Annotated in this window: 57 protein-coding genes (2 of these 57 cut by a window edge); 35 read left to right on the top strand and 22 right to left on the bottom strand. The window is 69.6% G+C overall.

All coding sequences use genetic code 11. From position 1 onward, the window contains the following. Positions 1-728, top strand: the 3' portion of a protein-coding gene (locus ACFVBH_RS23500) for a DUF2971 domain-containing protein (protein WP_379004403.1). 154 nt of this gene lie to the left of the window's left edge; only the last 728 of its 882 coding nucleotides appear in the window; the start codon falls outside the window, past its left edge; its stop codon occupies positions 726-728. 52 nt (positions 729-780) lie between these two features. On the opposite strand, the gene ACFVBH_RS23495 is transcribed toward ACFVBH_RS23500, so the two are convergent. Continuing rightward, a complete protein-coding gene (locus ACFVBH_RS23495) occupies positions 781-1,149 on the bottom strand; it encodes a 5-carboxymethyl-2-hydroxymuconate Delta-isomerase (protein WP_379004401.1) in 369 nt (122 codons plus the stop codon). Between the two features lie 265 nt (positions 1,150-1,414). Between ACFVBH_RS23495 and ACFVBH_RS23490 the strand changes: the two genes are divergently transcribed. After that, a complete protein-coding gene (locus ACFVBH_RS23490) occupies positions 1,415-2,977 on the top strand; it encodes an FAD-binding oxidoreductase (RefSeq protein WP_379004398.1) in 1,563 nt (520 codons plus the stop codon). A gap of 49 nt (positions 2,978-3,026) precedes the next feature. Here ACFVBH_RS23490 and ACFVBH_RS23485 read toward each other — a convergent pair whose 3' ends face one another. Next, positions 3,027-3,857: a cyclase family protein gene (locus ACFVBH_RS23485; protein WP_379004396.1), complete on the bottom strand. Its 831-nt coding sequence runs from the start codon at positions 3,855-3,857 to the stop codon at positions 3,027-3,029. A gap of 132 nt (positions 3,858-3,989) precedes the next feature. After that, positions 3,990-4,535 carry a phenolic acid decarboxylase gene (locus ACFVBH_RS23480; protein ID WP_379004393.1) on the bottom strand — a complete coding sequence of 182 codons (546 nt, stop codon included), beginning with the start codon at positions 4,533-4,535 and terminating at the stop codon, positions 3,990-3,992. Between the two features lie 263 nt (positions 4,536-4,798). Here ACFVBH_RS23480 and ACFVBH_RS23475 point away from each other — a divergent pair, with 263 nt between their 5' ends. From ACFVBH_RS23475 to ACFVBH_RS23465, 3 genes are read left to right on the top strand one after another with little or no spacing between them, the layout of a single operon-like run. Continuing rightward, a complete protein-coding gene (locus ACFVBH_RS23475; RefSeq protein ID WP_379004391.1) occupies positions 4,799-6,304 on the top strand; it encodes an alpha/beta fold hydrolase in 1,506 nt (501 codons plus the stop codon). A 46-nt stretch (positions 6,305-6,350) separates the two neighbouring features. Beyond that, positions 6,351-7,034 (top strand): response regulator transcription factor, encoded by a 684-nt coding sequence (locus ACFVBH_RS23470; RefSeq protein ID WP_354991168.1) that lies wholly within the window; start codon positions 6,351-6,353, stop codon positions 7,032-7,034. Further along, positions 7,034-8,338: an ATP-binding protein gene (locus tag ACFVBH_RS23465; RefSeq protein WP_379004388.1), complete on the top strand. Its 1,305-nt coding sequence runs from the start codon at positions 7,034-7,036 to the stop codon at positions 8,336-8,338. The genes ACFVBH_RS23470 and ACFVBH_RS23465 overlap by 1 nt, the downstream gene beginning before the upstream one ends. Positions 8,339-8,419: 81 nt before the next feature. Here the strand turns inward: ACFVBH_RS23465 and ACFVBH_RS23460 are convergent, their stop codons facing one another. The 5 genes from ACFVBH_RS23460 to ACFVBH_RS23440 form a co-directional block, all read right to left on the bottom strand. Next, on the bottom strand, positions 8,420-9,226 hold the full coding sequence (locus tag ACFVBH_RS23460) for a helix-turn-helix domain-containing protein (RefSeq protein WP_379004386.1): 807 nt from the start codon (positions 9,224-9,226) through the stop codon (positions 8,420-8,422). A 164-nt stretch (positions 9,227-9,390) separates the two neighbouring features. Next, complete coding sequence (locus ACFVBH_RS23455; RefSeq protein WP_379004384.1) at positions 9,391-10,239, bottom strand: NAD(P)H-binding protein; 849 nt, start codon at positions 10,237-10,239, stop codon at positions 9,391-9,393. Between the two features lie 5 nt (positions 10,240-10,244). Then, positions 10,245-11,249: a saccharopine dehydrogenase NADP-binding domain-containing protein gene (locus tag ACFVBH_RS23450; RefSeq protein WP_379004382.1), complete on the bottom strand. Its 1,005-nt coding sequence runs from the start codon at positions 11,247-11,249 to the stop codon at positions 10,245-10,247. A gap of 435 nt (positions 11,250-11,684) precedes the next feature. Next, positions 11,685-12,827 carry a transcription termination factor Rho, short form gene (locus ACFVBH_RS23445; protein ID WP_379004380.1) on the bottom strand — a complete coding sequence of 381 codons (1,143 nt, stop codon included), beginning with the start codon at positions 12,825-12,827 and terminating at the stop codon, positions 11,685-11,687. 333 nt (positions 12,828-13,160) lie between these two features. After that, positions 13,161-14,768: an EF-hand domain-containing protein gene (locus ACFVBH_RS23440; protein WP_379004377.1), complete on the bottom strand. Its 1,608-nt coding sequence runs from the start codon at positions 14,766-14,768 to the stop codon at positions 13,161-13,163. A gap of 194 nt (positions 14,769-14,962) precedes the next feature. On the opposite strand from ACFVBH_RS23440, the gene ACFVBH_RS23435 reads away from it, so the two are divergent. After that, complete coding sequence (locus ACFVBH_RS23435) at positions 14,963-15,733, top strand: class I SAM-dependent methyltransferase (protein ID WP_379004375.1); 771 nt, start codon at positions 14,963-14,965, stop codon at positions 15,731-15,733. 96 nt (positions 15,734-15,829) lie between these two features. Beyond that, the gene (gene ilvD, locus ACFVBH_RS23430) at positions 15,830-17,536 is read left to right on the top strand and encodes a dihydroxy-acid dehydratase (RefSeq protein WP_379004373.1); all 1,707 of its coding nucleotides are present in this window, start codon (positions 15,830-15,832) and stop codon (positions 17,534-17,536) included. A 244-nt stretch (positions 17,537-17,780) separates the two neighbouring features. On the opposite strand, the gene ACFVBH_RS23425 is transcribed toward ilvD, so the two are convergent. Further along, positions 17,781-18,734, bottom strand: a complete 954-nt coding sequence (locus ACFVBH_RS23425) for an alpha/beta hydrolase (RefSeq protein ID WP_354988938.1) — start codon at positions 18,732-18,734, stop codon at positions 17,781-17,783. A 162-nt stretch (positions 18,735-18,896) separates the two neighbouring features. On the opposite strand from ACFVBH_RS23425, the gene ACFVBH_RS23420 reads away from it, so the two are divergent. Beyond that, positions 18,897-19,451 (top strand): TetR/AcrR family transcriptional regulator, encoded by a 555-nt coding sequence (locus ACFVBH_RS23420; RefSeq protein ID WP_379004370.1) that lies wholly within the window; start codon positions 18,897-18,899, stop codon positions 19,449-19,451. A gap of 81 nt (positions 19,452-19,532) precedes the next feature. Next, the gene (locus ACFVBH_RS23415; RefSeq protein WP_379004368.1) at positions 19,533-21,242 is read left to right on the top strand and encodes an alpha/beta fold hydrolase; all 1,710 of its coding nucleotides are present in this window, start codon (positions 19,533-19,535) and stop codon (positions 21,240-21,242) included. 379 nt (positions 21,243-21,621) lie between these two features. On the opposite strand, the gene ACFVBH_RS23410 is transcribed toward ACFVBH_RS23415, so the two are convergent. Next, on the bottom strand, positions 21,622-21,837 hold the full coding sequence (locus tag ACFVBH_RS23410) for a hypothetical protein (protein WP_354988935.1): 216 nt from the start codon (positions 21,835-21,837) through the stop codon (positions 21,622-21,624). Between the two features lie 343 nt (positions 21,838-22,180). Here ACFVBH_RS23410 and ACFVBH_RS23405 point away from each other — a divergent pair, with 343 nt between their 5' ends. The 3 genes from ACFVBH_RS23405 to ACFVBH_RS23395 all read left to right on the top strand — a co-directional run bounded on the left by ACFVBH_RS23405 (position 22,181) and on the right by ACFVBH_RS23395 (position 24,268). After that, positions 22,181-22,627: a MerR family transcriptional regulator gene (locus ACFVBH_RS23405; RefSeq protein ID WP_379004366.1), complete on the top strand. Its 447-nt coding sequence runs from the start codon at positions 22,181-22,183 to the stop codon at positions 22,625-22,627. Then, on the top strand, positions 22,624-22,977 hold the full coding sequence (gene trxA, locus ACFVBH_RS23400) for a thioredoxin (RefSeq protein WP_354988933.1): 354 nt from the start codon (positions 22,624-22,626) through the stop codon (positions 22,975-22,977). Before ACFVBH_RS23405 ends, trxA begins: the two co-directional genes overlap by 4 nt. A gap of 130 nt (positions 22,978-23,107) precedes the next feature. Continuing rightward, entirely contained in the window at positions 23,108-24,268 is a 1,161-nt protein-coding gene (locus ACFVBH_RS23395) for a serine hydrolase domain-containing protein (RefSeq protein ID WP_379004363.1), read from the top strand. A gap of 45 nt (positions 24,269-24,313) precedes the next feature. Here ACFVBH_RS23395 and ACFVBH_RS23390 read toward each other — a convergent pair whose 3' ends face one another. From ACFVBH_RS23390 to ACFVBH_RS23380, 3 genes are all read right to left on the bottom strand, one after another. Then, the gene (locus ACFVBH_RS23390; RefSeq protein ID WP_379004593.1) at positions 24,314-25,744 is read right to left on the bottom strand and encodes a TerD family protein; all 1,431 of its coding nucleotides are present in this window, start codon (positions 25,742-25,744) and stop codon (positions 24,314-24,316) included. Positions 25,745-25,867: 123 nt separating this feature from the next. Then, positions 25,868-26,533 carry a response regulator gene (locus ACFVBH_RS23385; RefSeq protein WP_379004360.1) on the bottom strand — a complete coding sequence of 222 codons (666 nt, stop codon included), beginning with the start codon at positions 26,531-26,533 and terminating at the stop codon, positions 25,868-25,870. After that, positions 26,530-27,540 (bottom strand): histidine kinase, encoded by a 1,011-nt coding sequence (locus tag ACFVBH_RS23380; protein ID WP_379004358.1) that lies wholly within the window; start codon positions 27,538-27,540, stop codon positions 26,530-26,532. Before ACFVBH_RS23380 ends, ACFVBH_RS23385 begins: the two co-directional genes overlap by 4 nt. 178 nt (positions 27,541-27,718) lie before the next feature. Here ACFVBH_RS23380 and ACFVBH_RS23375 point away from each other — a divergent pair, with 178 nt between their 5' ends. From ACFVBH_RS23375 to ACFVBH_RS23360, 4 genes are read left to right on the top strand one after another with little or no spacing between them, the layout of a single operon-like run. Then, entirely contained in the window at positions 27,719-27,994 is a 276-nt protein-coding gene (locus tag ACFVBH_RS23375) for a hypothetical protein (protein WP_354988929.1), read from the top strand. Then, positions 27,991-28,494 (top strand): CBS domain-containing protein, encoded by a 504-nt coding sequence (locus ACFVBH_RS23370; RefSeq protein WP_354988928.1) that lies wholly within the window; start codon positions 27,991-27,993, stop codon positions 28,492-28,494. Before ACFVBH_RS23375 ends, ACFVBH_RS23370 begins: the two co-directional genes overlap by 4 nt. A 31-nt stretch (positions 28,495-28,525) precedes the next feature. Further along, positions 28,526-29,809, top strand: coding sequence for an ArsB/NhaD family transporter (locus tag ACFVBH_RS23365; RefSeq protein WP_354988927.1), 1,284 nt, complete (start codon positions 28,526-28,528; stop codon positions 29,807-29,809). Between the two features lie 15 nt (positions 29,810-29,824). After that, on the top strand, positions 29,825-30,739 hold the full coding sequence (locus tag ACFVBH_RS23360; RefSeq protein ID WP_379004355.1) for an ADP-ribosylglycohydrolase family protein: 915 nt from the start codon (positions 29,825-29,827) through the stop codon (positions 30,737-30,739). Between the two features lie 102 nt (positions 30,740-30,841). Here the strand turns inward: ACFVBH_RS23360 and ACFVBH_RS23355 are convergent, their stop codons facing one another. Next, complete coding sequence (locus tag ACFVBH_RS23355; protein WP_354988925.1) at positions 30,842-31,825, bottom strand: AraC family transcriptional regulator; 984 nt, start codon at positions 31,823-31,825, stop codon at positions 30,842-30,844. 259 nt (positions 31,826-32,084) lie between these two features. Here ACFVBH_RS23355 and ACFVBH_RS23350 point away from each other — a divergent pair, with 259 nt between their 5' ends. Beyond that, on the top strand, positions 32,085-33,089 hold the full coding sequence (locus ACFVBH_RS23350) for a hypothetical protein (protein ID WP_379004591.1): 1,005 nt from the start codon (positions 32,085-32,087) through the stop codon (positions 33,087-33,089). Positions 33,090-33,149: 60 nt separating this feature from the next. Here the strand turns inward: ACFVBH_RS23350 and ACFVBH_RS23345 are convergent, their stop codons facing one another. Then, a complete protein-coding gene (locus ACFVBH_RS23345) occupies positions 33,150-33,359 on the bottom strand; it encodes a CsbD family protein (protein ID WP_354988923.1) in 210 nt (69 codons plus the stop codon). A gap of 165 nt (positions 33,360-33,524) precedes the next feature. Between ACFVBH_RS23345 and ACFVBH_RS23340 the strand changes: the two genes are divergently transcribed. Genes ACFVBH_RS23340 through ACFVBH_RS23300 form a run of 9 tightly spaced genes read left to right on the top strand, consistent with a single transcriptional unit; the run spans position 33,525 to position 37,519 of the window. After that, complete coding sequence (locus tag ACFVBH_RS23340) at positions 33,525-34,091, top strand: sigma-70 family RNA polymerase sigma factor (protein WP_354988922.1); 567 nt, start codon at positions 33,525-33,527, stop codon at positions 34,089-34,091. Next, entirely contained in the window at positions 34,088-34,675 is a 588-nt protein-coding gene (locus ACFVBH_RS23335) for an Asp23/Gls24 family envelope stress response protein (RefSeq protein ID WP_379004352.1), read from the top strand. Before ACFVBH_RS23340 ends, ACFVBH_RS23335 begins: the two co-directional genes overlap by 4 nt. Next, positions 34,672-35,052, top strand: coding sequence for an Asp23/Gls24 family envelope stress response protein (locus ACFVBH_RS23330; RefSeq protein ID WP_354988920.1), 381 nt, complete (start codon positions 34,672-34,674; stop codon positions 35,050-35,052). The genes ACFVBH_RS23335 and ACFVBH_RS23330 overlap by 4 nt, the downstream gene beginning before the upstream one ends. Then, entirely contained in the window at positions 35,049-35,375 is a 327-nt protein-coding gene (locus ACFVBH_RS23325) for a hypothetical protein (protein WP_354988919.1), read from the top strand. Before ACFVBH_RS23330 ends, ACFVBH_RS23325 begins: the two co-directional genes overlap by 4 nt. Then, complete coding sequence (locus ACFVBH_RS23320) at positions 35,372-35,860, top strand: Asp23/Gls24 family envelope stress response protein (protein ID WP_354988918.1); 489 nt, start codon at positions 35,372-35,374, stop codon at positions 35,858-35,860. The genes ACFVBH_RS23325 and ACFVBH_RS23320 overlap by 4 nt, the downstream gene beginning before the upstream one ends. Positions 35,861-35,887: 27 nt before the next feature. Continuing rightward, positions 35,888-36,076 (top strand): hypothetical protein, encoded by a 189-nt coding sequence (locus ACFVBH_RS23315; protein ID WP_354988917.1) that lies wholly within the window; start codon positions 35,888-35,890, stop codon positions 36,074-36,076. After that, the gene (locus ACFVBH_RS23310; RefSeq protein WP_354988916.1) at positions 36,073-36,414 is read left to right on the top strand and encodes an Asp23/Gls24 family envelope stress response protein; all 342 of its coding nucleotides are present in this window, start codon (positions 36,073-36,075) and stop codon (positions 36,412-36,414) included. The genes ACFVBH_RS23315 and ACFVBH_RS23310 overlap by 4 nt, the downstream gene beginning before the upstream one ends. Further along, positions 36,411-36,953: a DUF6286 domain-containing protein gene (locus ACFVBH_RS23305; RefSeq protein ID WP_379004348.1), complete on the top strand. Its 543-nt coding sequence runs from the start codon at positions 36,411-36,413 to the stop codon at positions 36,951-36,953. The genes ACFVBH_RS23310 and ACFVBH_RS23305 overlap by 4 nt, the downstream gene beginning before the upstream one ends. Next, entirely contained in the window at positions 36,950-37,519 is a 570-nt protein-coding gene (locus ACFVBH_RS23300; protein ID WP_354988914.1) for an alkaline shock response membrane anchor protein AmaP, read from the top strand. The genes ACFVBH_RS23305 and ACFVBH_RS23300 overlap by 4 nt, the downstream gene beginning before the upstream one ends. Before the next feature lie 42 nt (positions 37,520-37,561). Here ACFVBH_RS23300 and ACFVBH_RS23295 read toward each other — a convergent pair whose 3' ends face one another. From ACFVBH_RS23295 to ACFVBH_RS23275, 5 genes are all read right to left on the bottom strand, one after another. Next, a complete protein-coding gene (locus tag ACFVBH_RS23295) occupies positions 37,562-38,485 on the bottom strand; it encodes a terpene synthase family protein (RefSeq protein WP_354988913.1) in 924 nt (307 codons plus the stop codon). A 909-nt stretch (positions 38,486-39,394) separates the two neighbouring features. Next, complete coding sequence (locus tag ACFVBH_RS23290) at positions 39,395-40,537, bottom strand: LLM class flavin-dependent oxidoreductase (protein WP_354988912.1); 1,143 nt, start codon at positions 40,535-40,537, stop codon at positions 39,395-39,397. Beyond that, entirely contained in the window at positions 40,534-41,517 is a 984-nt protein-coding gene (locus ACFVBH_RS23285; RefSeq protein WP_379004343.1) for an ABC transporter substrate-binding protein, read from the bottom strand. Before ACFVBH_RS23285 ends, ACFVBH_RS23290 begins: the two co-directional genes overlap by 4 nt. Before the next feature lie 28 nt (positions 41,518-41,545). Then, complete coding sequence (locus tag ACFVBH_RS23280; protein WP_354988911.1) at positions 41,546-42,268, bottom strand: ABC transporter ATP-binding protein; 723 nt, start codon at positions 42,266-42,268, stop codon at positions 41,546-41,548. Then, positions 42,265-43,098: an ABC transporter permease gene (locus tag ACFVBH_RS23275; RefSeq protein ID WP_379004339.1), complete on the bottom strand. Its 834-nt coding sequence runs from the start codon at positions 43,096-43,098 to the stop codon at positions 42,265-42,267. The genes ACFVBH_RS23280 and ACFVBH_RS23275 overlap by 4 nt, the downstream gene beginning before the upstream one ends. A 148-nt stretch (positions 43,099-43,246) precedes the next feature. Here ACFVBH_RS23275 and ACFVBH_RS23270 point away from each other — a divergent pair, with 148 nt between their 5' ends. After that, positions 43,247-44,083 (top strand): LLM class F420-dependent oxidoreductase, encoded by an 837-nt coding sequence (locus tag ACFVBH_RS23270; protein ID WP_379004336.1) that lies wholly within the window; start codon positions 43,247-43,249, stop codon positions 44,081-44,083. A 114-nt stretch (positions 44,084-44,197) separates the two neighbouring features. On the opposite strand, the gene ACFVBH_RS23265 is transcribed toward ACFVBH_RS23270, so the two are convergent. Together ACFVBH_RS23265 and ACFVBH_RS23260 are read right to left on the bottom strand one after the other, a co-directional pair. Next, positions 44,198-45,601, bottom strand: coding sequence for an ABC1 kinase family protein (locus tag ACFVBH_RS23265; protein ID WP_379004334.1), 1,404 nt, complete (start codon positions 45,599-45,601; stop codon positions 44,198-44,200). 258 nt (positions 45,602-45,859) lie between these two features. After that, positions 45,860-46,531 (bottom strand): TetR/AcrR family transcriptional regulator, encoded by a 672-nt coding sequence (locus ACFVBH_RS23260; RefSeq protein ID WP_379004331.1) that lies wholly within the window; start codon positions 46,529-46,531, stop codon positions 45,860-45,862. Positions 46,532-46,748: 217 nt separating this feature from the next. On the opposite strand from ACFVBH_RS23260, the gene ACFVBH_RS23255 reads away from it, so the two are divergent. The 8 genes in view from ACFVBH_RS23255 to ACFVBH_RS23220 are tightly spaced (at most 38 nt apart) and all read left to right on the top strand, a layout consistent with a single transcriptional unit that may run on beyond the window. Beyond that, the gene (locus tag ACFVBH_RS23255; protein ID WP_379004329.1) at positions 46,749-47,606 is read left to right on the top strand and encodes an SDR family NAD(P)-dependent oxidoreductase; all 858 of its coding nucleotides are present in this window, start codon (positions 46,749-46,751) and stop codon (positions 47,604-47,606) included. Continuing rightward, entirely contained in the window at positions 47,603-48,463 is an 861-nt protein-coding gene (locus ACFVBH_RS23250; RefSeq protein ID WP_379004326.1) for an SDR family NAD(P)-dependent oxidoreductase, read from the top strand. The genes ACFVBH_RS23255 and ACFVBH_RS23250 overlap by 4 nt, the downstream gene beginning before the upstream one ends. 7 nt (positions 48,464-48,470) lie before the next feature. After that, the gene (locus tag ACFVBH_RS23245) at positions 48,471-50,015 is read left to right on the top strand and encodes a flavin-containing monooxygenase (protein WP_379004324.1); all 1,545 of its coding nucleotides are present in this window, start codon (positions 48,471-48,473) and stop codon (positions 50,013-50,015) included. 38 nt (positions 50,016-50,053) lie between these two features. Further along, positions 50,054-51,094 carry an alpha/beta hydrolase gene (locus ACFVBH_RS23240; RefSeq protein WP_379004322.1) on the top strand — a complete coding sequence of 347 codons (1,041 nt, stop codon included), beginning with the start codon at positions 50,054-50,056 and terminating at the stop codon, positions 51,092-51,094. A 29-nt stretch (positions 51,095-51,123) separates the two neighbouring features. Continuing rightward, the gene (locus ACFVBH_RS23235; RefSeq protein ID WP_379004320.1) at positions 51,124-52,680 is read left to right on the top strand and encodes a flavin-containing monooxygenase; all 1,557 of its coding nucleotides are present in this window, start codon (positions 51,124-51,126) and stop codon (positions 52,678-52,680) included. A 15-nt stretch (positions 52,681-52,695) separates the two neighbouring features. Further along, positions 52,696-53,238 carry an SRPBCC family protein gene (locus ACFVBH_RS23230; protein WP_379004318.1) on the top strand — a complete coding sequence of 181 codons (543 nt, stop codon included), beginning with the start codon at positions 52,696-52,698 and terminating at the stop codon, positions 53,236-53,238. A gap of 23 nt (positions 53,239-53,261) precedes the next feature. Next, complete coding sequence (locus tag ACFVBH_RS23225; protein WP_379004316.1) at positions 53,262-53,897, top strand: SRPBCC family protein; 636 nt, start codon at positions 53,262-53,264, stop codon at positions 53,895-53,897. Next, positions 53,894-55,290, top strand: partial view of an NAD(P)/FAD-dependent oxidoreductase gene (locus ACFVBH_RS23220; protein ID WP_354988899.1) — the 5' portion only. It continues 211 nt past the right edge of the window; the window shows 1,397 of its 1,608 coding nt (coding positions 1-1,397); its start codon is at positions 53,894-53,896; its stop codon lies off the right edge, out of view. The genes ACFVBH_RS23225 and ACFVBH_RS23220 overlap by 4 nt, the downstream gene beginning before the upstream one ends.

Below are 55,290 nucleotides of genomic sequence, written 5' to 3'. Positions count from 1 at the left end.
AGGAACAGATCCGCGCATTTCACTGGCTCGGCACGATCGCGCGCGATCGGCCGCCGGCCGGGGCCGGTGCGGCGGCGGAGTCCTTCGCGGCGCGGGTGGCGGCGGAGGTCTACGCGGGCCGCGCGCACGAGGGCAGCGCGCCGTACCTGGTGTCGCTGAGCGCCGACGGTGATTCGCTCTCGCAGTGGCGTGCCTATGGCTCGCGCGGGGGCGTCTGCCTCGGACTGCCGTTCGAGCTGGTGCGCACCGCCGCCGAGGGGCAGGGCTGGTATCTCGCCAAATGTGTGTACGACGAAGACGATATGCATCTGATGGTGAGCGAACTCTACGAACGTCACCTCGGGCTGCTCGGCGCGCGCTCCGAACCGTCGCCGGAGCAGATCGAGGAACGGGCGCGGCTGCTGTTCGACGAATTGCGTTTGTACGGGCTGTTTATCAAGAATCCGTCGTTTCACGCCGAAAACGAATGGCGCCTATTGAAATTCGACGCCGATCCGCCCGGACCGGAGTTGCGTTTCGCGCCGGGGCCCGACGGCGTGCGTGTTTTCCTGCCGTTCCGATTGCTTCCGGATGAGCACGCGGGCTTTCCCGAACAGCCCCGGCCGAGTGTGCATATCGGCCCGTCGCCGCTCCCGGGTATTTCCGAGTACGCGACGACGCGATTACTCGAACGGTGGACCGGCGCCGGCAACGCCGACGTGTGGACGACGCGCAGCAGCTTCCGCTGAGCGGGCGGCCCTGCCCGGCCGAAGTCGATGTGAGCAGCCGAAGGTGGTGTGCTCAACCCAGGGTGGTGTGCTGGAATCCCGGCGGAACCAGCTCGCGGACGTCGGCCGAGACGTAGATCGCCTGCCCGGCGGGCACCGCGAAGGTCTTCTCCGTGATGGTCAGGACGGCCTTGGCCAGGGCCTCCTTGATCTCGCTGGTGCGGCCCGAGGCGATGTCCAGAAAGATCTGCACCCAATTCTTCTCGGCCTCCGCACCGTCGATGCCGATGACCCAGTCGTCGATTCGGGTGAAGCGGGCCTTGAAGGTGGCGGGGTCGGCATCGAGGATGGCGGCGGCCTCGCGGAAGATCTCGTGCGCGAAGGCGGTCGCGTCGAAGGCGCCCGCCAGGGCGGCGGTGTAGGAAACCGTCAAGTGCGGCATGGCAGCAGCCCTCCTGGACAAGTGATTTGAAACAACCATAGTGCGTGTTCGGGTCCGCCCCCGGCACCCGCGGGCCGCGTGTGCGGGCCGAGCGGCCGATTCCGGATTGTGTTTCTGCCCGTGGACAATCCGAGGCCACCGTGACATCGCAACGCGCGGGCCGACCGTGCGGCAATCAGACCGACATGTCCGTTTCGCGTACATTCGCAGGGCGCTTACTGTTTACTTCGCCAAGTTCCAGTGATCCGCCGTCTCGGGGAGTGTCGTGCCGCTGTCTCGTCGTAGCCTCTTCGCCGCCTCCGCGTTCGGTACCGCGGCCGGCGTACTCGGACTACCGATCGCACGGGCCGCCGAACCCGGGGTGATCGGCCCCGGCGACCCCGGCTACGCGGAGCTGACCGAGCGCGGATACAACCGCCGCTTCACCGCGCGCCCGCAGCGGATCTTCGTGCCCGCCGACGCCGAGGGCGTGCGCGCGGCCGTCGAGCGGTCCGTGCACGAGGGCCTGCGCGTCGCGGTGCGCTCGGGCGGGCACGGCTTCGACGACTTCGTGGACAACGAGCACACCCGCTCGATCATCGATCTGCAGCGGCTGACCGCGGTCGACTGGGACGCCGAGCACGGCGCGTTCTCGGTGGCCGCCGGCGCCGATCTGGGCGCGATGTACGAACGGCTGCTGGGCGGCTGGGGCGTGACCGTGCCCGCGGGCATCTGCAAGGGCGTGGGCGCGGGCGGGCATATCAGCGGCGGCGGGTACGGGCCGCTGTCACGGCGCTTCGGGCTCGTGGCCGATCATCTCCACGGCCTGGAGATCGTGACGGTCGGGACGGACGGCAGGGCCACCACGCTGGTGGCCACCAAGGACGGGCCGCACGCCGATCTGTGGTGGGCCCACACCGGCGGTGGCGGCGGCAATTTCGGGGTCGTGACCCGGTACCTGCTGCGCTCGGCCGACTCCGGCGGATCCGATCCCGCCCGCGCGCTGCCGGCGGCGCCCGGTTCCATGCTGAGCACGCGCGTGGTGCTGCCGCTGGCGACCGAGGACTCGTTCGTGCGCTTCGTCGGCAACTACATCGCCTTCTTCGAACGCCATGGCGCGCCCGGTGATCCGTTCGCCGGGCTGTACGCGCCGCTGCATCTCAAACCGGGCATCACCGGATCGGACATCCTGATCCTGCTGGACGCGGACCGGCCCGGCGCCCGGGCGCGGTTCGACGAGTTCGTGGCCGCGATCTCCGAGGGCGTGACGCCCCCGCCGCTCGTGCTGCCGCCCGCCGAGAAGTCCTACGGTGACACCCTCTCGACCGTGTACTACGCCAAGGGCATGCCGGGCTTCCGGGTCAAGGTCAAATCCGCGTACCTGCGCGAGGCGTACTCGGCCGACCAGTTGCGGGTGCTGTACCGGTATCTGACCGATCTCCGCTTCCTCGGCGAATCGCAGGTGGAATTCCTGCCTTTCGGCGGCGCGGTCAATGCCGTGGCCCCGGGGGCGACCGCGTCTCCCGAGCGCGGGTCGTTCCTCAAGATGCTCATCCACGCCGCCTGGCGCAACCCCGCCGACGACGAGCGCTTCGTCACCTGGGCGCGTGAGATGTACCGCGACGTGTACGCCGCGACCGGCGGTGTGCCGGTGCCGAACGCGGCCCAGGGCGGGAGCTACATCAACTACCCCGACGCGGATCTGGCCGACCCGCAATGGAATACGTCGGGGGTGCCCTGGCACGCCTTCTACTACGGCGGCAATTACGAACGGCTGCGGGCGATCAAGGCCACGTGGGACCCGGGAACCGTGTTCCGGCACAGCCTTTCGCTCGACCGGCCGGGCTGAGCCGGATCCGGGCAGGCCCGAGCCGGATCAGGACAGTGCCGGGCCGGTCTCAGGTCAGCGCCAGAACCCGGCAGGGTCCGCCGGTCCCGCCCGCGTGTTTGGGCGCGCCCACGACCACCGTCGCGCCTGAAGGCGGCACCTGGCCCAGCCGCGCCAGCATCTCCACGCCGTATCGCCCCGCGCCCAGAATCGCCGTGTGCGCACCGTATTCGGTGCTCGCGGCGCGGTCCAGGCTCAGCGTGTCCACGCCCGCGCCGACGATATCGCGCTGTGTCACCAGGAAATCGGCGGCCTCGGGCGCGAATCCGGGTGCGTGCGGGCGTCCGGCGGCGTCCAGGTTCAGGAAGGTGGCGGGCGCGGCGAGCCGGTGTTCCCAGCCCGAATACATGGCCACGAAGGCCCGCGCGGGAATCGCGCCGTGCGCCGCCTCCCAGTCGGTGATGTCCGAGATGCTCAGCGCCGCTTCGGGATCGGCGGCGGCCCGGGCGGAGATGTCGATGACGACGAGCGGGGCGATCAGGTCCCGTTCCGCGATGCGATCGACCGAGATCCCGTCCCGCACCCGGTGCAGCGGGGCGTCGACGTGGGTTCCGGTGTGCTCCCACAGCACCAGGGCGTGCTGGGCGAAACCGCCGCGATCGTGCCAGGCCACGGGGACCTTGGAGAAGGCCGGATTGCCCGGCCACACGGGCAGTTCCGCGTCGAGCACGTGGGTCAGGTCCACCACCCCGCCGGTGCGTTCGGGTGCGGCCGCGGCCGTGGCGTTCCCCGACAGCGCGGCGACCGCGCCCAGGCCCGCCGCGCCCAGCCAGGCCCGCCGGCTCCAGCCCGGGGACTGCGCGGTTTCGTGGGCTACCTGCACTATTCGGGGTGAACACATCCGGACCAGCAACTCCCGCGCGCACCCTCGGAGGAAAGGAACCATCCGCCGGCGGTGGCGATCCGGGGAGTTCTCGGGCAGAGACTACCGTGCCGGTCCGGTGCGATCGGGTGGTCCGGCACGGTATCTCGATCAATTCATCCGGTCGGCGTAACCCACCGGCAGTTTGCTCGGCGGGCAGTCGATGACGGTGTCGTCGTCGGGATCCCGGCTCTCCAGATAGGTGATGCGCCCGTTCGAGGACACCAGGGTCAGCGGGTAGGTCGGGCCGCGGTCGCGATCGGCGCGGATGGCGTGCAGATTGTCCTCGTAGTGGGTCAGCGTGCTCTCGGGATAGTCGAGCATCCACTGCGGGAAGGTGGCCGTGGTGTGCACGCGCCGCTCGCCGGGCCAGACGATGGCGACCATGGTCGAACCGGTCGGTTCCACCCAGGCCAGTTTGTACTGCTCGTCGGGGTCCGTTCCGGCCCCGCCCAGGGACACGATCTTGGCGGTCTGATTCGTCGTCCAGCGGCCGAACATGGGCCCGAGCAGGCAGCGCGTCGCGACGGTGTCCGCGTTGCGGACGTAGAGCTCGTACTTCCAGCCGTTCTCGTAGGCGTAGATCATGTGCTTGCCCAGGAGTCCGGCGAGCTGTCCGGTGCAGTCGGAGTTCGCCGCGTCGGTCCCTGCGCTCATCGAAAAAGTCCTCTCGGTCCGCCCCACGGGTAAGGCCGGCGCTGCGCGAATGCCGCTTCGACTTCGGCCAAAATCGTAGTCGCTGTCCGGGGCCGGGCGGTGTACCTGCGGTTTTCGGGTGTCGCGGGCACCCGTTTGCGGGATCGTCCGGATTCTTACACGGCTTTGTCTTTCGTCTGACCGGGCTTTGCCTCTCGCCCCGCAGGATTCCTTTCGACAGCTCGGGCGGACCGAGCCGGACACTGCGGAACGGAGTGCGGAACATGCGTACGGGAATGCGTTCGATAGCGGGGATCGCCGCGACGGCGGCCATCCTGGGTGGACTGATCACCGGGTGTGGCGCGGGGGAGTCCGCGGCGCCGTCGGCGGCCCCGCCCGCCTGGTGCCCGACCGTGGAGGGTTACGCGGTCGACTGTGGCACCGTGCAGCGGCCGCTGGTGGCGGGGCAGCCGGAGCTGGGCACGATCGAGGTGGGCTACGCGCGGATCAAGCACAGCCGCGGTGACATTCCGGCCGCGGGCACCCTGCTGCCCAACCCGGGCGGACCCGGCGTGCCGATGATCGCCCATGCCGCCGAGGCCGCGACGCTGTCCGGCCTGATGATGTCCGATCACGATGTGCTGCTGATCGATCCGCGCGGCACCGGCGTCTCCGACCCCATGGACTGCGGGGTGAACGAGGACGAATTCCAATTGGGCACAAGGGAACAGCAGCTCGCCGCGGTGCAGCGCTGCGGGGAGAACCTGGGCCCGAAGGCCGCCGGGTACACCTCGGCCGCCACGGTCGACGACTTCGACGCGGTCCGCGAGCGGCTCGGCATCGACAAGGTGATCCCGTACGGCATCTCCTACGGCACCTACCTGCTGCCGATCTACGCCCAGCGGCATCCCGAGCACGTGCGATCGATGATTCTCACCGGTGCGTATCCGCACGACGCCGACCCGCTGCAACGGCCCAACGCCGAGGCGGTTTCGCTGACGCTGCAACGCATCTGCGAGCGCAGCGGGTCCTGCGACGGGTCGACCGCGGTGCACGATCTGCGCACGGTGGCCGCGCGTCTGCGGGAACGGCCGATCACGGTCCAGGGTAAGGGCGAGATTCTGCTGGACGAGGGCAAGCTCGGCAATCTCATCTTCGAGGCGGCCACCTCCAACGTCGGTGCGGGCCCGGAGGCCGACGCCACCCTCGGCATGCTGCCCGCCGCCCTGCACGCCGCTGTGCGCGGTGACGACGCGCTGCTGAGCGACTTCACCCGACGCGCCACCGCCGCACCGGGCTACGAGAACATCGGGCTCTACCTCACGGTCGCTTGCAACGACTACCGGCCGCTGTGGTCGCCCGAAGCCGCACTGCCGCAACGGGAACAGCAGTACCGCGAGGCGCTCGCCCGCATCGGGACCAACGGCGCGTTCAGCGCGGCGGGCTTCGGCGCGGCCCAGCGCGACGGCGCGGACGCGTGCATCCGCTGGCCCGGGATCACCGGCCACCAGCGGCCCGACGAGGTGCGCACCGCGATGCCGGACGTCCCGGTGCTGGTGCTCTCCGGCGATCTCGACGCCATCACTCCCGACGCGAACGGCGTGCGCGCCGCGTCCCGCTTCGCCCGCTCGACCTTCCTGTCGGTACCCAACACCGGACATGTGCCGGACCTCGAGCCGACCGGTTGCGTCGTGAGCATCATCGACCGGTTCGTGCGGACCGGGTCGACCGGCTCGACCGAGTGCGTGGCGGCGATTCCGCCCATCGCCGTGGTCCCGGTCACGAACTGACCGGGCGCGAGAAATGACCGAATCCGGCACCGGCCAGACTGACAGCATGGCTCCCGCAACCGTCCTCGTGGTCGAGGACGACCCCAATGTGCGCAGTACCCTCGATCAACTGCTGCGCTTCGAGGGCTACCGGGTGTTGCTGGCCGGTGACGGTCAGGAGGCGCTCGAAACGCTCGCGGCGGACCGCCCGGATCTGGCGGTGGTGGATGTGGTCATGCCCCGGCTGGACGGGCTCTCCCTGTGCCGGGCGCTGCGCCGGCGCGGCGACCGGCTCCCGATCCTGGTGCTCACCGCGCGGCATCAGGTCGGGGACCGGGTGGCCGGGCTCGACGCCGGGGCCGACGACTATCTGGCCAAACCGTTCGACACCGAGGAGCTGCTGGCGCGGCTGCGAGCGCTGTTGCGCCGCAGCGCGCCCGAGGCCGGGGCCGAGCTGCTCGCCGTCGCGGATCTGTGCCTGGATCCGGCGACCCGGGAGGTGCGCCGCGGCGATCGGCTGATCGAACTGACCCGCACCGAGTTCGACGTCCTGGAACTGCTCATGCGCAACGAGCGCATCGTGCTCACCAGAAGTCAGATCTACGAACACATCTGGGGCTTCGACTTCGACACCGAATCCCGCTCGCTCGACGTCTACATCGGATACCTGCGCCGCAAGACCGAACTCGACGGTGCGAGCAGGCTCATTCACACCGCCCGCAACGTCGGCTACACCATCAGGACCGCGTGATGTTGCGAACCCGGCTCACCCTGGTCGCGGTCGCGGCCAGCATCGCGGCGATCGTGGTCGCCATTGTCACCGCCTACCAGAGTGTTTCGCCGCTGGTGGCGGACCAGGTCGATCGCGGCCTGGCCGATCGCGCGGACACCGTGCTCGCGCTGCTGGACGCCGGCGCGGCGCTGCCGGTGCGGCCCGACATGACCGAACAGCTGTTGCTGCCGGATGGGACGGTCCGGCCGCTCACCCCGGGCCGGGAACCGTTGCCGGTCAACGACTCCGATCTGGCGGTGGCGCGCACCGGGCAGGGGATGACCGAGACCGAGGTGGTGCTGGGCGAGGTGAGTTACGGGGTCCTCACCAAGGCCAGGCCCGGCGGCGCGGGCGCGGTCATGGTCGGGCAGAACTACGCCGAGGTCGAACGGGTCGACAGCGCGTTCCTGTGGCGCACCGCCTCGATCACCGCCATCGCGGTCGCGGCGGCGGCGCTGATCAGCTGGCTCGCGATCGGGCGGATCCTGCGGCCCATGCGCAGGCTGGCCGCGGCCACCCGGCGCATCAGCACCACGCAGGATCTGTCTACGCTGCTGCCCGAGCCCGGCCGGGACGAGGTCGGCGCACTCACCCGCAGCTTCAACACCATGCTCGCCGCGCTGCGCTTCTCGCGCGCCCAGCAGCACCGCCTGGTCGAGGACGCCAGCCACGAACTGCGCACCCCGCTGACCTCGATCCGGGGCAGCGCGGAACTCCTGCAGCGCGCTCGCGGGCGGCTCGAGCCCGCCGACGAGACCCAGGTGCTGAGCACCCTGGTCCAGGAGGCCAAGGCCCTGGACACCCTGATCACCGAACTGGTCGAGCTCGCCACCGATCGGCACACCGCCGAGGATCCGGCCCCGCTCGACCTCGCCGATGTGGCGCGGGACTGTGCTCGGCGCTTCGGCCGCCGCACCGGCCGCGACATCACGGTCACCGCCGCCGATCCGGCGACGGTCACCGCCCGCCCGCAGGCTCTGGCCCGCTGCATCGACAACCTGGTCGACAACGCCCTCAAGTTCAGCCCGCCCGAAACCGCCGTCGCCGTGCACATCCGAGGTTCCGCCCTCACGGTCCGCGACCACGGCCCCGGCATCGAGGCCGCCGATCACCGCGCGATCTTCGACCGCTTCTACCGTGCCGACCGCACCCGCTCGACCCCCGGCTCGGGCCTCGGCCTGGCGATCGTCCACGACATCGTCATCGCCCACGGCGGCACGGTCTCGGCCGCGAATCACCCCGGCGGCGGTGCGGAAGTGGGGTTCGAGCTTCCACTCGGGTAGCGCGCATCGCCCCGCAGAATCCGCGGATCGTTTGCGTCCGAAAGCAACTCGCGACCGGGCCCCGCGGGTGCCCGGACTCGGCTAGTCCGCCCGTGTCCCCTCGTCACCGGGTATGGGCAGGCAGGCGACGAAGCCGATCCAGCCCGGATGGTTGACCGACTGCGCACCCAGGGACTGGGAGTAGTAGGTGGTGACCGTGCCGGTGGCGAGATCGCGCAGCCGGACCGGGATCTCGGAGCGACTGAAGGAGGCGGCGCTGTGCTGCCACAGCTCGCGGAAGCGGGGGAAGTCGGCGTAGTCGGCGATGAGGTCGGCCGACCAGTCGGGGTTGCCCGCCGCGCCCAGGACCCCGCGCAGGCGCGAGACGGTGATCGCGGCCTCCTGCTCCCAGTCGACTATGATCGCCTTGGCTATGTCGGCGCCGAAGATCCAGCGCACCCAATTGGCGGTCTCGGTCAGACCGGGCAGGGCGGTGGCGTATGGCTCGTTGCAGGCCAGCAGGTTGAGCCGGACGTCGTAGTACGCGGCCGGATTCGGGGCGAACAGCCGTAGTCCGGCGTGCATGTCCGGGGTGAGTTCGGCGCGCAACTCCGCGGCCGAGGGGACGCAGGTGCGCGGCAGGCCCGCCAGATCCAGCAGGTTCCTGCGGTCGGCGTCCGAGAGCGCGCCCGCCGTATCCAATTGGCGCACCAGCGCTTCCACCACGACGTCGGTCGGGCGGTCGCGCTGGCCGCGTTCGAGCAGGGTGAGGTAGCTCGCGCTCACCCCGGCGGCGAAGGCCAGGCGCTCCCGCGAGATTCGCCGATCATCGCGCAACCGGCGCAGTAACTGCCCGAACGTCGGTGGCTGAGGTCGGTATTCGGGAAGCGCCGCCGGTCCGACAGTCACAGCGCATCACTCCTGAACGCAACCAGCTATTGAAGCTTGTTCTCGGTTAACAGTGCATCCGTCACCCTATCGGTCGATGTGCGCGGCGGCCCGCTCGGCGGGTTTCCCGGCGTGGCTCGGTGCTGCTCGACGGAGTCCCCTCGGTGCCCTGCGAGGGAGTCCCCTCAGCGCTGCGCGAGATAGTCCCGCAGGGACAGCGGCGGTCGCCCGGTGTACCGCTCGATGGTCTCGGTGACGCGGAACAGCTCGTGCCCGGAACCGATGGCGGCGAACATGGTCCACAGGTGGGTGAGGTGCTCGACGGTGACCTCGTCGCGGTAGACCGTGCGCGCGGTCGCGGCCCATTCGCGCGGATCCACATCGACGTACGGGACGCCGAACGCCGCCGCCACCTCGCCCACGGTCCGGATCTCCCCGGCCAGCCACAGCACCGGATCCACCGGTTCGCCGGTGCGCAGCACACCCGCGCCCACCCCGGCCACATCGGCCGCCGCGATCAACGGCAGCACGGTGTCGGGGGAGCCCAGCGGCAGGGCCAGCACGCCGGTGTCTCCGATGGCGACCCGCAGGTTCTCGTAGAACACCGCCGCCCGCAGGTGCACCGCGCCGATCTCGGCGCGGTCCAGGGCCTGTTCGGCGACCCAGTGCCTGCGCATGTGCGGGGTGCCCGCGGTGGGCGCCGAGCCCAGCTGTGACACCGCGACGACCCGCTCCAGCTTCGCTTCGCGCCCGGCCGCGGCGAAAACCGCTGCCGCGTCCAGCATTCCGGCGGTGACCGGATAGGTGAAATACGCGCGCCGCACGCCCTGCACGGCGGGCAGGACCGAGGTGATCTCGCGGAGATCGCCGACCACGACCTCCGCGCCCAGCTCCTTCAGTTCGGCGGCGGAGGCATTGTCGTGATGAACGAAGGCGCGGACCGGGAGATCCGCGCGCAGCAGGGCGCGGGCGACCGTGCGCCCGGTGCCGCCCTGCGCGCCGCCGCCCGCGCCCGTGACCAGAATCGGAGCCATGATCCTCACGCGCCTTCGGGAAGTTCGAGGGTGAACAGCCCCCGGGCGGCCAGCGTGGACAGGAACTCCGCGCCGTCGAAAGCCTCACCGGGACTGAGCACTCCGCTCTTGACCCCGCCCTCGGTCAGCCGCACCGCGGCCTCCACAGACGCCACGGCCGCGGCCCGCCACAGATCGCGCCCGCGCAGGTGCCCGGTCGCCGATCCCGCGGCGCCGAGAACCTGTGCGGTGATGGTGAATTCGCTGCCCGCGCGTTCGTCCGGCCCGACGTCCTCGCTGGTGAACGCCTGGTCCTCGGAGAAGGTGTGCGCCGTCAACTGGGCCTCGACCGCGCGGGTGCGCACGTGCCGGGGGACGGTGACCGCCTCCGGGAAGGGCACCGGCGCGATCATGGCGCGCGGGCCGACCGGCGGCGGGAAGGCGAAGATGGCGTTGCGCGGCTCCACGAATCCGTATCGCGGTGCGCCGTCCTCGAATCCGATGCGATCGGTGTCGGCGAACAGCAACCGGGCGGTTTCCACCGCGCCGTGCGTCATCATCCAGTTGTGCACGGCGTACGCGACGGTGACCCGCTCGATGTCGGGCACCCGCGCGGCCACCGCCCCGGCGAGCAGGTCGCCGAGCCCACCGTAGAAGCTGACGCTCGGCAGCATGGTGATGCCGGCGGCCTGCGCGCGCTCGGGGTACTCCTGGAACAGCCGGTGCACGTGATGTACCTCGACCGCGTGATCGACGTAGTGGCAACCGCTTTCGGCGGCGGCCGCCGCGACCGGTGGCCCGGTGACGGCGAACGGCCCGGCACAGTGGATGATCACGTCGGCGGCCGTGGCGAGTGCCCGCAGCGCGTCCGGGTCGTCGAGCGGGGCAACCAGCACCCGCGCTGGGCCGAGCGCGGCGAGCGCGTCCGGATCCCGGCCGGCCACGATGACATCTTTTCCGCGGGCGAGTAATTCGGCGGTGACCAGGCGGCCGGTGTGACCGGTGGCCCCGTAAATGGCGAAGACGGCCATGAAGATCAACTCTTTACGCTGATGGGCGAGGTGGGGACCTGCGCTCTCAGGGTAGAACTGCCCACCGACAGGTTCGGGCGAGCGCCCGGCCCACGCAGGCTCGCACCGGCCGGTTCGTGCCGCCCGCCGCGAGGCTCGTACCGGGTTCGTGCCGCCCGCCGCGCTGGTCACCCGCGCCGCGAAGATTTCCCGTTCGCTGCGAAAGTTCATGACCTGCAACGTGAAGGTTCCCCGCCGCACCGGGAGACGCCCCGGCCGTGCCAGGAGAGGTGCCGGCCGCACCAGGAGAGGCCCTGTCCGCGCCGGGGGAGGGGACCGGCCGCACCTGGAGAGGCACCGGCCGTGCCGGGAGAGGCCTGGCCGCGCTGCGAGCGGTCCCGGCTGCACCGCGAGAGGCCCCGCCCGTCCCGCGCGAGGTCGCGGTCGCCCGTCTGCTCAGCGGCGCGAGGTGGTGGTGAGCTGGGCCAGGAACTCGGCGTTGGTGGGGGTCTGGCGCAGGCCCTCGAGGAGCAACTCGATCGACTGGCCGTCCACCGCCGCCAGCGTGCGGCGCAGGATGTCGGTGGCCGCGAGTTCGCCCGGGGTGAGCAGCAATTCGTCCTTGCGCGTGCTGGACTGCCCGATGTCGATGGCCGGGTAGACCCGGCGATTGGCGACGCCGCGATCGAGTTTCAGCTCGGCGTTGCCGGTGCTCTTGTACTCCTCGAAGATGACCGTGTCCGCGGCCGAGCCGGTCTCCACCAGCGCGGTGGCGATGATGGTCAGCGAGCCGCCGCCGTCGAAATTGCGTGCGGCGCCGAGGAATCGCTTGGGCAGCGTGAGCGCGGCGGCGTCGACGCCACCGGAGAGCACCCGCCCCGAGGACGGTGCGCCCAGGTTGTAGGCGCGGGCCAGGCGGGTCAGCGAATCGAGCAGCACCAGCACGTCGCGGCCGGTCTCGGCCAGGCGCTTGGCGTGCTCGATGGCCAGCTCGGCCATGGTCACCTGCTCTTTCGGGCTGCGGTCGAAGGTGGCCGCGGCGACGGTGGCCGGGACCGAACGCGCCAGGTCGGTGACCTCCTCGGGCCGTTCGCCGACCAGGACCAGCATGAGTTCGCATTCGGGATGGTTCTTGGCGATGCCGTGCGCCATGGCTCGCAGCACGGAGGTCTTGCCCGCCTTGGGCGGTGCGACGATGAGCGCGCGCTGCCCCTTGCCGATGGGCATGACGAGATCGGTGACGCGCGTGATCATTTCGTGCGGCTCGGTCTCGAGTCGCAGGCGCTGATTCGGATGAATGGGCACCAGATCGGCGAACACGGGCCGATTCGCCGCCCGGCCGGGCGCCTGCCCGTTGACGGTCGAGACCCGCACGAGCTGATCGTGTTTGGCGTTGCCGCTGGGCGGAACCGCCAGGCCGGTGACGAAATCGCCACGGCGCAGGTGGTTCTCGCGCACCTGCCGATTCGAGACGTGGATGTCGCCCGGGTCGGGCAGGTAGCCCTCGACGCGCAGCGACGCGTGATTGTCGGTGATGTCGAGGATCCCGGCGACGGTGCGCCCGTTCTCGACACTCTGCTGAGAGATGTTGTCGTTCATGATGTTTCCTTGAAGTGTTGAGGTACGGCGCAACGCCGCGGGAATGAGAGATACGGGCCGTGGGAATGAGCGACACGGCCCGGCCGGCGGTACGCGCCGGGGCGGAGGGGTCGTCGCGGTAGCCGCGAGGACCGGGGATCGATCGAAGGGATTCGTCGAATCCGGGAGAAAGAAATCTGACCTCTTACGGGAGGGAAACCTGCCACCGCAAGACTTAGACAGCGCCAACGGTACCCGAGCCGGAGCGAATCACGCAACCATGAGCCCGATCACACCCCGCTCACCGGCGGATTCTCGGCGCGTCGAAAAGCGCTCGCCGGTACGGCGGCCCGCTCAGAACCGCCCGAAGAGCCACGCGCCCGGCTCGTCCGCGGCGGGGTTGAGGCAGAACCGCCGGATCGCCGTGATGAGTTCGGACGTGTCGATCGTGCCCGAGCCGTCGACATCGAGCCGGTCGAAGAGTGCGGCGGCTTCGGCCGGGGTCTGCTCGCAGCCGATGAGCAGCCGGATCAATTCGTCGCGGTCCAGCACCCCGTTGCCGTCGGCGTCGGCCAGGTCGAGGACCGCCCGGGCCAGCGGTGCGATCTCACGATCGAAATCGGCGTCGTCCGAATGATTCTCGAGCCAGGCCCGGAACTCGTCCGGGCTGATCCGGCCGTCGTGATCGCTGTCGGCCCGCCCCCGCAGGGAGTGCCACAGCGCGCGATACCCCGCGCGCACCGCCGCGGCGCGCCGCGAGCCGGGGGCCTCACCGTACGCCTGCACCAGCCGCAGGCCGAAGGCCTCGTAGTCGTCGGCGGTCAGGTAGCCGTCGCCGGTGACGTCGAGCAGGTCGAAACCGCTTCGGGCGCCGTAGGTTTGCGCGACGGTGTGCGGTGCGGCGGCCATGTGCGCGTTCGCCCAGGCGAGCACTTCCCCGGTGGGAGCGGTCAGCATGCGCGTGTGATCGGCCCCGGTGCACGTCACGAATTCCAGGGTGGTGCCCGCGCGGAGCAGTTCCGCGGCGAACTGTTCCACCACCGCCATGGGCAGCACCGCGTCCTCGGTGCCGGCGGCCAGCAGCACCGGGCGGTCGAAGCGGGCGGTGGGCACCCGGCAGGCGTGCAGCATGGCGTCCAGCCCCGGGCGACCGGTCAAACCGGTGGTGCCGATGTCCTGATTGGTGAGAACCGCTACGGCGTAATGGATATCGCGCACGGGCGCGGTTTCGGCCAGCGCGATGAGCCGCTGCCCGAGGCCGGTCATGAAGTCCTGGGTGGCGAGCCCGCGCGTGGTGCGCAGCCCGGCCAGCAGATACGGCAGGAACAGGGTCACCGGTGCGGAGTCGGCCGCGGTCTGCAGCCCGACGATCATCGGCACCTCGACCGGCGGGGCCAGCGCCACCGTGCCCCGGAAGTCCAGTTCCGGAGCGTATTTGGTGGCCATGAGCCCGGTGAACAGCGCGGCGTGCCCGCCCTGGGAGAACCCGACCGCCATCCACCGCGGGCTCAGCGGGTGATCGAGTTGCCTTGCCGCGCGCACGATGTCGACCACGTCGTCCGCGACGGCCTCGCCGTTGAAGTACGGGTGCGGGCCGGGAGAGGCCAGGCCCTCGTAATCGGTGACGGTGACGAAGTATCCGGCCTGCAGCCAGGCGGCGACGTGGCGGCTCTCGGGCCGGGACAGCCCGGCGACCGAGGGCGCGGTGCCGTCGGACAGCCCGGTGGTGCCGTGCGCGTAGCCGATGACCGGCCAGCCGCCGCCGGGCGGCTCGCCCTCGGGTGCGAAAACCGAGCCGGTCATGATGCGCCCGGCCCCGTCGTAGCCGACGCCCTGGTACCAGACCCGGTATCCGGCGGCGGTGTGCGCGGGCCACATGCGGGGCGGGAGTTCCGCACTGCGGACGAGCGTCCCGGCTCGGTGGGCGGTGCCGACATCCACCGGATTCGCCGTCATCGTCATCGTCCGCTCCGTCCCGTGGCCGGTTCGCTGAACAACTCTGGGGTAGTGCGATCGTGCAGGGGAATTCTAGAGTGCCGGGCTATCTCCCAGCGGCAAGATTGCTCCGGTCGTATTCCGTTCGCCCCCATCGGCCTGTACTGTCCCAGACAATAAAGGGAAGTATCGGGCGAACCGGTACGGATCGAGGAGTCGGGTTGGCCAGGAAACGCGTTCGTGAACGATCCCCGCTGGAGTTCCTGTCGGACCTCCTGGATCCCGGCCGCCTGCCCGCGAGCGTCGACGACAGCGCCGGGTACCTGGATCTCTTGGCCGCGCAGGGGTCGGCCGAGCGATCTCTGGCCCAGGTCGCCATGGAGAATCCGGTGCTCGCCCGGATCTACGAGGGGCTGTGGCGGCCCATGTTCACCCGGGCCTTCAGTTTCGGCGGCCCGGGCACCAAGCGGTACACCGACCGGGTCCTGGCCGAGCTGTCCCCATCCGGTGCCGGCCTGGTGCTGGACGTGGCCTGCGGGCCGGGGCTGCACACCCGCGCATTCGCGGCGAACCTCGGCGCGGACGGGCTGGCGGTCGGGCTCGACGTCTCCGTCCCCATGCTGACCCAGGCGGTGCGCGATTCGTGTGCCGAGCGGGTCGCCTTCCTGCGCGCCGATGCCCACGCGATTCCGTTCGCGGACAAGACGTTCGACTCGGTGAGCTGCCTGGCCGCGCTGTATCTGATCCCCGCGCCGCACGAGGTGATCGAGGAAATGATCCGGGTGCTCAAACCCGGCGGCAAGCTGGCGATCTTCACGACGGTGGACGAGAAACTGACCCGGATCCCGCTGGTGAAGCCCGTCCTGGCCGCGGCGAGTGGCATTCACATCTTCGGCCGGGACGAGATCACCGCGCGGCTACGGCGGGCCGGGTTCGCCGAGGTGAACCAATTCATCAGCGGCCAGGGACAATTCGTCATCGCCACCAGGTGATCGGTCCGGTGCGCGCGGGAGCGCCGCCGACCGGCCGGAGACGCGCGAAACGGAGATTCGCCGGAAATCGGATCGGCTCGAGGGATGATCGGCACCGTGTCCAATGATTCGAGCGGCCCCGATATCAAGCCCCGCAGTCGCGACGTCACCGACGGACTGGAGAAGACCGCCGCGCGCGGCATGCTGCGCGCGGTCGGCATGGGTGATGCCGACTGGGGGAAATCGCAGATCGGGGTGGCGTCCTCGTGGAACGAGATCACACCCTGCAACCTCTCGCTGGACCGCCTGGCCACCGCCGGCAAGGAGGGTGTGTTCAGCGCGGGCGGCTATCCCATGCAGTTCGGCACCATCTCGGTGTCCGACGGCATCTCCATGGGCCACGAGGGCATGCACTTCTCCCTGGTGTCGCGCGAGGTGATCGCCGACAGCGTGGAGACGGTCATGCAGGCCGAGCGCCTGGACGGTTCGGTCCTGCTCGCGGGCTGCGACAAATCCCTGCCCGGCATGCTGATGGCCGCGGCCCGGCTGAACCTGGCGAGCGTGTTCCTGTACGCGGGCTCGATCCTGCCGGGCATCGCGAAGATGACCGACGGCACCGAGCGTGAAGTGACCATCATCGACGCCTTCGAGGCGGTCGGGGCGTGCTCGCGCGGGCTCATGAGCCGCGCGGACGTCGACGCCATCGAACGCGCCATCTGCCCCGGTGAGGGCGCGTGCGGCGGCATGTACACCGCCAACACCATGGCCAGCGCGGCCGAGGCCATGGGCATGTCGCTGCCGGGCAGCGCCGCCCCGCCCGCGACCGACCGCCGCCGGGACGGCTACGCCCGCCGCAGCGGCGAGGCGGTCGTGGAATTGCTGCGCCGCGGCATCACCACCTCGGACATCCTGACCAAGGAGGCGTTCGAGAACGCGATCGCGGTGGTGATGGCCTTCGGCGGTTCCACCAACGCGGTGCTGCATCTGCTGGCCATCGCGCACGACGCGAACGTCGATCTGACACTGGACGATTTCGCCCGGGTCGGCAGGCGCGTGCCGCACCTGGCGGACGTGAAGCCCTTCGGCAAGCATGTGATGACCGACGTGGATCGCATCGGCGGCGTGCCGGTGATGATGAAGGCTCTGCTGGACGCGGGTCTGCTGCACGGTGATTGCCTCACCGTGACCGGTCGCACCGTGGCGCAGAACCTCGCCGACATCGCGCCGCCGGATCCGGACGGCAAGGTGGTGCGGGCGATGAACTCCCCGATTCATCCCACCGGCGGCATCACCATCCTGCACGGCTCGCTCGCCCCCGGCGGCGCGGTGGTCAAGTCCGCCGGGTTCGATTCGGACGTATTCACCGGCACCGCACGGGTTTTCGATCGTGAGCGCGCCGCCATGGATGCCCTCGAGGACGGCACGATCACCGCGGGCGACGTGGTGGTCATCCGGTACGAGGGCCCCAAGGGCGGTCCGGGCATGCGCGAGATGCTCGCCATCACCGCCGCCATCAAGGGCGCGGGCCTGGGCAAGGACGTGCTGCTGCTGACCGACGGTCGCTTCTCCGGCGGCACCACCGGCCTGTGCGTCGGGCACGTGGCCCCGGAGGCGGTCGACGCCGGGCCCATCGCCTTCGTGCGCGACGGCGATCAGATCCGCCTGGACGTGGGCGCGGGCACCCTCGATCTGCTGGTCGACAAGGAGGAACTCGACCGGCGCGCCGAGGGCTGGAACCCGTTGCCGCCCCGTTACACCCGGGGCGTGCTGTCGAAGTACGCGCGGCTGGTCGGTTCGGCGTCGTTCGGTGCGGTCTGCGACTAGAGCCGGGCCGCTGCGGCTGGGTCCTGCCGTACCGCTTGGCGGTCCGGGGAATCACGCCTACGGGGCCTACGGGGCCTACGGGCCTACGGGCCTACGGGCTGACGGGCTGACGGGCCGATGAGCTGACGGGCGGTGGCCAACGGGCTGATGAGCCGACGGGGCGTGGCCAACGGGTGGTGGGCGATGCCCCTGACTGACCGGCTCAGGGCCCCCGAGCCGGTGGGCCGCGCCGAGCCGGTGGTTGTCAGGCGACCAGACGCAGGTGGGCGCGGGCCGGGGTGGTCGGCCCGCCCGCCCGGGTCAGCAGCCGGGTCAGCGCCTCGGCCACCCGGGCGGGCTGTTCGAGGATCACCGAGTGGCCCGCGCCCGGGATGAGCACCAGGTCCGAGTAGTCGACCGCGGCGGCCATGGCGACCGAATGCGACGGCGGGGTCATCGGGTCGGCGGACCCGCACAGCACCAGGGTCGGGATCCGCGACAGGGCGGCCAGGACGTGGGTGCGGTCGTAGTCGGTGAACGCGCGCAGGAAGCTCGCCATCGTGACCACCGAGGTCTCGTTGTGCATGGCGTTGGCCAGACTCAGCAGCCGCGGGCCCACCGCACGCCCGTCGGCGGCGCCGCGCACGATCGGCGCGAAAGCCTTGCGCGCCAGATGTTTCGCGTACTGCATGGGGTGCGGCGCCCAGCGCACGGCGGCCTGGAACAGGGTGATGAGCGGGTGGCGCAGCAGTCTGCCGAAGCCGGACTCGGCCAGCCCGTTCGCCGCGGTCGCGATGAGCGCGACGCCGGCGATCCGGTCGCCGATCTCGTGCGCGTGCTGGCTCAGGTAGGTCAGCACCGTCATGCCGCCCATGGAATGGCCCACCAGCACGATCGGCCCGGTGGGCGCGACGGTCTCGAGCACCGTGCGCAGGTCCGCGCCGAGTTGTTCGAGGTTGTAGGTGCGATGGGCGGCCGCACCGGACGCGCCGTGCCCGCGGTGGTCGTAGCAGATGACCCGGGCGCCCGGGTACTGCCGCAGCAGCTCGTCGCGGACGCGGGTCCAGGTCTGAGCGCGCTGGCAGTGCCCGTGCAGCAGCACGACCGTGAGTTCCGCGTGCGCCGGGCCGTACTCGTGTACTGCCAGTTCCACGCCGTCCGCGGTCGAGACCGGGACACGACGTTCCGCCGTTGCGGCGATCGTGCTGGACTTCGACATCGGGGCTCTCCGGTCTGCTCGGTGGTGTCTCCACTGTCCATCGGATTCGGTCCCGGCTCGAGGGGCCCGAGTGGTGGGGTGTGTCCTCCGAGGGGTGGCGAATTCACACCCGGGGGTGGGGTCCGGTTGCAGAAATATGATGACCGGTCTACTGTTTTCAGCATGGGAAAGAAGGGCGCCGAGACGCGCTGCCGGCTCCTGGCGGCGGCGCGCTCGCTCGTCGAATCGCACGGCTACTACGGAACGGGTCTCAATCAGATCCTGGAAATCAGTGGCACGCCGCGTGGTTCGCTGTACTTCCACTTTCCCGGCGGCAAGGACCAGATCATTTCCGAGGCCATCGCGGAGTCGGCGGCCGAGATATCGGCGGTCATCGAGACCGCCGAGGCCGCGGACGCGCGGGGGTATCTCGAGCTGCTGGTCGAGTTGCTCGGGGAGCGCCTGGAATCCTCGGGCTGGACGGCGGGCTGCCCGGTGGCCGGTGTCGCCCTGGATGTGACGCCCGCCAATGGTGCGGTGCAGCAGTCGTGTTCGGCCGCGTACTCCGAATGGGAGAAGCTGCTGCGTGACCGCCTGACCGACTATGGGCACCCCGAACCCGAGCGCCTGGCCACCGCCGCGCTGGCGCTCATGGAGGGCGGGCTCATCCTGAGCCGAGCCCATCGCGACCGGGGACCGCTGCGCCGTATCGCGGGGACCCTCGACACCCTCGTCTGACCTACTTCCATCTCGGCCGCCGACGCGCGGCCATTTCTTCGACCCAAGAATATGTAAATCGGTCTACTGAAAGTGATAGCCATGATCCACGCCGACTCCATCGTCTTCGGCGCCGCCGGATTCATCGGCCGCTCCCTGGTCGCCGAACTGCTGCGCGACGGTCACACCGTCGTGGCCGCGGTGCGCGCGGGCAGCGGGGACCGGCTCACCTCCTGGCTCGCCGAGCAGGGCGCCGACCAGCGCGCACTTCTCGTGGCCACGGCCGACATCACCGCACCGAATCTCGGCCTCACCGCGGACTTTCACGGCATCCGCGACGTCTACAACACCGCCGCGCTCATGAAGTTCGGCCTCGATGCCGAACGCGCGCAACGGGTCAACCTCACCGGTGCGCTGGCCGTGGCGCGCTGGGCGAGCAGGCAGCCGGAACTGCGCCGCCTCATCCACATCAGCGGCTACCGGGTCACCGCCGAAGGCGGCGCCGAGGCCGACTATCGCGCCGGGGCGTACGAGGCGTCGAAAACCGAGGCCGACCGGGCCTTACGCGAACTCGCTCGGCAGCTGGGCGTACCGCTGACCGTGGCCAACCCGGCGTCGGTGCTCGGGCCCGGGCAGTACTTCGGCCTCTCCGATCTGGTGGATCAACTGTGGCGGGGACAGTTGCCCGCCCTGCCGGGACGTCGCGATTCCTTCGTTCCCATAGTCGGAATCGACTATGTGGCACGGTTTCTGGCCCGCGTTGCCACGCTGCCCGAGACCGCGGACCGGGCCTACACCCTGCTCGACCCCGCCACCCCCGACCTGCCGGACCTGATCCGCCTCATCGCCGCGCACCTGGGCGTGCGGGCTCCACGCCTGCGGATCCCGGTGCCGGTGCTGCGCGCACTGCCGCGCGTGCTGACCGGGGCCGAACCGGAATCGCTCGGGTTCATCTCCGGCGATCGATACGACACGAGCGCTGCCGACGCGGTGGCCCGAACCCTGGGCATCGAGCACCGGCCGTTCGCGGATGTCCTGCGCGACTGGGCGGACGGCGTGGTCGCCACCCGCAACGGCACGATCCCCGATCGGCCCGCGACCGGATTCCGCGACGGCGTCTGGGTCAGCGGCGACACCGTCGAGCCGGAGTACGTTCTCCTGCACGGACTTCCGCTGGACAGCGACTCCTGGGATGGAGTGACGAAAGCTCTTGCCGCTCGGACGCTTTCGGTGGACCTGCCCGGCTTCGGCCGCTCGGCCCCCAGCTCGGGCACGCTCGGCGACCGGTTCGGCGAACTGATGGCTCCGGTCCGCACCCGCCCGGTCCTGGTCGGCCATTCCCTCGGCGCGGCGGCCGCCGTCGACTATGCCGAGCGCTACCCCGACCGGGTCTCGCGGTTGGTCCTGATCTCCCCGTTCTTCCTCCAGGAGCGAGCGCCGTGGACGGTGCGCAATCCACTGACGCCCCAGGTTCTCAAACGTCTGCCCGCTTCGAAACTTGCTGCGCAACTGGGTATTCCGAATGGCTCCGCAGCGGCGAGCGCGCATGCGGCGCTGCGCCGCCCCGGTGCGGCCGCGCGCGTGGTCTCCGCCTTGTCGGCGGTGAGCGCCCCGGCCTACCGCACCGATATGGCGACCCGCCTGTCCCGCCTACGGGTCCCGGTGCTGATCATCCACGGTGCGCAGGAGCCCCTCCGGGTTTCCACCATGCACCCCGTCGTGGCCGTGCCGGGCGTAGGGCACAATCCTCACATCACACACCCCGAGTTGATCGCCGGTCTCCTGGCCGAACCAGCGCCTGTCTCCGGCTGAGGCCGGGCTTCCTGATCCGCACGCCGGCCTCTGTCGCACGGCCCGCGCTGCCTGATCGGCCGGTGCCGCCGCGGACGGTCCCAGCCGGTGGCGCAGCGACCACCACCGCCATCCCGCCGTAGAGCCCGCGGGAGGCGGGACCGACAGGCTTGCCGGTCGCGGGCCCGTTCGCGCCGCCCACGACGATCAGCCCGTCGATGCAGCTCATCTTCGACACCGACGGCTTCGCGAATCGCGGACCACCTGCTGCATCGCACGGGGCCGGGCGCGGAAACGTGACCGGTCGCGAGCCGCGCGGGCGGTACGTCACACACTTACCCCGCCCGCGGTGATCGGACGTGGCGGGGCGAGTGATGTGCCTATCGGTGAGCGGGCGTGCTCAGCGGCAGACGACGTCGACGATCTGCTGGGCGACCGGGGCGATGGGGCTCGCTTTGCCGCCGGTCGCCTCGATCAGGAACACGAGGGGGTAGGCCACGATCGAGCAGACCGGGGACGGCGGCGGTGGGGTCGCCTGCGCGGTCGCGGCGCCGGTGATCAGCGCACCGGTGGTCAGGACGCCGGCGATGCCGGTGGTGGCGAGCAGCTTGCGCATATCGATACCTCACTTCGTGGTCGAACTTGCTTGGGCACCCTCGGGATTCGTGGTCGCGGCGAGCGCGGCCACCGTGGTGATGTACGTCCGCTTATAGATAGCTGAACATTCGCTGTTACGGCTTCCGTGCCGATTCCCGGAGATGTGCGCAGCGCCACTCGTAACCGCTGGTCAAGTGCACGAACGCGGTTCGGCGGTCTTGTGCTCATGCCCGATCGCCGCCCGCCGCGCCGGCGAATCGACGAAACCGCGGGAATTCCGCCGTGTGATCGTGGGGTTGCCTTGACGTCGGCGTCAATGTTTAGCATCGGAATTCGAGCATCACACGCAGGAGGAACCGGCTATGCGAATAGGCGAGTTGGCCAGGCGCGCAGCCACCACGACCCGCGCGCTGCGCTATTACGAGTCGCGCGGATTGCTGTCCGCCCAGCGTGATGACGCCGGTTACCGGGTGTACGGCGAGCACGATCTACACGTGCTGCGGCAGATCCGGACCCTGCAGGACATCGGGTTCGATCTCGAGGAGATCCGCCCCTTCGTGGAGTGTCTGCGCGAGGGCAATCCCACGGGCGACTCGTGTCCGGCATCGTCCGAGGTCTATCGCAACAAGCTCGCCGAGATCGAGGAATGCATCGCACAGCTCGAGGGCGTGCGGAACTGGATTCGCGATCAGCTGACCCGGAACGATTCCGACGCCACCGACCGTGGCGAGCCGCCGAGCTGCGAATGGGAGCCACCCGGCATCCATGCCGCGCGCTCGGCACTATTCACGAGGAGAGCAGTGCTATGACCAACACCGATACGGCTATGACCGGCGCCGACGCGGTCGTTCCGGTGACGGACGCCGATTTCGCGGCCGTGGTTCTCGACTCCGAACTGCCGGTCCTCGTCGACTTCTTCGCCGAACAGTGCGGTCCCTGCCGCATGCTCGTCCCCGTGCTCGCGGAGATCGCCACCGAGGAGGCCGGGCGCATCCGGATCGTGAAGATCGACGTGGGCGCGAACCCCGGCGTCCAGGCCACCTACGGCATCATGTCCACGCCCACGCTCATGGTGTTCCGGGGCGGGCAGCCGGTGAAGACGATGGTCGGCGCGCGCGCCAAGCGCCGCCTGCTCTCGGATCTGGCCGGCGTGATCTGACCGGCCGCGGCCCGGGAGCGGAGAGGCGCTGCTCCGCCCCCGGCCCGCCATGCCGGCCGGGGGTATCTCAGGGTGCGCGTGGGACCTGGGGACGATGCGCGCACCGGGCCCCGCGTGCGAGTCTGCTGCTATGACTTCCAGGCGACGGATCGTGCGGACCGCGGTGGGCGCGCTGGTGTTGGCTTGCGCGCTGACCGCCTGCGGAACGAGCGCGGATTCCGATGCGCCACAGGTGCTCTCCGATTCCGCCCGCGCGCAGGTTCAGCGGGCGCTGGACGCCGCGGTCGCCGCGGGAACCGCCGGGGTGCAGGTGGTCGTCACCGAGGGCGGGCGGGACTGGCAGGCCACCGCGGGTGTCGGGGACGCGGGCACGGGGTCGGGCTTTCCGGCGGACGCGCACGTCCGGGCCGGCAGCAACACCAAGGCTTTCGCCGCCACCGTCATCATGCAGCTGGTGTCGGCGGGATCGGTGCAACTCGACGCGCCGGTCGAGCGCTATCTGCCGGGTCTGGTGCAGGGCGAGGGCATCGACGGGAATCGGATCACCGTGCGAAACCTCATGCAGCACACCAGCGGATTGCCCGAGTACCTCGAATTACCGGAGCTGGACCGGGATTACGCGGATCTGCTCGACACGCGTTTCGACGCCGCCGAACTGGTGCGCAGCGCCGTGCGGACCATGCCCGCGCACTTCCCGCCCGGGGAGAAGGCCGAGTACAGCAACACCAACTATCTGATCCTCGGTCTGCTCATCGAACGGGTGACCGGTCGCACGTTCGCCGCGGAGGTCGCCACCCGCATCACCGAGCCGCTCGGCCTGGGCGGCACCTACATTCCCGCGCCCGGCGAGCTCGGGCTGCGCGATCCGCATCCGCTCGGTTACGAGGTCGTCGACGGGAAACGCACGGATATGACGCGATACGACCCGTCTTTCGCGGGTGCGGCGGGCGCGCTGGTCTCCACCGGCGCGGACCTCAACCGCTCCTTCACCGCGCTGCTCTCGGGATCGCTGCTCGAGCCCGCGCAGGTGACCGAGATGCGGCGCGATCCCCGGCCGCTGACCAATCGCCCGGCCGGCATCGACTACGGGCTGGGCCTGGCGCTGCTCACGGTGCCCTGCGACAGGCAGGTGTGGGGCCACGGCGGTTCCATCCCCGGCTTCCGGACCTACGACGGGGTGACCGCGGACGGGCGTGCGGTCTCGGTGCTGGCGAACGAGCGCCCCGCGAGCGCCGCCGCCGCGGCCGCCCTGCAATCGGTGTTCGACACCGCGATCTGCGCCGGGCCCTGATCGCGAAAACCGGTGCGCACCAGCGGTGCGCACCGGTCGGGAAGCTCAGTCCTTGCCGCGTCCGGCCCGAATGTCGAAGGCCCAGTTGTACCGGCGCACGATCTCGGTGATGCCGCCGCCGGGCTGCCCGGCCGGCGGGCGAATGAAGGTGCACTCGCGCCTGACCACCAGTTCGCCGTTGACGTTCTCGATGATCGCGAGCACCGCGTCCCGAGAGTCGTCGACGCAGCCGTCGAGGGTCATCTCGATCGGCACGCTGTTGACCGGGTAGAGCGTCGCGGTCGCCTGGACGCCCCGGAAGTCACGCGCGCCCTCGTACAGCGAGGTGAACACCAGGATGCGGCGGAAGAACCGGGTGAAATCGAGGTTGATGTCGAGGTTCTCGCCGGTGGCGCTCGAGCCGGTGCGGTCGTCCTGATCGAGCCGGATGAACGGCGGGTTCTGCAGGTCGCCGAACCGTCGGTCCAGGGCGCGCACCGAACCGATCGAGCCGTTCGCCAGCTCGTAGAAGCAGCACAGGTCGAGGTCGAGATTGCTCGCCTTGCGGCCGAACAGGCCGGTGCCGCGACTGGTGGTCCAGTTCAGGTTCACCCGCATGGTGCCGCCGGTCGCGCCGGACTTGGTCAGCGAGACGGTCGGCGCGTCCTTGGTCAGGGAGATCTTGGACAGATTGACCGGTGCGCCCTGCTGCGGCGGCGGTGCGTACCCCTGCTGAGGGGGCGGGGGTGCGTACTGCTGTTGCGGCGGGGGCGGCGGCGCGTACTGCGGCTGCGGCGGCTGGGTGTACTGCTGCGGCGGGGGTGCGTACTGCTGCTGCGGCGGAGGCGGCGGCGCGTACTGCGGCTGCGGCGGCTGGGTGTACTGCTGCGGCGGGGGTGCGTACTGCTGCTGCGGAGGCGGCGGCGTGAACTGTTGCTGCTGCGGCGGCGGAGGCGGGGTGTACTGCTGGGTCGGTGCGGGCTCGCTGTCGACGGAGATGCCGAAATCGGTTGCCAGCCCCTCCAACCCGGTGTTGTATCCCTGCCCGACCGCGCGGAACTTCCAGCTGCCCTGGCGGCGATACAGCTCGCCCAGCACGAAGGCGGTCTCGGTGGTGGCGTCGCCGCTGGCGAATCGCGCCAGTTCGGCGCCATTGGCCGCGTCCAGCACGCGGACGTAGAGACCTTGGAATTGGCGGAAGGTGCCACCGGTCGCGGAGGCCGCGATCACGATGGTCTCGATCTGCGGTTCGACCTGGGACAGGTTCACCGACAACAGATCCAGCACGGTCTGCCCGTGCTGTTTACCCTCGTGCCGCACCGCGCCGGAGGGATGCACCGGCTGGTTGTAGAACACGAAGTCGTTGTCGGAACGGACCTTTCCGCTGACCAGCAGCAGCGCGGACGCATCCGCGTCGGGCACACCCGGCCCGGACTGCCAGCCCAACTCGATCCGAACCGCCCCCGCCGACACCGGAACGTTGGCGCCCTTCATCATCGACACACCTGCCAACCTATACGACACCGCCGCGAGTGCCGAGCCCAACCATCCAATTCCGCGAACGCGATCTCGCCCGGTCGTGCGGACCCGGTGGCGCGGGCCGATTCCCGTCTGCGCGGTTCAGGGTTCGACCAGGCCCGCGCGAATCGCGTAGCGGGTCAGCGCGAGCCGATCGCGCAGGCCGAGTTTGGCCAGGATGTTGGCGCGATGCCGGTCCACGGTCTTGGCGCTGATCACCAGGGTCGCGGCGATCTCGCGGGAGGAATGGCCCTCGGCGACGAGCTTGAGGATCTCCTCCTCGCGCGGGGTCAGCACGTTCTCCGGCGGGGCCGAGCCCTCCCGCGCGCGCTGCAGCCAATCGCGGATCAGCGAGGTCATCGCGCCCGGGTACAGGAACGGCTCGCCGCGCATGGTCGCGCGGCAGGCTTCGAGCAGATCGCGGTCGGCGACCGATTTCAGCACGTAGCCCGACGCGCCGGCCTTGAGCGATTCGAAGAAGTACTGCTCGTTGTCGTACATCGACAGCATGAGGATGCGGACCTCGGGATGGTCCCGCGCGATCTCGCGGGCGGCCTGTATGCCGGTCATGCGCGGCATGGCGATGTCCAGGATGGCCAGATCGACGGGCACTTCGCCGAGGCGCTGCACGGCGTCGAAACCGTTGGCCGCCTCGGCGACCACGGTGAGATCGGGTTCGGCGTCGAGGATGAGCCGCAGGCCCGAGCGCACGAGCGCGTGATCGTCGGCGAGCAGGACGCGGGCTGGGGCGGCGGTGGGTGCGGTCATGGTCGGCTCTCGAAGTCGTTGCGGGGGATGGCGAGTCGCAGGACCGTGCCGTGGCCCGGCGGTGACTCGATGGACAGCACGGCGTCGATCAGCAGGGCGCGCTCGCGCATGCCGCGAATACCCGCGCCCTCGCGGATGACGCCGCCGCGACCGTCGTCACGCACCCGCAGCACGAGGTGATCGTCCCGGGCGTGCAGGCCGATGTGTACCTGGCGGGCGCCGGCGTGCCGGACGATATTGGTCAGGCCCTCCTGCGCGACGCGGTAGCAGACCAGCTCCACATCCGGCGACAGCCGCGGCAGCTGCCGGTCGATGTCACGGGTGACCTCGAGCCCGGCGGCGGTGACCTCCCCGCACAGCGCGGCCAGGGCCGAGTGCAGGCCCAGATCCTCGAGAACGTCGGGGCGCAGGCGGCGGGCGATGCCGCGCACCTCGTCCAGGCAGCCGCGCACGGTCTCCTGCACCCCGTGCAGGTCGTCCGCCATCTCGGCGGGGGCGCGGTCGATCACCCGCTTCATGGAAAGCAAAGCGACGGTGAGACTTTGGCCGATCTCGTCGTGGAGTTCGCGGGCGATGCGCCGGCGCTCGCCCTCCTGGGCGGCCAGGGCCGAGGCGCTGGCGGCGGTGCGTTCGGATTCGAGCCGCTCGACCATGGCGTTGAAGGTGTCGATGAGATGGGCGAGATCGCCGTTGGGCGGACTGTCGACCCGTTCCCCGCGCCGCAGCGGATCGACCCGGCGCATGGACGCGATCAGGGCGTCCAGCGGCGCCAGGCTGGTGCGCAGCAGCACGGCGTTGGCGGCGAGGATGACGGCCAGCCCGATCAGCAGCACCGGGACCTCGGTCAGTCGCACGCGCGCGGACACGGTCGCCGGCGATACCGCCAGCACCAGCGTGCCCAGGGTGAACACCAGACCGTTGATGAGGAATATCCGCCGGAACAGCGCACCGGCCGGGGTGCGGGTGTGCCGCCGGAAGAGGCCGAGACCTCGGGCGGGGCGATCCATACCCCTCAGTCTGGTCATGGCGGTGCGCGGTGTCCATCAGGCCGCGCACCCAACCGGCGCGGGCCCGGCCTACATAGTTTTCCCCACGCCATTTGGCTACTTCCGCCGATAGCCCCGCGAACCCTCTGCAACACAGACTGATCAGCGAAAACTGATTTCAGCGGGAGGTGAGCTGGGTATGGACATCGACCGCTCGACGGTCCCCGGCAGGGGCGTGCTGCACCACTGCGTCACGCGTGGCGGCGACCGATTCGCGGTACTGGCCGAGACGGACGGGGACCGGCATCTGCTGGTCTACGACCCCCGCTACGAGGAACCCGCGCATGCCATCGCGCTCGAGGTCGACGAGGCGGATCAGGTCGCCGATCTGCTGCACAGCTTCTCGCTGCCGGACCGGCTGGCCCGGCTCGAACAGCGCCTGGATCTGCTCACTCAGCGCCGGAGCAGACCATGACCACCACGTTCACCGCGCTGTACGCCCAAAAGGGTCCCGCCATGCAAGCACGCGATATCGCGATTCAACTCCCGACGGTCCGGATGGGTGATCCGGTGGTCAAGGCCATTCGGCTGATGGTCGTGCACCGGCTGCCCGGCATGATCGTGGTGGACGAGCAGGACCATCCGGTCGCGGTGCTGCCGGGGACCCAGGTGCTGAAGCTGGCGATTCCCAGTTCCTATCAGAACGATCCGGCGCTGGCCCGAACGATCGACGAGGTGCACGCGGAGCTGTTCTGGCTCGAGCCCGGTGGGTCCAGCGTGGGGGATTGCCTGCCCGCGCCGGCGGTGCGGCCCGCGACGGTGCAGCCGGACGCGACGCTGCTCGAGGTCGCGGCGGTGATGGCGCGCAAGCACAGTCCGCTGGTGGCGGTGGTGGATCGCGGTCGCCGCCTGGTCGGGGCCATCACGTTGGAACGACTGCTCATCAGCCTGGCCGTGGCCGGGCCGGACGAGTGATCCTGGCTCCGGCTCCCCGGCGAGGTCGGCGATGAATCAGATTCTGGCACTGACGATTTTCGTCGGTGCGTTCTGGTTCATCGCCACCGAGCGCGCCAACAAGGTCAAGACCGTGCTGGTGGCGGCCGCGCTCATGGCGGTGCTCGGACTGGTGCCGGGGGAGCGGATCTTCTACGACCCGCACGCGGGCATCGATTGGAACGTCATCTTCCTGCTGCTCGGGATGATGATCATCGTGGGGGTGGTCCGGCACACCGGGCTGTTCGACTATCTGGCCATCTGGGCCGCGAAACGCTCGCGCGGCAACCCTTTCCGGCTCATGGTGATGCTGATGGTGATCACCGGCATAGCCTCGCCGATCCTGGACAATGTCACGATCATCCTGCTGGTCGCGCCCGTCACCGTGGTCGTGTGCAACCGGCTGAGCATTCCCGCGCAGCCGTTTCTGATCGCGGAGGTGCTGGCCGCCAACATCGGCGGCGCGGCGACGCTGATCGGCGATCCGCCCAACATCATCATCGGCAGCCGGGCCGGGCTGACCTTCAACGACTTCCTGATTCATATGGCCCCGGCGGTCGCGGTGATCTTCGTGATCTTCGTCGCGTGCACGAAGCTGTTGTTCCGCAACGTCTTCCGGGAGTTGGATCCGCAGATCGAGGCGGTGATGGCGCTGCAGGAGCGGCGGGCGATCACCGATACGAAGCTGCTGACCCGCTCGCTGCTGGTGCTGACCGGCGTCGTGATCGGTTTCGGCCTGCATTCGGTGCTGCACGTGGCGCCCTCGATCATCGCCCTGCTCGGCGCGGGCGCGATGCTGCTGGTCTGTGACCTGGACATCGGTGATGTGCTGCGCGAGGTGGAGTGGGGCACCCTGGTGTTCTTCATGGGCCTGTTCGTGATGGTCGCGGGCCTGGTCCACACCGGCGTCATCGACCGTCTCGGCACCGCCGCCGCGGATGCGTTCGGCCACAACCCTTTCCTGGCCGCGACGATCCTGGTCTTCGGCTCCGCCGTGGTGGCCGCCTTCATCGACAACATCCCCTACACCACCACCATGGCCCCCGTGGTCGAGGAGCTGGCAGCCCAGGCCCCCGACCCCGCGACCGGCCAGGCCCTGTGGTGGTCCTTCGCCTTCGGCGCCGACTTCAGCGGCAACGGCACCGCCGTGGCCGCCAGCGCCAACGTGGTGGCCCTGGACATAGCGAAACGTGCGGGCCACCGAATAACCTTCTGGCACTTCACGAAATACGGCGTGATAGTAACCGTGGTCTCGAGCGTCCTGGCCTGGCTCTACCTCTGGGCCCGCTACTTCTGACAGTATGTCGCCCGTATGCACTCCACCACCGATCCCGTCCGGACCACCATCGATCCCGCCCGGGACAGCCTCGAGGGTCTGTCCGTCGGCGACGCCCTCGGCGCCCAATTCTTCGTCCCCGGAACCTCGTTCCCCGATCTGCGCGCGGGCCGTCCACCCGCCGGCCCCTGGCCCTGGACCGACGACACCGAGATGGCCTGCTCGGTCTACCGCGAACTCCGCACCCACGGCCGCGTCGACCGGGACCGCCTGGCCGCCGGTTTCGCCGACCGCTGCGAACCGTATCGCGGCTACGGCGCGGGCACGGTCGTCGTCCTGCACGAGATCCGAGACGGCCGCCCCTGGCGCGAAGCCGCCGCCGCCGCCTTCGCGGGCCGCGGCTCCTGGGGCAACGGCGCGGCCATGCGGGTCGCCCCGCTCGGCGCGTACTTCGCCGATTCCCCGGACCGGGCGGCGGCAGAGGCGGCCCTGTCCGCCGAGCTGACCCACGCCCACCCGGAAGCCATCCTCGGCGCGATGGCTGTCGCGGTGGCCGCCGCCCACGCAGCCGCGACGCGCGGGAAACCTTGCGCCCCAGCCGAACTCTTCGACGCGGTCGAGCCCTATCTGATCGACGGCCGCGTAGCCGCCGGTATCCGCCGAGCCCGCACCCTGCTGGGCAGATCGCTTCCGGAGGCGGCCTACGAACTGGGCAACGGCGCCCAGGTCTCCGCCCAGGACACGGTTCCCTTCACCCTCTGGGTCGCCGCCACCCACCTGACCAACTACCCGGCGGCCATCACCGCCTGCATCGAGGCGGGCGGGGACGCGGACACCACGGCCGCGATCGTCGGCGGCATCGTCGCGGCCCACACCGGCGTCTCCGCCATACCGCCCGCGTGGCTCGGCGCCCGCGAGCCACTTCCGCCCTGGTCTCTCACGGCGGGCTGACTCGGCCGCGATCGCACTCGATTCGTCGTGACACGCCGAACGGTCGCACGCAGTCGTCTCACCCTGGAGCCCGCGGCGGTGTGAGCCGAGCTTCCCTGTGGCTCAGTCGAGTTGGGCTATGCCGCAGTGGATTTGTTCGCGGAACTGGCCGGGGGTCAGGCCGGTCTCCTCCTTGAAGGCGCGGTAGAAGTGGCGGTCGTTGGCGAAGCCGCAGGCGGCGGCGGTGCCGGACATCGCGCGGGTCGGGTCGGCGCGCAGGAGGCGGCGGGCGTGTTCTATCCGCATCCGGCGGATGATGGCGCCGGGCTCGCCGAAGCCGGCGCATACCCGGTAGAGGGTGCGGCGCGAGATCAGGCAGGCGCGGGCGATGTCGTCGACCGTCAGATCGGGGTTGGCGAAGTGTTTGCGGATGTGAGCGAGGATTTGCTGCCGCATGTGCTGAGCCTCGGTGTGGGTGGGGGCGGCGCTGCCCGAGGCCAGCAGCACCGCCGAGGCGAGCATGCCGGGCGCGTCACTCGCCAGCACCGTGACCGCCCTGTCTACTTCTCCGGTCGGCAGTTCGGCCAGACTGCGGAAGAAGCCCGCGATCACGCCCAGCCCGCCGGTGGCGGCAATCGCTGCGGCGGTGGGCAATTGCTCGCGATTGAGCCCCGCGTGATCGAGCACCAGCTGCATCGGCGCGCGCACCATGGCCGAGACGTTGTTGTTGCTGGTGTGGCTCTCGAGCGGCAGCCCGCTGTCGAAGAACGCGATGGTGCCGGGCGTCGACACCGCGACCCGACCGGCCTGTTCCGTCCAGTTCGTGCCCTCGAGCACGATGTTCACCAGCAGGAACTCCTCGGACGACCGCGCGACGTGCTTCGGTGTTCGCAATGCGCGCTGCGCGCCCGCCCGCATGCGCGAGACCGCGAAGTTGTCGAACTGCGCGCTGCTCAACTGCCCACGCCAGGGCCCCTTGTTCAGCGGTTCGAGCACCGAGGGCGCGACGGCGTCCGCCATCACCGCCTCCCACTGTTCGAAGGCCTGCTGCGGCGGGGTGGTCGGTGACGACGAGACCTCTACGGCGCCGACGACGGTTTGCTCCACGCTGGCATTTTCTCACCGCGCCTGTGCCAGCAACCATGTTTCGGGCAGTTGGGTGTTCGCCAGGTGCCGACCAAGCGGTTTGTTCGGCGCGCTTCGGGGCGGACACTTGCGGACAGGGTATTCGCAAAGAATGTCTTGATCATTACGAATGTCGTTATGCTGGAGGACAAGCCGTCCGCACGCAGCCGCACGGTCGTACACCGAGGGTCCGGTAATCCGATGGGGGAGGACCCGCTCCGAGAGCGGATCGGTCTTGGATATGAACGAATGCGACCTGCGGCAGTTGGAGATCACGCTCCCCTTCCCGCCGCGACCACATCTTTCCGGCGCACGCGCGCAACGTCACGCCCAGCACTGGGCCACCCGATTCGGGTTGCTCGCCGACGAACGCGCACACCGGCGCTTCGAATCGCTCGGTTACGGCCGCTTCGCTTCGTACTGGTGCTCCGGTGCGAGTTTTGCGGATCTGGTCCTGCTGGCCGAATGGATAACGCTCTTCTTCATTTTCGATGATCTGCAGGATGCCGCCGTCTCGGAACAGCGCGCCGGCGAGTACGACAGCCTGCGCTACCGCGCCCTGGACGTCATCCACCGCCGCCCCCGCTCCGGCGCGGCCGAATCCCCGGTCATCGCGGCACTGGAAAACCTGTGCGATCGCACCTATCCGCGCCAAATACCATCTGCCGCAAGACGATTCGCCCTGAACCTGGAAATCTGGCTGATGGGCCACGCCCGCGAGAACGCCTTCCGTGCCAGCTCGACCGTCCCCGGCCCCGCCGAATACCCCCGCCTGCGCCGCGACGCCTGCACGGTGCTGCCGACCGTCGATCTCGCCGAGATCGCCGAGCGCGCGATCATCCCCGACGCCCTCTACTTCGGCCCGGCCTACCAGGAGATCATCGCGACGACCGCGGACCTCATGTGCTGGATCAACGACCTGCACTCCCTGGCCGTCGAAACCGAGACCGCCGACCCCATCAACCTAGTCACGGTTCTGCGCAGCCATCGCCGGCTGTCCCTGCCCGAGGCCGTCGACGCGGTCCGGGCGATGATCGCCGACCGCGTCGCGGACAACCTCGCCGCCGTCGCCGCGATCCGCCCGGAAATGGACGAGTTGCAACTGTCCCCGCAGGTGCGCAACGCCGTCCTGCGCTGTGTTCGCGACTGCCAGTCCGCGACCGCGGGCATGGAACTGTGGGATCGCACCGACACGGTGCGATTTCTGGGCGCGGCTCCGGCCCGCCATCTGTCCTCGCACTGCTGAGCCGGCCGAGACGCCGATCGGGAGGCACGATCCGCGCCTCCCGATCCGGCTCGGTCCTCGTCAGTCGTTGCCGAGTGCCTTCTTCACCTTGCCGACCGCGCCGCTGACGGCGTCCTTGACGTCCTCGGCCGCGTCCTTGAGCCCGGCGGTGAGCTGATCACCCTTGCCCTCGGCCTCCAGGTCCTTGTCGTCGGTGATCTTGCCGGCGGCTTCCTTGGCCTTGCCGCCCAGCTCCTCGGCCTTGTTATCGATCTTGTCGCTCAGAGACATCGGAACCTCCGTTGTCGATTGGCTGTGCCCGGGACGGGGCACATTCCTTAAGACAGCAGACTTGGCGGTATGTCACTCAGCAACTTCTGAGACAACGGTCACAGATAATGCTGCGTGAGAGTTCTTCCTCGCCCGGGTCTATTCGATGAACGGTTAGGAGGCGGCGTGAGCACTACCGATGCCGGAGTCGAGGCGGAACTCGATGATGCGACCCTGGTCAGCCGAGTGCGCGACGGTGATATTCGAAGCTACGAGCAGCTGGTGCTCCGCTATCAAGGGGCAATGTTCCGGCTCGCGGCCAAGATGCTCGCCGATCAGACCGAGGCGCAGGACGTCGTCCAGGACGTCTTCCTCACCGCCTGGCGACGCCTGGGCCAGCTCGAGGACGACTCCGCCTTCGTCGGCTGGCTCTACCGCGCCACCACGAACCGTTGCCTGAACGTGCTGCGCAAGCGGCAACCGACCACCGATATCGACCCCGACACCACCGTGTCCCCGCAGCGCGAACTGCGCCCGGAACACGCGGTACAGGTGAACAGCCAAATGGAGGCCCTGACCGTGGCACTGCAGCAGCTCACCCCCGAGCAGCGGGCGTGCTGGCTGCTGCGCGAGGTGCACGGCCGCTCGTACGAGGAGATCGGTGAGATCGTCGGCGCGAACGTCACCGCGGTGCGCGGGCGCATCGCCCGGGCCCGCGCGCAATTGGCGGAGGTGATGAAGGCGTGGCGATGACGAACGCTACCGACGCGGACGAGGACTATCTGCTGCCCTGCGGCCGTGGCATGGAACAGGTGTGGCGACGCCTGGACGCCGTGCGCCTGGGCAATGCCGACGCACACGAGTCGCGGTGTGCGGACTGCCGGGCCGCGCGCGAGAGTCTGCTCGCGTTGCGTACGGCGACCCAGGAACTCATCACCGAACCGGACCCGCCGCCCCCGGACCTGTTCGGCCGCATCATGTCCGTCGTGCGCGCCGAGGTGCGCCGCGGGCAGACACTCGAACTGCCCACCGCGCACGCGGGCAGCGTGCAGGTCAGCGAGCAGGCGGTCGCGGCGGTCGTACGCTTCGCCGCCGACACCGTGCCCGGTGTCCGTGCGCGGCGCTGCCGGATTCGCAGTGTCGGCACCGCGCCGGACGGCGAGAACATCGTCGAGATCAGCATCGCGATCGCGGTCCGGATGCGCGGCGGCAGCGTCGAGGGCATCGTGCCGCAGGTGCGCGGGCGGGTCGCGACCGCCGTCGCGGCGCGCGCCGGGCTGCTGCTCGGCCGGCTCGATGTGACCGTCGCGGATGTCTACCAGGAGAGGGATCGGTGACGGCTCTGAGCGCCGAACACGAAATCGTCGTCTCGGACGCGGTCATCGCCGGTGTGGCGGCGCGCGCGGCCGCCGCGGTGCCGGGCGTGGTCCGCCTCGAACCGGGTCTGCGCGGCATGGTCGCGGGCTGGGCGCGTTCGGGCAAGCAGCTGTTGCGCGGGCAGGAGTCGCTCGCGGGTGACGGTGTCCGCGTGGAGAAGACGACCGACGGCGGCCGCGCCATCCGGGTGGATGTCTCGCTCGGCGGTGACGGCCGGGCGGCGGAGGTGGGCGCGGCGATTCAGCGCGCGGTCACCGGCGCGGTGCTCGAGCACACCGGTGTCCGGATCGAGCAGGTGTCGGTCGTGATCATCGATATCGAACCGGGGGGCGTGTGACCGCGGAGCTGATCGAGGCGATAGTCGGCGCGATAGAGGAGGTGCAGGGCTTACGACCGGCGACACCGTTCGGAATCGAGGCCGTCAGCTGGCTGCCACGCGGCGGCGGCAAGGCGTACGCGGTGGATCTGAACCGGGATGTGGTCGAGATTCGGCTGGCGGCAAGCGTTTTGCCGTTGCCGCCGCTGCTGGCCTCGCTCACCGGCGCGGTCCGCCCGCTGCTGGCCGGCACCGATTTCGCGACCGCGACGGTGCGCCTGCGGATCGTCGAACTCGATCCGGCGGCTTTCAACGACACCAACGAGATCAGGAGGACGACATGACCGGAACCAGCACCGAGAAGCCCGCTGCGAAGACCGCGCCCGCCGAGCACGAGGGCGCGACGCGCAAGGGCACGAACTCCACCGAGTTGGTGACCGATCAGGGCACCACCAGCATCGCGGACATCGTGGTGCAGAAGATCGCCGGTCTGGCCGCCCGCGAGGTGCGCGGCGTGCACGCGCTCGGCGGCGGCGCCGCCCGTGCGTTCGGCGCGATCCGGGATCGCATCCCGGGCGCGTCCGCCAGTGTGGGGCAGGGTGTTTCGGTCGAGGTCGGCGAGAAACAGGCCGCCGTGGATCTGGAACTGGTCATCGAGTACGGCGTGTCGATCACCGAACTGGCGAAGGTCGTGCGCCGCAACGTCATCAACGCCATCGAGCAGATGACCGGCCTCGAGGTCGTCGAGGTCAACATCAACATCAATGACGTCTACATCCCCGAGGACGATGACGACGCCCCCGAGTCCGGCTCCAATCGCGTTCAGTAATCATCCGTTCCCCGTCAGGAGTCGCAGATGAACGCCACAACGACCTGTCTGGCCGTGGGTCTCGCGCTCGGATTCGCCATGGCCTTCGGCGGTTTCGGCGCGTTCGCCATCGTGCTGGTGTTCGCCGGCCTCGGCCTGCTGGTGGGCCGCTGGCTCGACGGCGCGATCGACGTCGCCGGAATGCTGCGGTCGGTGCAGGACCGGGGCAGGCGATGACGGTGGCGGTGGAGCTGCCGGGATCCACCACCGTGAGCGACCGCGCGGTGCGCCGCATAGCCGAGCGCGCCGCCACCGAGGTCGACGGGGTGGCGGCCGCGGTCAGCGTCGACGCGCTGGTCACCGCGGACACCACCGCGCTGCGGGTGCGGTTGCCGGTGCGCTATCCGCTGCCGGTGGCGCGGGTCGCCGAGTCGTGCCGCGCGCACCTGGTCGAACGGGTGGCGGAGCTGGCCGGCCTACGGGTCACCGGCGTCGACATCGCGGTGTCCGCCATGGTGGTCGAGTCCGCGGCGGTCGAGTCCGCCGCGCCGGAGCCGCGCCGGCGGGTGCTGTGATCCGCCGGTCACGCCGCGCGGGCGCGGCCGTGCTGGTGGCGCTGGTCCTGCTGGCACTGTGCGTGGCGGTGATCGTCTCACTCGCGCAGCGTCTTTCGGGTTCGGGCCAGTATCTGTCCTACGACAGCGTCGCCACCCGCCTGCACGGCACCGACTGGGGTGATCCGGTGGTGCTCGCGGTCGGCATAGTCCTCGTGCTGGCCGGTCTGGCCTTGATCGCCGTCGCCGCGGCCCCCGGCCGTGCGGTGGTCGTGCCGTTGCGCACGCTGGATCACGGTGGCGGCGCGGGCATCGAGCGCCGCAGCCTGCGGACGGCGGTGCGACGGTCGGTCACCTCGGTGCCCGGGGTGGGTGCCGCTCGAATCAAGATGCGCGGCAACACTATTCGTGTCTCCGGTGTCTCGGATCGAACCGAGGTGGCCGATCTGCCGGACACGGTCGACCGTGCGGTCGCCGATGCTTTCGAACGCGTGGGCGCGGTGTCCGCGCCCGACGTGCGCGCTCGGTTCCGTCCCGCGAACACCGGAGGCTCCCGATGACCGCCGTGAACCGCCCGGCCCGTCTCAATCGCACCCTGCTCGCGGTCATCGGCGTCCTTCTGGTGGCGGCCGGTGCGTATCTGATTGCGGCGCAGCGCGGTTGGCTCGGCTGGGTGCACCGCTCGGACGCGCTCACCCCCGGCGACGCCGCGCCGCGGCGCTGGGTCTTCTACCTCACCATCGTCGGGGCCGCCGTACTCGCCCTGCTCTGCCTGCGCTGGCTCGCCGCTCAGTTCTTCCGCATGCCGACCGCCGTGGAATGGCAACTGACCGAAGCCGATTCCCCGGATGCCACGACACTGTCCTCGGCCGTGGCCGCCGCTGCCGTGGCCGCGGACATCGAATCGCTGGCGGGGGTCGAATCCGCCGCCGCCTGGCTCACCGGCCCCACCCGCGCCCCGGAACTGCACCTGATCCTGACCGTCGCTCCGGATGCCGACGTCACCGAACTGCGCGGGCGCATCGACGACGAGGCCGTGGCTCGCCTGCGCCAGGCACTCGCGGTACCCGCCATCGCGGTGGCGACGGAGGTGCGCCTGAGCGAGAACCGCGCCCGCGTGCGCTGAGCGCCGGCGGGCGCGCGCCGGCGGTGTTTCGGGTATCGCGCGTCAGGCGGTGGCCGGAAGTTTGTATCGCGCGCAGAGTTTGGTCCACGCGTAGTTGCCGTGCACCCACCCGCGCAGACTGCGCGCGATGCGCCGCTCGCCCGCGCTCAGTTCCGGCAACGCGGCCAGCGTCGCGATCTGCTCGCGCTGGCGCTCCAGCAACTTCGTGTACAGCGCCACGATCTCGGCCAGCGCGCCGGTCAGATTCGTCTCCGCGCGCAGCACGGTGACGGCGTTGAGCGAGTCGTCTTCCTTGACCACGGAGTAGAGATCGTTCACTATCGCGCACAGCATGGCGCTGGTCTGGCGGACCTCGCGGAAGCGGCGCAGATGCGTGTCCTCGATCTCGCCCCAGGCCAGATCGAGCAGATCGAAGGGCGGGAACAGCCCGATGCTGAGAGTTCGCAGATACCAGTAGGCCTCGGGCGAGGGCATCAGCGCCATCTGCCGGTACGGCATCTCGAAGAGGCAGCCGTGGAAGAACAGCGTCATACTGGTCGCGAAGCGATCCAGCCAGGCGTCGCTGGCCAGGCGTGCGCACTGCTCACGTAAATCACTGAGCGCCAATAGGTATGGATTATCGATGGGCGCCTGCCCGCCACGCAGGACGCGCTCGCAGGCGTCGAAGATCTCGATGGCCGCGGTCGGGTCCGCGCCCTCGCCGTACTCGTCGTCGAAGACGAACATCCAGCCGATCAGCTTGGCGGCGATCTCGACCACCTGCGCGGGTGCGTCCGGCAGCGCGTAGGCCGCGCAACTCCAGCAGCAGGTCTGTTCGAAGTGCCCGCCCCCGTCGATGCCGTGCCGGCGGGCCCAGCGCAGGACCGAGGTGTGGACCTGTTCCATGTGGGGGCTCGGGAAAACTCTCTCGTGCGGCAGGCACTCGACAGCCGCCAGAATTTCCTTCATCTGGGTGTGTGACTTCATGGTGGTTCCTCACTGTCCTCGAGCGAATTTCCTGGTCGGCTCGAGGGCTCGAATCGCACCGGCGTGCGCAGCCGATCGGCCGGCACGTCAGCTATCGGATCGGGCCATCACCTGCTGCGGCGCTTGCGGTTCGCGTGGCAGGACGGGGATGACCGGCAACCGAGGAGGGGGAGAGGCGTGGAAGAGAGGTACGAGAACGTCGGACTATATGACGGCTCCAGGCATAGGCGGATCTGCTCCGGCGTTCGATCCGGCCCCGACGGTGCACTCACAGCAACGCCCTGAGTCGCTGGACCGCACTTCCCGCATCATTCGCCCGAGAAATCCATTGTCCCTCACGTGCGTTCACCTCGAGAAAATAACTGGGTTTTCGAAGCGGTAACGACCCGGCCCGGGACATCGCCGACCGGTTCGGCGCGGGGTGGGCGAACGGGTTGCCGGCGGTTGGCCGGATGAAACAGTGAAGAGCACAACGGTATTCGAACACATCGGGTCCGCGAAATACGGTTAATAAGATCAAGAAGTTGTTACCGCCCGCCCCGGTAACCGCCGTGACGGCTGCCGTTGTCCTTCGCGAACGCGGGGTGAACGCTGTGCGATGTGACGCTCCGGCGACCGGCGGGCGTGCTCGATCCGGCCGCGCCGCAAGATCTTTGAGGGTGATTGCGGCGCTTTCCGCTGGCTGCGAGGGCCTTTGGGCAACCGCTCGGCACTCGTGCCCGGTGTGCGCGCCCGCGCGGCGTGCCGAACGAGCCAACTCGGGGCATCCGCGCGAGGATTTCCGGCGCTGTCGTCCGTGCCGCGCCGGACACCCCTGGCAGGCCGCCGGTAGCCGCGGTGACGGACGGGCCCGCGACGAACGGCGCCGCCCGGTCGTGCTTCCCGGGCGGCGCGTGCGGAGTGCGTGGATCAGCTCGTGGCGGCGAAGGGTGTTCCCGCGGCCACGACGGCGCCCCGATTCGGATGGGACCACAGACCGCGGCGTTCCAGGATCGGCAGCACGCCCTCACCGAACCAGTACGCCTCCTCCAGATGCGGATAGCCCGAGAGCACGAAGTGGTCGATGCCGATCTCGGCGTACTCGGTGAGCCGGTCGGCCACTTCCTCGTGCGAGCCCACCAGCGCCGTGCCCGCGCCGCCGCGGACCAGTCCGACCCCGGCCCACAGGTTGGGTGCGATCTCGAGGCCGTCGGTGCTGCCGCCGTGCAGCGCGGCCATGCGGCGCTGCCCCTCGGATTCGCTCTGCGCGAGCGAGGCCTGCACGCGCTCGATCTCACCCGGCGCGATGCCCGCGAGCAGCTTGCCCGCCTCGGCCCAGGCTTCGGCGGCGGTGTCGCGGCTGATCACGTGGATGCGCAGGCCGTAGTCGAGGGTGCGGCCCTCGAGCGCGGCGAGGGTGCGAATCCAGTCGATCTTCTTGCCTACCGCGTCCAGCGGCTCGCCCCAGGTGAGGTAGGTGTCGGCGTACCGGGCGGCGACGGGTCCCGCGGCGGGGGAGGACCCGCCGAAGAACACCGGCGGGATCGGGTCGGGCCGGCTGCTCAGCAGCGCCTGGCGCACGCGGATGTGCTCACCCTCGAAGTCGATCGGCTCGGTGTTGGTCCACAGCGAGCGCACCACCTCGAGGAATTCCCCGGTGCGCGCGTAGCGCTGCTCCTTGTCCAGGAAGTCGCCGTAGGCCTGCTGTTCGCGCGGCTCGCCGCCGGTCACCACGTTGAGCAGAAGTCTTCCGCGCGAATGCCTTTGGTAGGTCGCGGCCATCTGCGCGGTGAGCGTAGGACTGACCAGCCCCGGGCGCAGCGCGACCAGGAACTTGAGCGTCTCGGTGGTCTCCACGAGCATGGCCGTGGTCAGCCACGCGTCCTCGCACCACGCGCCGGTCGGGGTCAGCACGGCCTCGAAGCCGTTGTCCTCGGCCGCGGCCGAGAGCTGGTTCAGGTAGCGCAGACTCGCGGGCCGGCTGCCGGACATGAACGAGCCGTGCCCGCCCGCGACCAGACCACGCGAGTCACCGTAGGTGGGCAGGAACCAATGGAAGGAAAGCTTGCTCACTGCTGGAACCTCCGATCGACGAACTTCGCGAAATCGACCTTGCCGGGGATGGCCTTGGCCTCGGTGAACGCGTCGGCGATCTGCTGCTCGGAGGCGATCACCGCGTCGGTGAGGGTGATGGGCTGCTTGATCGAGCGGGTCCAGGTGACCTGCGCCGCGGCGGGGCTGATCTGGGTCAGCTCGGCGTATTTGGCGCTCCACTCGGCGACGTTGTTCTGCGACCAGGTGGTGGCGGCGGCGTAGCGCTTCAGGAAGTCCTCGATGGCCTTGGTCTTGCCCGCGTCGGCCAGCGCCTTGTCGCCGCTGACCCAGAAGTTGTTGCCGTTGCCGACGGTGTCCGCGGCCACGATCTGCTTGGCCCCGGCCTCCTGCTCGGCGATGGCGGTGTACGGATCCCAGATCGCCCAGGCGGCCACGTCGCCGCGCTTGAACGCGGTGTAGCCGTCGCCGGGGGCGAGGTACACCGGCTCGATGTCCTTCAGGCCCAGGCCGGCCTTCTCCAGCGAGAGCAGCAGCAGGGCGTTGGCCGAGCTGCCCTTGAACACCGCGACGCGCTTGCCCTTCAGGTCGGCGACCGAGGTGATCGGCGAATCCTTGCCCACGAGAATGGCATCACCCTTGCCGGTGGCCGCGAGCGCGCCGATGACCTTGACGTCGGCCTTGGCCGCCGCGCCGAAGATGGGCGGGGTGTTGCCGGTCTGGGCTAGATCGATGCCGCCCGCGCTGGCCGCTTCCACCAGCGGCAGTCCGGCGGTGAAGGTCGAGAATTCGATCTTGTACGGCAGGTTCTCCAGCTGGCCGGACGCCTTGAGCAGCACCTCGATCGAAATCGCCTTCTGGTCACCGACTTTCAGCGTCACGGCGCTCAGGTCGACCGGTTTGCCGGTGTCCTGCGGCGCGTCGTCGCTGCCGCAGCCGGTGACCGCGAGCGACAGGGTGGCGGCCACCACGAGGGCAGCCGAACGGAACAACTTCTTCACAGCGATTCTCCAGGGGATAGAGAGAGAACTACTGCTCGACTCCGAGCAGTTCGAGCAGGCGAGCCGCGTACACGGCGCCTTCGGGCCCCGCGTGGCGACGCGGACGTTCCAGGGGGATGTCGATCTCGTGGGCGATGCGGCCCTCGTCCAGGACGAGTACGCGGTCGGCGAGGGTCACCGCCTCGGCGACATCGTGGGTCACCAGCAGTACGCCGAATCCGTGCTCGCCGAACAGCCGCAGCAGCAGATCGTGCATGGCGATCTTGGTCAGCGCGTCCAGCGCGCCGAAGGGTTCGTCCAGCAGCAGCAGCGCCGGTTCGGCCACGAGCGCGCGGGCCAGCGCGGCTCGCTGGGCCTCGCCGCCGGAGAGCGTGACGGGCCAGGCCGCACCCCGATCGGCGAGTCCCACTTCCGCGAGCACCGCGCGCGCCCGATCCTGGCCTTTGGCGCGCCGCCGCCGATCCGGCAGTCCGAGTGCGACATTGCGCTCCACCGAGAGCCAGGGCACCAGCCGGGCCTCCTGGAAGGCGACCGCGACGCGGCCGTCGATCTCGACGCTGCCCTCGTGCTCGCCGGCCAGCCCGGCCAGCACCCGCAGCAGGGTGGATTTGCCCGAGCCGCTGCGCCCGACCAGGGCGACGATCTCGCCCTGGCGCAGGCTCAGATCGACCCCGTGCAACACCGAGCGATCGTCGAAACTCTTTCCGACACCGTGGATCCGGGCCAGGCGTCCGGTCGCCGGGGCGCTCATCGCCTGCTCCAGCGCAGCGCGCGGTGCTCGATGGCGCGCACGAGCGCGTCGGTGAGCAGGCCGAGCGTGCCGTAGACCAGCAGGCCGAAGATGACGATGTCGATGCGCAGGAATTCGCGCGCGTTGTTGACGATGAAGCCCAGGCCCGCACTGGCGTTGATCTGCTCGGCCACGATCAGCGACAGCCACGCGATGCCCAGACTCTGCCGCAGCCCGACCAGCACGCTCGGCAGCGCGCCCGGGAACACGATGTCCCGCAGTCGCTCCCACGCGGTCAGACCCAGAACCTGGGACAGTTCACCGAGTTTCGGATCCAGCTGCCGAATGCCCGCGTAGGTGTTGAGGTACAGCGGGAACGCGACGCCGAGCGCGATGAGGAAGATCTTGGGCTGTTCATCGATGCCGAACCAGATGATGAACACCGGGATCAGGCCGAACAGCGGCACCGTCCGCAGCATCTGCATGGGCGGATCGACCAGGTATTCGCCGATCCGGCTCGACGCGGCCAGCACCGCCAGCAGCACCGCGACCGTGGCGCCGAGTGCGAAGCCGAGCAGGACGCGCTGACCGGAAACCGTGACGGCGTCGCCGAATTCGCCGCCGCGCCACACCTCCAGACCGGCATCGAGAATCACCGATGGCGCGGGCAGGATGTCCTCGGACAGCACGCCCGTCTTGGAGCCGGCCTGCCAGGCGAGCAGCAGTGCCAGCGGCGTCAGCGAACGCAGCAGCCAGGGGCTGCGCCAGATCTGACCCGTGCGCCGAGCCTCAGGCGCGCCCGTGGCGGCGGCCTGCCGGTCGGCTGTTTTCCAGCCGATCGCAAGTGTCATGGTTCTCCCGGGGATCTTGTGGACCAATCCGCAGTATCACGCGGTAACCGGCCCGGCTGAACCCTTGGGATCACCGTGACCGCAATACCGGCGGGCGTGCCGCGCGCGTGTCGGGAATGGGTGCCGGGCAGCGGGTGTTACCCCGCGAATGGCGAACCAACAACTGGGAAAGATCGGCGTCTGGCTGGCGTACCCGCAGGCCACGCCGGAGCTGGCGCGGGAGCTCGAAGCACTCGGTTACGGGGCGATATGGGTGGGCGCCTCGCCCGCCGCCGACTGGGAGGGCTACGAGGCGCTGCTGGCGGCCACCGAAACCCTCACCGTCGGCACCAGCATCGTCAACGTCTGGGCCACCCCGGCCAAGGACATCGCGGCGACCTATCACCGGCTGGCCGAGGCGTACCCCGGCCGCTTCCTGCTCGGGGTCGGCATCGGCCATCCCGAACACGCCACCGAGTACACCAAGCCCTATGACGCACTGGTGAACTACCTCGATCAGCTCGACGAGCACGGTGTGCCGCGCGAGCGCCGCGCCCTGGCCGCCCTCGGCCCGCGCGTGGCCCGCCTGGCCGCCGACCGCACCGCCGGTCCGCTGCCGTACCTGACGGTGCCCGAGCACACCGCCGCGCTGCGTGCCCAGCTCGGCCCCGACGCGCTGATCGTCACCGAGCACAAGGCGGTGCTGGACGCCGATCCCGCGACCGCCCGCGCGACGGCCCGCGGCACGGTCGGCTTCTACCTCGGCCTCAGCAATTACGTGAACAACCTGCACCGCTACGGTTTCGACGACGCCGACACCGCCCAGCCCGGCTCCGATCGCCTGATCGACGCCCTGGTGGCGCACGGTACCCCCGACGAGGTGGCCGACCACCTCCTGGCCCACGTCCGCGCGGGCGCGGACCAGGTGGCCGTCCAGCCCCTGGGCGGCGACCCCCTCCCGATCCTGCGCACCCTCGCCCCGCTCCTGACCGCGAAACTGGCCTGACACAGGCGTTTTCGACGTAGGTACCCGGCTGCGGGCGGTCCCGGCTTCAGGTTCGGTGGCTGCCCGCACGGGGTACGGCGTCCCGCACGGGGTACGGCGTCGTCGCCGCACCCGTCATAGGAGATCGGCGAGGCGGGTGTTCAGCCAATCATGTTCCAGGACACCGAGTTCGGTGGCCGGACCGTCGGCGTAGCACCATTCGCGGCCGATGCGGTACCAGTTGCCGGTGGCGTGGAGTTTTCCGAGCAGGGCGTGGGTGCCGTACTCCACGCGGCGGGCGATCGCGTGCTCGGCGGGGGCGTACTCGCGGCGCAGGCTCTCGAAATAGCCGCGGCGGGGATCGACGATGGCGAGCAGGGAGTTCGCGGCATCCGCGGGCGCGATCCGGATCTCGGCGTCGGTGAGCAGCCAGCCCGACACCTCGTGCATCAGGCGCAGGCACATGTCCGCCGTCGCCGGTGAATCCTGTTCCAGCAGGCCGTAATCGACCAGCAGCGCGCGCAGATCGTCGCCCCGGTACTCCGCCGCGCGCCGCACGCAGTCGAGCTCGAACTCGACGGCGGCCGCGTCCATCCGCTTGAACAGCCCGAAATCGAGGAAGACGACCTTCCCGTCGGGGGCGAGCAGGATGTTGCCCGGGTGCGGGTCGCCGGTGAAACGACGTTCGCGAATCATCGTGCCCATGTAGAAGCGCAGCAGGATCTCACCGACCCGGTCGCGCTCGGCCTCGGGCAGCGCGGTGATCTCCGCGAACCGCAGCCCCTCGACCAGTTCGGTGACCAGAACCCGTGCGGTGCAGAGATCGGTGACGACATCGGGGATCCGAATGAAGGGGTGCCCGGCGAACATCTCGGCCATGGCCGCGTGGTTCTCGGCCTCGGCACGGTAGTCCACTTCCTCGGCGAAATGCGTGCTGATCTCGCGCAGGATGGCGTGATCGGCGAGGGCGGGTGCGACGCCGCGCATCATGCGCATGATGAGCGCGAGGTTCTTGATGTCGGCGCGGATGGCGATATCGATCCCGGGATACTGCACCTTGACCGCGACCGCCCGGCCGTCGTGCAGGCGGGCGCGATAGACCTGGCCGATCGAGGCCGCGCCCAGCGGCGTCTCGTCGAATTCGGCGAACACCTCCGCGAGCGGGCGGCCGTAATCGCCGTCGAGCACCGTGCGCATGCGCTCGAAGCCGACCGGGGCGGACTGGTCGTAGAGCGCGGTGAGCCTGTCCTGGAAGCGTTCCCGCTGTTTCAGCGACAGCCGGTCGCCGACCGCGCCCAGCACGTCGAAGGTCGAGAGCAGCTGCCCGGCCTTCATGGCCAGACCCTTCATGCTGCCGAGCACGGCGACCAGGTCCTCGGCCGCGTTGATCAGCGCCTTCTCGGTCCGGGCCAGGCGCTCCTGCTCGGAGTCGAGCAGCGCGGACGCCGTCAGGCTCGCCCCCCGAAGCGCCTGCTCGGCAACGAGTTTGCCCAGAATGGCGCCGCGCTCCACGCGGGACGTGGGAATGTCCTTCGCCATCGACTACCTCCCCGCGGCGACTGCACCGAGGTTAGCAGACGCTCACGTCCGCTAATTGGCCGTGACGCTGCGAACCCGGGCACGGCAAAGCTCACCAGGGCGCGGCCATACCCGCTCGGGCGCGGCCATGCTCGCTCGGGCGCGGCCATACCCGCACCGCCACGGCCATGCACGCTCGGCCACCGCCACGGCCATGCTCGCTCGGGCATAGCCACACTCGCTCGGGCGCGGCCGATGCCGGTTTGGGTTCGGCTCTGCTCAGTCGGGCGCGGCCATATTCCGCAGGCCGGGGGTCAGCACGGCCATGGCGGTGTCGACGTACCTGCGGCGTTCGGTTTCCCCGCCGCCCTGTAGCGCCCGCATGACCGGCGGGATCGTGAGCGCGAGCAGTATCCAGCCGACGTCCTCGGTGTTCACGTCGTCGCGCAGCAGCCCGGAATCGACTGCGCGGGAAAGGAATCGGCCGACGGTGGCGGCGAGGATGCCGCCGAGTCCGAGGATGCGGGTGTTGAGCTCCTCGTCGATGCCGGGCAGTTCGAACAGCATCGCCTGCATGAGCCCGGGGTCGGATTCGGCGATGTGGCACATGCGCTCGACCGCGCCGGACCAGGTCTCGATCAGTTCCTCGACGGTGAACTCGTGCTCGAGCAGCGCGGGTTCGAAGACGTCCCCGGCGATTTCGCTGAGCAGCCGGTCGATGCCGTAGTCCACCACGTGGTCGAGAATCGCTCTCTTGCTGTCGAAGTAGCGGTAGAAGGTGCCGTAGCCGACGCCCACCTCGGCGGCGATGTCCGCGGCCGAGGCGGCGGCGTACCCCTTGGTGGTGAACACGTGGTAGGCGGCCGCGATCAATTCGCGCCGGCGCCGCTCGGTGTTCTGTTCGTCGCGCGGGCGGCCGGGTCCGCGGCTGCGCTTGGCTGATTCGGTCATCGAGCTCATCGTATGCGCCGCCCCGCCCGGCGGAATCGACCGCGCCGCTCGAATCCACCCTTGCGCGACTGTCTGGGACGGTTTAGTTTGATGACACAGCCGTCCGCTAATTGAGTGCATGTCAACTCGGCATTCGCGGCGGCCGGCCTTGACGACAAAGGAGTCGATTCATGACGCATTCGAATCTGACCGCGAGCATGCGCCGGGGGTGGCGGATATGACGGTGGTCGTGGTTACCGGGGCCGCCAGCGGAATCGGCCGGGCGAGCGCACTGCGCTTCGCGCGCCGGGGAGCGACCGTGATCGTCGCCGACATCGACGAGACCGGCGGCAACGCGACGGTGGCCCGGGCGCGGCTGACCGGCGGCCGCGCCGAGTTCCGCCGCTTGGACGTGGCCGACGCGGCCGCGTGGGAGGAATTCGCCGAAAAGGTCGTGCGCGATCACGGCGTCCCCGACGTGGTGGTCAACAACGCCGGAATCCTGATCTCCGGCGGATTCCTGGAGCAGAGTGGCGACGACTGGCGGCGCATGATCGCCATCAACATGATGGGACCGCTGTTCGGTTCGCGAGTGTTCGTGCAGCGCATGGTCGATGCGGGCAAGCGCGGTGCGATCGTCAACATCTGCTCGGTCGGCGCGTTCCTGCCCACTCCGCTCGGCCCGTCCTACGTGACCGCCAAGGCCGGGGCCTGGATGGGCACCCAGGCCCTGCGCGCCGAATACGCGGGCCGGGGCATCCGGGTGAGCGCAATCTGCCCGGGCCTGATCCGCACGGATCTGTCGGCCAACGGCACCCGGGCGGGCGCGGATGCCGGCGCCGAGGCGGACTGGGCGGCGAAACTCGCTCGGGGACAACAGGTCTTCGGCCGCTCGCCCGACCGGGTAGCCGCCGCCATCGACCGCGCGATTCGCTGGAACCTGGCCACGGTGCCGGTCGGCATCGAAGCCTGGGCCGGGTGGTACCTGTCCCGGCTGTCACCCGGAGTGATGCGAGGGATCACCGGGCTGGCACGAATGCCGTTGGCGGAGACCGCGGTCAACCTGTCGGGTCGCGTGCTGGGCGGTGCGCGATGAAGACGGCGATCGTGACCGGCGGCGGCGCGGGCATCGGCCGCGAGACCGCCCGCCTGCTGGCGGAGACCGGATACCGCGTGGTGATCGCCGACATCGACGAGCAGGCCGCGCTGGCGGCGGCCGACGAGATCACCGCCGACGGTGGCCGGGCGCACGCCTTCCGGCTCGACGTGGCCGGTGAAGCGCAGTGGGACAAGATCGCGGAGTGGGTGTACGGCGAGTTCGGCCCCGCGCACGTCTTGATCAACAACGCCGGGATTCTGGACACCGGCGGCTTCGTGGAAACCAGTGCGGCGCAATGGCAGCGCACCATCGACATCGATCTGATGAGCGTCATCTACGGCTCGCGGGTGTTCGCCCGGCAGATGATCGACGCCGGAGTCCGCGGGCACATCGTCAACCTGTCCTCCGGCGCGGCCTTCTTCCCCGCTCGCTACATCCCCGCCTACGCCGCGGCCAAGTCGGCTGTGCTCATGGCCACCCAGGCGCTGCGAGTAGAGCTGCGCCCCAGAGGAATCGGGGTCACGGCCATCTGCCCCGGGGCCATCCGCACCGATCTGCTCGCACACGGCACCCGCGCCGGACTCGACGCCGACGAGCAGGAAGCCTGGCGCGCGAGCCTGGGTAGGGTCCAGTCCCTGGCGTACGCCACCCCGGACAAGGTCGCCCGCGTCATCGAGCGCTCGATTCGCCGTAATCGCGCGGTGGTCCCGGTCAATCCCGAAGCCTGGTTCGGCTACGGGATGTTCCGCCTGTCCCCGAGCCTGGTCCGGGTCGCGGGCAGCGTGGGTTCCTTCGACCTCGCCGACCGGCTCCTGCCTCGCGTTCAGCCGCTGCTGAACCTGATCACGAAGTGAGACAGCCATGAACACCATCGAGAAGCCGGAGTTCGAGGTCGCCGTGATCGGCGCCGGTCCCGGCGGCATCGCGGCCGCGGTGAAACTGCGCCGTGCGGGTATCGACGACTTCATCGTGCTCGAACGCGCCGACGAGGTCGGCGGCAGCTGGCACGAGAATCACTATCCCGGTCTGGGCGTGGATATTCCGGCCCTGGCCTACCAGTACTCGTTCGCGCGCAAGGCGGACTGGACCCGGGTCTTCCCGCTCGGCGCGGAGGTCAAGAAGTACCACGTCGAGGTCGCACACCGATTCGGCGTCCACGAACGCGTTCGGTTCGGCGCCGAGGTCGAGCGCGAGGAGTGGGACGAGGACGCCGACCACTGGAAGTTGCGCCTCGCGGACGGGTCGGTGGTGACGGCTCGCTTCGTCATCAGCGCGGTCGGCGCGTTCGTGCGACCCAAGGTCGACGTCGGCATTCCCGGCGCGCGCACGTTCAAGGGCAAGGTACTGCGCCCGAGCAGCTGGGACGACGGCTACGACCTGACCGGCAAGCGCGTCGGCATCATCGGCACCGGAGCCAGTGCGGTGCAGATCATTCCGGCCATCGCACCGGAGGTGGCCCGGCTCACGGTCTTCCAGCGCACCCCCGTCTGGTCACTGCCCAAACCGGATTTCCCGGTTCCGCCGGCGCTGCGCCGCGTGCTCGCGGTCCCCGGGGTGCAGCCGTTCCTGCACGGCAGCGCGCTGGTGGTCATCGACCTCGCGTTGCGGCTCGCCATCGGCGCGCCGTCGTCGGTCGTGCATCCGGTGATGGATCGCTTCGACGCCGTCTGTCGATCGCTGTACCGGCGCTACCTGACCTACGTGATCAAGGATCCGGCCACCCGCGCCGCCCTGACCCCGGACTTCGGTCCGGTCGCCAAGCGCCCGACCATGTCCAACGGTTACCTGCGCGCCTACAACCGCGACAACGTCGAGTTGGTGACCACGCCGATCGAGAAGATCACCCCGACCGGCGTCCGCACGGGCGATTCGACCCTGCACCGGTTCGACGCGCTCATTCTTGCGACCGGCTACGAGGTGTTCTCCGATCCGGAGACCTACCGGCCCGGGACAGTGCTGGGGCGCAACGGATTCGACCTGGCGAAGTTCTATCACGAGGAGGGATTGCAGGCGTACCAGAGCGTTTCGGTACCCGGCCTGCCCAACCGCTGGACCCTGGTCGGCCCGTACTCCTGGACCGGCTCGGGCTGGCACGCCTTCGTCGAGATGACCGCCGATCACGCGGTGCGCGCCATCGGCGAGACGCGCAGGCGCGGCTCGGGCTGGTGCGAGATCCGCCGGGACGCCGCCGACGCCTATCACCGGCAGGTGCATCAGCGGGGCGAGTCGCTGCGCTACTACCTGGCCGATCTCAACGGCCACGTCCCGACCTACTACCGGAACTCGCAGGGCGACACCACCTATGTGCGCCCGTCCGGGTTCTTCGAGGCGAGCCGCGGCAATCGCCGGTTCCCCCTGGACGACTACGAATACAGAACCCGCGCCGACGCGACGGTGCCGGCATGACCGGGATCGCCGACGGCGTCGGCAGGACAGGTGGCGCAATGTCTTTCGTGGATCCGGCCGTGCCGGGACAGGTCAACATCGAATTCTCCAGCCGGGCCAGTCTGCGGCTGCGCGCGGCGAACGCGGTGCTGCGCGCGATCCTGCGCCCCGGGCTGCACGCGGTCTGTGTCGCCGGGGAGAGCCCGCTCCTGCGCGGCGACCGGGCCTTCCGTATCGCCAACCGAGTCGATGTCTTCGCGGCGCCGCTGCGCCCGGCGCGCGGCACCCGGCGGGAGATGGTGCGGTTCCACGATTTTCGTGCCGAATGGCTGTGGCACCGGGACGATCCCGGGCCGGGCGAGATCGAGCACGGCGCGATCCTGTACTTCCACGGCGGCGGTTTCGTGGCCGGTGGCCTGAACAGCCATCGCCGCCACGCCGCCCGCATCGGCCGCACGGCGGGCCTGCCGGTGCTGAACGTGGACTACCGGCAGCTGCCCGAGGGCCACATCACCGACACCGTCGACGACGCGCTGACCGCGTACCGGTATCTGCTCGACGGTGGTCGCGCGCCCGAACGCATCGTGTTCGCCGGTGATTCGGCCGGCGGCGGCCTGGTCTTCATGGCCGCGCTCGCCGCTCGAGCGCGGGGCATGGCGCTGCCCGCCGGGCTCATGGCCATCGCGCCGTTCGCCGACCTCGATCCCGCGATCCGGTTCGCCCATCCCAACGACCGCACCGATTCGATGCTTTCGGCCCGGGCGCTCTCGATTCCGGCGCTGATCGGCTTCGCCCGGGACGGCGTGCTGGATCCGGCGTGGTCACCGGTCAATCACGACTTCACCGGGATGCCACCGACGCTGATCCAGGTGAGCGATATCGAAGTGCTGCTGCCGGATTCGGAGGCGCTGGCCGAGCGCTGCGCCGAGGCGGGCGTCCCGCACACCCTGCAGCTGTGGAACAACGCCATCCACGTCTTCCAGGCGGGCGCGGACCTGCTGCCCGACGCGCGGGCAGCGGTCGCCGAGATCGGGACGTTCATCCGGGGCGTGATCGACAGCCACGCGGGCGGCTTCGCGGATCGGACCACCGCGGCATGACCGGACCGACGAACAGGGGGCACAGCACCATGAACTCGCGCAACACACCGGACTTCGAAGTCCTCGTCATCGGGGCCGGCTTCGGCGGTATCGGCACCGGGACGGCCCTGCGCCGCGCGGGGATCGAGAACTTCCTGATCATCGACAAATGGGATCGGGTCGGCGGCACCTGGAACGCCAACACCTACCCCGGCGTCGCCGTCGACGTGCCCTCCCCGATCTACAACTTCTCCTTCCAGCAGCGCTCGCACTGGTCGCGATTCTTCGCCCCGGGCAGCGAGATTCAGCGCTACGCCGAGGAAGTCGTCGACCAGCAGGGCTTGCGGGGCAGGCTGCGGCTCGGCTGCGGGGCCACCGAGGCGCGCTTCGACGAGGCCGAGGACGTGTGGCGGGTGCGCACCACCGACGGTGACGAGATCACCGCGCGGTTCGTGGTGAGCGCCGTCGGAGCTCTGGAACAGCCCAAGCCACCGGCGATTCCGGGCATCGAGGACTACGCCGGCCGTCTGATGCACACCGCGCGGTGGGATCACTCCTACGACTTCGCCGGCAAGCGGGTCGCGGTGATCGGCACCGGAGCCACCGCGTTGCAGGTGATTCCGCAGCTCGCGGATCAGGTCGAGCACCTGACGGTCTTTCAGCGCACCGCCATCTGGGTCGCGCCCAAACCGGACTTCCCGATGGGCGCGCTGAGCAACCGGGCGCTGGACTTCGCGCCCGTGCAGCAGGCCGTCCGGCTGATCGGCAATGTGGCGGTGAACGCGGGACTCGGCATCGGCCTGGCCTTCTCGGACTATCCGCGGGTGACCTCGGCCGCGCTGACCACGGGGGAGCGGGCGCTCAAAGCGTATCTGTTCACCCAGATTCGGGATCCGGAGTTGCGCCGGGCGCTGACCCCGAGTTATCGGCTCGGGTGCAAACGACCGTCGATCTCCAACACCTACTTCCGGACCTACACCCGGCCGCACGTCGATCTGGTCACCGACCCGATCGCCAAGTTCACCGCCGACGGGATCGCCACCGAGGACGGCACGCTGCGCGAGTTCGACATGGTGGTCACCGCCACCGGCTTCCAGGTCATGGACAAGGGCGCGACGCCGCCCTATCCCGTCTTCGGTTGCGGGGGAATCGAATTGGGCGACTTCTGGGACCGGCACAGGTACCAGGCGTACGAGGGTGTCTCGGTCCCGGCGTTTCCCAACATGTTCCACATCTTCGGTCCCTACGGTTACGCCCCGGGCTCGGTGATTCCCCTCATCGAGGCCACCGCCGCGCACAGCGCCCGGGCGATCAAGGAAACCCTGCGCCGCCACGCGACCCGCGTGGAGATCCGGCGTGAGCCCCATGACGCGTACTTCGCGCGCATGTACGCCCGCAACAAGAACACCTACCTGTTCAAGCAGGGCTGCGCGGAGTCCCGCACGTACTACATCAACTACCAGGGCGACGGCCCGGCGTTCCGAGCCACGACCCAGGCCGGAATGTATTGGAGCAACCGGCATTTCCCGCTCGACCACTACCGGTACACCGCTGTCCGCCCGGTCCGCTCGGACCCCCGCGCGGCTGCGGTCCCGGCCAACCCCTGAGAAGGAGGCCGGATCATGAGCATCGGCTCGGCACTGCGCGAACAACGACCGTCCCCGCCCATCGACGAATCGGTCTTCGAGAACGCCTCCCTGGTCTTCCGGACCGCCCACACCTTCGCGGCGCCACCGGACCGGGTGTGGTCGATCCTCGACGGTGACCGCATGTTCGAATGGCTGCCGTTTCCCGGTATCGGCGTGCGCTACGACTCCGCCGAACGCGGTGTCGGCGTGGTCCGGGAAATGGGTTCGGTGACCCCGCCCTTTCGTGGCCTGTGGATTCAGCGCGAGGAGTTCTGGAGTCACGAACACGCGAAACGCATCAGCTACGGGGCGATCAGCGGCACCTGGATCTACGTGCTGCTGGTGCGGCACTACGCCGAGGAGATGACCCTCGCCGGCACCGCGGACGGCGGCACCGACCTGGTTTGGACGGTGGCCGTGACCCCGCGCCTGCCGCTGCGCGTGGGCACCCTGCCGATCTTCGCGCCGATCTGGCGTGCCATCTACCGGGTGAGCCTGCGCGGCCCGATGCGGCGACGACTCGCCGAAAAACACTGACTTCCAGACAGATTGGATGAGCAATGGGCATTACCTCGTTCTTGCACACGCAGCACCCGGCGTCGGTGCCCGCGGTCGACGACACACTGTTCGACACCGCGGCGCTGGTCTTCACCGTGCAGCGGGATTTCGACGCACCGGTGCACGCGGTGTGGACGGCCATCGACGACGATCACGCCTGGAAGTGGCTGCCGTTCCCCGGGCTCGGGGTGATCTACGATTCGCCGGCTCGCGGTGTCGGTGTCATCCGCGAGATGGGGTCGGTCTTCGGGCCGTTCCGCGTCCTGTGGGTCGAGCGGGAGAAGTTCTGGCGGTACGTGCCCAATCAGCGCATCACCTTCGGTGTGGTGAGCGGCAATTGGATGCAGTACCTGGCGGTGCGACAGTACGGCGAGGACAAGACTTTCACCGATCTCGGGAACGGCCGGACCCGGGTGGTGTGGAAGGTCGCGGTCACCCCGCGGCTGCCGCTGCGGTTCTCGACGTGGTTCCCGCCCGTGTGGCGAACCGCCTACCGGATCGGGGGGATCGGGCCCCTGTTCACCCGGCGCGTGAACCAGGTCGCGCGCACGAGCCGACCGCAACTGCGGTCGATCGACACCAATGGAATCGCCGCGTCAGCACCGAGCGATCAGCACGCCGAGGAAGGCGCGAAATGAGCCGTACCAATGGATCCGGAACGAAGCACGTCAGTCCGCTCGAACAGCCGCAGCACGAGGTCGTGGTCATCGGTGCGGGAATCGGCGGCATCTGTGCCGGGGTGAAGCTCCAGGAGATCGGGGTCGAGGACTTCCTGATCGTCGACCGCATCGCCGGCCTCGGTGGCACCTGGTTCAGCCACAGCTATCCCGACGCCGGCTGCGACATCCCGAGCACGACCTATCAGTTCTCCTTCGCGCGCAAACCCGACTGGGATCGGCTCTTCGCCAAGCGCGACCAGATCCTGGAGTATCTGCGGGAAGTCGCGGCGGACTACGATCTGCCCCGCCGAATGCGGTTCGACACCACCATCGTTCGCGAGGAATGGGACGAGGACCACGGGCTGTGGCGGCTGCACGTGGATACCGGGGAGATCATTACCGCGCGGTTCGTGATCAGCGCGGTCGGGGCGTACATCAATGCCAAGACCGAGCCGAACATCCCCGGGCTGAAGTCGTTCGCGGGGGTATCCATGCATCCCGCGCACTGGAACCACGACTACGACTTCACCGGCAAGCGGGTAGGCATCATCGGCGTCGGCGCGAGCACCATGCAGATCGCGCCCAAGCTGGCCGCGCAGGTCGAACGGCTGGACATCTATCAGCGCACCCCGCAGGTGTACCTGCCGAAACCGGACTTCGTGCTGCGCCCGTGGATGCAGAAGCTGCTGGGGTTGCCCGGCGGGTCCGCGGTCGCCAACGGCATCGCGCAGACCGTGATCGACGCCGGGCTGCGCATCGCGATCTACACGCCCGCACCGCTGTGGCGAGGCGGCGCGCGCGTCATCGACTTCGCCGGCCGCGGGGCATATGCCGGGTGGGTGCGATACAAGGTGAAGGACAGGGAGATTCGCAAACACTTGCGTCCCGACTTCGGGATCGTCTGCATTCGCGGGGGAGCGGGCGGGGACTACCTGCCCACCCTGAACCGGGAGAACGTCGAACTCGTCACCGCCGGGATCGCCGAGATCACCCCGACCGGGATCCGCGACGCCGACGGCGTCGAACGCGAGGTCGACGCCCTGGTGGTGTCCACCGGCTACGAGGTGTTCTCCGATCCGGAGAGCTACAAGCCCGGAACAGTCATCGGCCGTGACGGTTTCGACCTCGGCGTCTTCTACAACACCGAGGAGTTGAAGGCGTACTACAGCACCTCGGTCGCCGGTATCCCGAACCGGTTCATCATGATCGGCCCGTATTCCTGGACCGGCACCGCCTTCCACTATTTCGTGGAGAACGCGATGCGCCACATCGCGACGGTGATCGACGAGACCCGCAGGCGCGGTGCGTCGATCGTGGAGGTACGGCCCGAGGCGCAGGAACGTTTCCACGCCGACATGCTGCGCAGCGGCCG

Origin of the sequence: Nocardia sp. NPDC057668 (assembly GCF_042799795.1) — a bacterium.
Classification (GTDB): Bacteria; Actinomycetota; Actinomycetes; order Mycobacteriales; family Mycobacteriaceae; genus Nocardia.
The sequence above is the reverse complement of the archived record's forward strand: the minus strand, read 5'-3'. Positions and strand labels throughout refer to the sequence as shown.

Coding starts and splice junctions, on each gene's coding strand:
- ACFVBH_RS23480 (WP_379004393.1), bottom strand. CDS start 4,535: ATGAGCGCAGGGACCGACGCGGCGAACTCCGACTGCACCGGACAGCTC.
- ACFVBH_RS23250 (WP_379004326.1), top strand. CDS start 47,603: ATGAAGACGGCGATCGTGACCGGCGGCGGCGCGGGCATCGGCCGCGAG.
- ACFVBH_RS23280 (WP_354988911.1), bottom strand. CDS start 42,268: ATGAGCGCCCCGGCGACCGGACGCCTGGCCCGGATCCACGGTGTCGGA.
- ACFVBH_RS23395 (WP_379004363.1), top strand. CDS start 23,108: ATGACTTCCAGGCGACGGATCGTGCGGACCGCGGTGGGCGCGCTGGTG.
- ACFVBH_RS23295 (WP_354988913.1), bottom strand. CDS start 38,485: ATGAAGTCACACACCCAGATGAAGGAAATTCTGGCGGCTGTCGAGTGC.
- ACFVBH_RS23375 (WP_354988929.1), top strand. CDS start 27,719: ATGGACATCGACCGCTCGACGGTCCCCGGCAGGGGCGTGCTGCACCAC.
- ACFVBH_RS23425 (WP_354988938.1), bottom strand. CDS start 18,734: ATGTCGAAGTCCAGCACGATCGCCGCAACGGCGGAACGTCGTGTCCCG.
- ACFVBH_RS23230 (WP_379004318.1), top strand. CDS start 52,696: ATGAGCATCGGCTCGGCACTGCGCGAACAACGACCGTCCCCGCCCATC.
- ACFVBH_RS23385 (WP_379004360.1), bottom strand. CDS start 26,533: ATGACCGCACCCACCGCCGCCCCAGCCCGCGTCCTGCTCGCCGACGAT.
- ACFVBH_RS23245 (WP_379004324.1), top strand. CDS start 48,471: ATGAACACCATCGAGAAGCCGGAGTTCGAGGTCGCCGTGATCGGCGCC.
- ACFVBH_RS23415 (WP_379004368.1), top strand. CDS start 19,533: ATGATCCACGCCGACTCCATCGTCTTCGGCGCCGCCGGATTCATCGGC.
- ACFVBH_RS23265 (WP_379004334.1), bottom strand. CDS start 45,601: ATGGCGAAGGACATTCCCACGTCCCGCGTGGAGCGCGGCGCCATTCTG.
- ACFVBH_RS23475 (WP_379004391.1), top strand. CDS start 4,799: ATGCGTACGGGAATGCGTTCGATAGCGGGGATCGCCGCGACGGCGGCC.
- ACFVBH_RS23365 (WP_354988927.1), top strand. CDS start 28,526: ATGAATCAGATTCTGGCACTGACGATTTTCGTCGGTGCGTTCTGGTTC.
- ACFVBH_RS23495 (WP_379004401.1), bottom strand. CDS start 1,149: ATGCCGCACTTGACGGTTTCCTACACCGCCGCCCTGGCGGGCGCCTTC.
- ACFVBH_RS23360 (WP_379004355.1), top strand. CDS start 29,825: ATGCACTCCACCACCGATCCCGTCCGGACCACCATCGATCCCGCCCGG.
- ACFVBH_RS23260 (WP_379004331.1), bottom strand. CDS start 46,531: ATGACCGAATCAGCCAAGCGCAGCCGCGGACCCGGCCGCCCGCGCGAC.
- ACFVBH_RS23380 (WP_379004358.1), bottom strand. CDS start 27,540: ATGGATCGCCCCGCCCGAGGTCTCGGCCTCTTCCGGCGGCACACCCGC.
- ACFVBH_RS23300 (WP_354988914.1), top strand. CDS start 36,950: ATGACCGCCGTGAACCGCCCGGCCCGTCTCAATCGCACCCTGCTCGCG.
- ACFVBH_RS23320 (WP_354988918.1), top strand. CDS start 35,372: ATGACCGGAACCAGCACCGAGAAGCCCGCTGCGAAGACCGCGCCCGCC.
- ACFVBH_RS23420 (WP_379004370.1), top strand. CDS start 18,897: ATGGGAAAGAAGGGCGCCGAGACGCGCTGCCGGCTCCTGGCGGCGGCG.
- ACFVBH_RS23440 (WP_379004377.1), bottom strand. CDS start 14,768: ATGACGATGACGGCGAATCCGGTGGATGTCGGCACCGCCCACCGAGCC.
- ACFVBH_RS23390 (WP_379004593.1), bottom strand. CDS start 25,744: ATGATGAAGGGCGCCAACGTTCCGGTGTCGGCGGGGGCGGTTCGGATC.
- ACFVBH_RS23275 (WP_379004339.1), bottom strand. CDS start 43,098: ATGACACTTGCGATCGGCTGGAAAACAGCCGACCGGCAGGCCGCCGCC.
- ACFVBH_RS23485 (WP_379004396.1), bottom strand. CDS start 3,857: ATGTGTTCACCCCGAATAGTGCAGGTAGCCCACGAAACCGCGCAGTCC.
- ACFVBH_RS23470 (WP_354991168.1), top strand. CDS start 6,351: ATGGCTCCCGCAACCGTCCTCGTGGTCGAGGACGACCCCAATGTGCGC.
- ACFVBH_RS23370 (WP_354988928.1), top strand. CDS start 27,991: ATGACCACCACGTTCACCGCGCTGTACGCCCAAAAGGGTCCCGCCATG.
- ACFVBH_RS23335 (WP_379004352.1), top strand. CDS start 34,088: ATGACGAACGCTACCGACGCGGACGAGGACTATCTGCTGCCCTGCGGC.
- ACFVBH_RS23465 (WP_379004388.1), top strand. CDS start 7,034: ATGTTGCGAACCCGGCTCACCCTGGTCGCGGTCGCGGCCAGCATCGCG.
- ACFVBH_RS23350 (WP_379004591.1), top strand. CDS start 32,085: ATGAACGAATGCGACCTGCGGCAGTTGGAGATCACGCTCCCCTTCCCG.
- ACFVBH_RS23255 (WP_379004329.1), top strand. CDS start 46,749: ATGACGGTGGTCGTGGTTACCGGGGCCGCCAGCGGAATCGGCCGGGCG.
- ACFVBH_RS23235 (WP_379004320.1), top strand. CDS start 51,124: ATGAACTCGCGCAACACACCGGACTTCGAAGTCCTCGTCATCGGGGCC.
- ACFVBH_RS23225 (WP_379004316.1), top strand. CDS start 53,262: ATGGGCATTACCTCGTTCTTGCACACGCAGCACCCGGCGTCGGTGCCC.
- ACFVBH_RS23450 (WP_379004382.1), bottom strand. CDS start 11,249: ATGGCCGTCTTCGCCATTTACGGGGCCACCGGTCACACCGGCCGCCTG.
- ACFVBH_RS23410 (WP_354988935.1), bottom strand. CDS start 21,837: ATGCGCAAGCTGCTCGCCACCACCGGCATCGCCGGCGTCCTGACCACC.
- ACFVBH_RS23445 (WP_379004380.1), bottom strand. CDS start 12,827: ATGAACGACAACATCTCTCAGCAGAGTGTCGAGAACGGGCGCACCGTC.
- ACFVBH_RS23310 (WP_354988916.1), top strand. CDS start 36,073: ATGACGGTGGCGGTGGAGCTGCCGGGATCCACCACCGTGAGCGACCGC.
- ACFVBH_RS23270 (WP_379004336.1), top strand. CDS start 43,247: ATGGCGAACCAACAACTGGGAAAGATCGGCGTCTGGCTGGCGTACCCG.
- ACFVBH_RS23345 (WP_354988923.1), bottom strand. CDS start 33,359: ATGTCTCTGAGCGACAAGATCGATAACAAGGCCGAGGAGCTGGGCGGC.
- ACFVBH_RS23455 (WP_379004384.1), bottom strand. CDS start 10,239: ATGGCTCCGATTCTGGTCACGGGCGCGGGCGGCGGCGCGCAGGGCGGC.
- trxA (WP_354988933.1), top strand. CDS start 22,624: ATGACCAACACCGATACGGCTATGACCGGCGCCGACGCGGTCGTTCCG.
- ACFVBH_RS23240 (WP_379004322.1), top strand. CDS start 50,054: ATGTCTTTCGTGGATCCGGCCGTGCCGGGACAGGTCAACATCGAATTC.
- ACFVBH_RS23315 (WP_354988917.1), top strand. CDS start 35,888: ATGAACGCCACAACGACCTGTCTGGCCGTGGGTCTCGCGCTCGGATTC.
- ACFVBH_RS23405 (WP_379004366.1), top strand. CDS start 22,181: ATGCGAATAGGCGAGTTGGCCAGGCGCGCAGCCACCACGACCCGCGCG.